Origin of the sequence: Aliirhizobium wenxiniae (assembly GCF_019511445.1) — a bacterium.
GTDB classification, from domain to species: domain Bacteria; phylum Pseudomonadota; class Alphaproteobacteria; order Rhizobiales; family Rhizobiaceae; genus Neorhizobium; species Neorhizobium wenxiniae_A.
Genome location: NZ_JAEUAN010000006.1, coordinates 172,423 through 228,804 on the forward strand (window position 1 = coordinate 172,423; position 56,382 = coordinate 228,804).

A 56,382-nucleotide genomic window follows, 5' to 3' on the forward strand; every position below is an offset into this window, starting at 1 on the left:
TTACACATGACAGTTTCGCGTCATGCGTTCACTTCTGATGGTTCTCCCTTGAAAGATTAACCATTCGGTGCCACCTTCATTAAAGCGACCGACCTTGATCGGATTCGCTGAAAGTGCTTGTTGCTGTTACCTGGTAAGAAAGGACAAACCCTGACAACAGTACACGCCAAGGGAAAGATGGTTTCCATCCTCCCGCAGAGTTCCGAACGTGGCGCCGATGCCGCAGCTCGTGCTCTCGAACTGATCCTCACCAGCCTTGAGGATTCCAAAGCAGAAGACATCGTCACCATCGATATTGCCGGTAAGTCGGCGCTGGGAGACTACATGGTTGTGGTCACCGGGCGATCGAGCCGTCATGTCATGGCGATCTGCGACCATCTTGTCACCGACCTGAAGAACGAGGGGCTCGGGTCCCCGCGTGTCGAAGGTCAGGAGAGCGGAGACTGGGTGCTGATCGACGCGGGTGACGTGATCGTTCACGTGTTCCGTCCCGAAATCCGCGAGTTCTACAACATCGAAAAGATGTGGGCGGCTCCGGATATCGAAGAAGGACCGCTGCTGCACTGAACGGTTTGGGCTTGGCCTGAGCTGTCGAAAGCCGTTAAAGCAATACCGGCGCTTTGCGCCGGTACAGTACTATTCGGCTGTTCGAATTTAGACGGATCAGGACATGCGTATTACCCTTTTTGCCGTGGGACGGCTCAAAACCGGCCCGGAGAAGGACCTTGCGTCCCGCTATCTCGACCGCTTCGCCAAGGCTGGCCCCGCCGTCGGTCTGGAACTGGCGAAACTGGTGGAGGTGCAGGAAAGCCGCGCGTCGAATTCCGATACCCGCAAGCGCGAGGAAGCCGCCGCTTTGGAGAAGGCTCTGCCCGAGGGCGCGATCCTCGTTCTGCTGGACGAACGCGGCAAGACGCTCGACAGCCAGGCTTTTTCGGATGCGATCGGCCGTTTTCGCGACAATGGCAAGCGTGACATGATGCTGGCGATCGGTGGTGCCGATGGTCTTGACCCGGAGCTTCGCGCCAGGGCTGACCTCGTTCTCAATCTGGGAACGATGACGTGGCCGCATCAGCTTGTCCGCATTCTCATCGCAGAACAGCTTTATCGGGCCGTGACCATTCTTTCGGGCCATCCCTATCACCGCGTTTAACCTTTCGTTCAGGCTCAAACACGATGTTGTTTGTGGCGTGCCTTAGCAAATCGGCCTAGCCTTCGCATTCTATCACTCGGAGCGTACATGGACGCCAGTCGGAAAAGACCTGCCAGATATGGATCAGGCTTGGCCAGTACGTTGGCTGTTGCCGGTTTTTTGCTGGCCGCTCCGCAGTTGCTGTTTGCGCAGGATGCCGCGCCGTCGGGCGATGGTGCGGTAACCGCGGCCTCGGTCGAGAATGCCGGTCCCACTGCAGAATTGCAAAAGAAGCAGAAAGAGACTCGCAAGGAACTCGAAGCGCTCGGGAAGACAATGCAGCTGTCGGGCGACAAGATCTCCGAGATCGAGAGAAGCATTGCGCAAACCAACAAAGACAGCGCCGATATCCGCCAGGCCCTGATCGATTCTGCGAAGAAGCGGCAGGATCTGGAGCGGAAGATCCAGGAAAGCGAAAAGAAGATCGCAGCCCTCGGAGTGCAGGAAGACGGAATTCGCGCATCGCTTCGCAGTCGCCGGGGTGTTCTTGCGGAAGTGCTCGGTGCGCTTGAGCGGATGGGTCGCAACCCGCCGCCGGCATTGCTGGTGAAGCCGGAGGATGCGCTTGCGTCCGTGCGCAGCGCCATTCTTCTCGGTGCTGTCGTGCCGGGGATGCGGGCAGAAGCCGAACGACTCGTTGCAGATCTGAAAGCCTTGAGCGAGACGCGCAAAGCCGTGGCCAGCGAAAAGCAGTCCGTGTCGGATACGATTGCGGCAAGCCTCGAAGAAGACAAGCGCATGGATCTTCTCCTAGCCGAAAACGAAAAGTTGAATGGCCGCAATACTGCCGAACTTGATGCGGAGCGCCGGCGCTCGGACGAGTTGGCAGGCCGCGCAACGTCGCTTGAAGGACTTATTTCCTCGCTGGAGAGCGAGATATCCTCGGTGCGGGAGGCTATGGCGGCTGCGCGGGCGGAAGAAGAGCGTCAAAAGCGTCTCACACAGGCTGAGCGCGAGAAGGCCAGGGAGCTTGCCGAGAGCGGTGTGCCTGACAAAAACCGCATTGCGCCAGCATATGCGTTTGCGAGTCTGAGGCATAAGCTGGAATTTCCGGTTGCCGGTGATGTCGTACGCTCGTTCGGCGATCCCGATGGAACAGGACATACGGCGCGGGGCATGACAATCGCATCCAATGCCGGGGCCATCGTGACTGCGCCAGCGGATGGTTCGATCGTCTTTGCCGGAGCCTTCAGAAGCTACGGACAGATGATCATCCTCAATGTCGGTGACGGATATTACGTGGTTCTGACGGGCATGAAGGATGTGAATGTCCGCCAGGGACGTTTTGTCTTCAGCGGCGAACCGATCGCCGTGATGGGTGAGAAAAGAGTGGCGAGTGCAACTGCGTTGGCGCTGGAAACGGATCGCCCGACGCTTTACATTGAATTTAGAAACGGCAACACCACGGTTGATTCCAAGCCGTGGTGGACGGCCAAGGGAACTGGAAGGGCACGAAATGATTCGTAGGGCTTCGCTTGTCATCGTCGGTGCACTCATGGGTGCGACAGCGATGAGTGTCATCTATTCGGCCGGCGTGCCGGCCCAGGCAGCCGGAGCGTCGACCTATAAGGAATTGTCCATTTTCGGTGACGTCTTCGAACGCGTTCGCGCCCAGTATGTGACGGCGCCGGATGAAGAGAAGCTGGTCGAGAATGCGATCAATGGCATGCTGACCTCGCTTGATCCGCATTCGAGCTTCATGAATGCCAAGGATGCCGAGGACATGCGGACCCAGACCCGCGGTGAGTTCGGCGGTCTTGGTATCGAAGTGACGATGGAAAACGAGTTGGTCAAGGTCATTGCGCCGATCGACGATACGCCCGCTTCCAAGGCCGGTATTCTTGCCGGTGACTTCATCTCCGAAATCGACGGCCAGTCCATCCGCGGCCTGAAGCTTGAAGAAGCGGTCGAGAAGATGCGCGGCGCGGTCAACACGCCGATCAAGCTCACGGTTATCCGCCAGGGCGCCGACAAGCCGCTCGATATTACCGTCGTTCGTGACGTGATTGCCGTGCGCGCGGTCAAGTCCCGTGTGGAAGGCGGCGATGTCGGTTACGTCCGCGTCATCTCCTTCACGGAAAAAACCTATGACGACCTCGAAAATGCGATCAAGAAGATCAAGGCCGATGTCCCGGCCGACAAGCTGAAGGGTTATGTTCTCGACCTGCGCCTTAATCCGGGCGGTCTTCTCGATCAGGCGATCAATGTGTCGGATGCCTTCCTGGAGCGTGGAGAGGTTGTTTCTACCCGTGGCCGGAATGCGGATGAGACCCGCCGCTTCAATGCCGGTCCGGGCGATCTGACAGATGGCAAGCCGGTTATCGTGCTGATCAATGGCGGCTCTGCCTCGGCGTCGGAAATCGTTGCCGGTGCGCTTCAGGATCTGAAGCGGGCAACCGTTGTCGGTACACGTTCCTTCGGTAAAGGCTCGGTCCAGACGATCATTCCGCTCGGTGATGCCGGTGCGCTGCGTCTGACGACTGCGCTCTATTACACACCATCCGGCAAGTCGATTCAGGGGACCGGTATCAATCCGGATATCAAGGTCGATCAGCCGCTGCCGCCTGAACTGCAGGGCAAGTTGAAGGCAGAGGGTGAATCCAGCCTCAAGGGCCATATTCAGGGCAATGCCGAGACGGAAGAAGGCTCCGGTTCTGCCGCTTATGTGCCGCCGGAAGCCAAGGACGATATCCAGTTGAACTACGCTCTGGATCTTCTCCATGGCACAAAGACGGATCCGAGCTTCCCGGCCAGTCCCGACAAGGCTGCAGCTGCCGTCAAGAAGTAATCACAGTGCCGGGGGAGCCTGAATGGGTCCCCCGGATTTTTCATGACCGCGGGATAGCACGGATATTAGCGTGGGTACTGATCTCCATGCACCCTTGGGACAAGGGCGGCCACCGAAGACGAAACGTTCGTGGCGTAGTTACAAGGCCGTTTTCTGCGGCGGTGTGGGCGTTATCGGCGTTATCGCTCTCTCCATCTATGTCATTCGCGAAGACGACGGGCTCAGGCGGGTTGCTGCCAATGTCGAGCAGGCGTCTCCTAAGGATAAATCCGCTTCTTCAAAAGAGGCGGATGGTGGGGCTCATTCTACACAAACGGGCACATCGTCGGAGCGTACCGCGTCAGGCGCCAATATCGAGCGCATGGCTACCGGTGACGGCAACTATGTCACCAAATACACGCCGCGTGACCGGACCGGGCCGCTTGTCATTGATGCCCAGAGGATGGGCCAGGATCCGCGCGTAGCCGGCCAACCTAACCTTGATCTTGTCGAAGAAACCGAGGACGGAAAGCTGCCGATCGTCGGTGCCGACGGTCTGCGTCCGATGGATCAATATGCGAGGCCATGGTCGGGCGAGAGAGGCGCGCGCATTGCCATCGTGATCAGCGGCCTTGGCCTCAGCCAGACCGGCAGCCAGAAGGCGATCCAGCAACTGCCGGCCGGCGTCACGCTTGCATTTGCGGCGAGCGGCAACAGCCTCCAACGTTGGATGCAGGAGGCGCGGCGCAAAGGGCACGAAATCTTGCTGCAGGTCCCGTTCGAACCTTTCGATTATCCGGCGAATGACCCCGGTCCGACGACGTTGCTGACCGCGAATTCCGCCAAGGATAACCTCTCGCTCCTGCATCAGGCCATGGCGCGGGTGACCAATTATACCGGTATCGTGAACTACCAGGGCGCGCATTACCTGTCGGATGAGAAGGCTCTGCGGCCGGTGCTGCAGGATGTGGCAAAAAGAGGGCTGCTTTTCCTCGACGACGGGACGTCATCTCTTTCCAAGACGGGTTCCGTATCCGATGCCGTCAAACTACCGCATGCATTCGCCGATGTCGTGCTTGACGGGCAGGTGCAGACGCAGGCCATTCTGCGGAAACTCGACGAACTGGGGCGGATTGCTGATCGAAACGGGACGGCGATCGGCATTGCCGCAGCTTACGACGAAAGCATCGATGCTGTAAGGCAGTGGAGCGAAGAAGCGACGCAGCGCGGCATCGAGATCGTAGGGGTTTCGGCGATCGTGCGTGACAAAAGCGAACCCTGATGGAGAATGAAGCATGTCCAAAAAGGACGCGGCCAAGAAGAGCGGGACGGTGAAGGCGGAAGATCTGCCGTATCGGCCCTGTGTCGGGATCATGGTGCTCAACCGTGACGGATTGGTCTGGGCAGGCCGCAGGATCTCCGAAGGAAACAGCGAATATGATGGCTCGCCGCAGCTCTGGCAGATGCCGCAGGGGGGCATAGACAAGGGCGAGGATGCGCTTCCGGCCGCCTATCGTGAGCTTTACGAAGAAACAGGCATGAAGACGGTCACGCTACTTGCCCAATCGAAAGACTGGATCAACTACGATCTTCCGGCGCATCTCATCGGTATCGGGCTCAAGGGGAAATATCGCGGGCAGACCCAGCGCTGGTTCGCCTTCCGCTTTGAGGGCGATGAGAGCGAGATCGCCATCAATCCGCCGCCGGGCGGTCACTCGCCCGAATTCGATGCCTGGGACTGGAAGCCGATGGCTGATCTACCCGGTCTGATCGTGCCCTTCAAACGTCAGGTTTACGATCAGGTGGTTGCTGAGTTTTCGCATCTGGCCGCAGTCTGAGTTTTGGCGCTGCCGTGAACCATAAATGAAAGACCCGGCCCGAAAGCCGGGTCTTTGATCATTCACTCTGCAGCGTCGGCCGATTCCGCGTTGAGCTGGCCGTAACGTTCCTCACCGATCTTCGTCAGCAGGTCGAGCTGCGTTTCGAGGAAGTCGATATGACCTTCCTCATCCATCAGCAGTTCCTCGAACAGCTTCATGGAAACGTAGTCGCCTGCCTCATGACAGAGATCGCGGGAGGCTTTGTAGGCCGTGCGGGCGTCATATTCGCCAGCAAGATCCGCTTCCAATACTTCCTTGACATTCTGGCCGATACGCAGCGGCGCGACCGTCTGGAGATTGGGATGGCCCTCGAGGAAGATGATACGGTCGATCAGACGATCGGCATGCTGCATTTCTTCGATGGATTCGGCACGCTCCTTCTTTGCGAGCTTGGTGAAACCCCAGTCGCTCAGAAGACGATAGTGCAGCCAGTATTGATTAACGGCCCCAAGTTCGAGGAACAAAGCCTCGTTAAGCCGCTCGATGACCCTTTTGTCGCCTTTCAATGTCCGCTCTCCTGTTTTCCTCATGGAACTGCTTCAAGCGAGACAAATATATAACGACTTCGTCCTCCGTCGAGTGACGCAGGGCATGATATTCTTCGGTCGTGCGGATAATCAGATCCACCACATTGGGGAAACAGCCACAACAGCGGCCACGTTTGCTCATGGCATGATAGACTTTCGCCGGAACGATGAGCTGCCAACAGTCTTCGTCAAGAAGCTGGACGATGACGTCCCTGATTTCCTTGTCCGTGATGTAGTTGCAGCTGCAGACGAGCATTTCCGGTAGACCTGTCAAACATGACCAACGCTATCTTCTTTTGTGAAAGAAGACCCTGCATGTCAAGAAAAATCCAATTCTGCTTAATCACGGATTGCTAACACGTCGCTCTCGGCAGAGCTTCAGTTCCAACAGACGGTTTGTGCCGGCTTTGCCGCTGGGAAAAGTCTTATCGTTATTTCGGGATGTCGTTTCGCATGCCTGGCTCTGCTGGTGGATGCGGCCTGTTGATCATCACGGAAGCTTCCACCACAAGCGGCATCAGGTCATGGGCGCCTTCGTCCAGGCTTTCGAACAGATGCTTGCGCATGCGCGGTTCCCAGAACTTGTTGATATGAATGGCGACGCCCTTCGCTCTCTCGGCTTCGGGCTGAGACATGAAGAATGTAGCGATCTGATTTGCCATTCTGATCAGCTTTTCCTGCCCCTGATCATGCGACATAGGCGGCTCCTTTTGTGCTCGGAAGCGGAGGAATTTCAGAATACCGAAAATGATAAGGCGAAGGTCTTGATCGGCTCTACTCCGCGGCCTCCATTTTCCCTGCAATGCGACGTGAGCGGCGAGACAGATCATTGTAATCCTCCTGCCATTCGGTGGGACCATTTGACGGAGAAACCTGAACTGCCGTCACCTTGTATTCCGGGCAGTTGGTCGCCCAGTCGGAAAAGTCGGTGGTGATGACATTGGCCTGCGTACCCGGGTGATGGAAAGTCGTGTAGACGACGCCCGGTGACACACGGTCGGTGATAAGGGCCCTCAGCGTCGTATCGCCCGAGCGGCTTGCAAGCTTGATCCAGTCTCCATCCTTGATGCCGCGCTGTTCGGCATCATGCGGATGAATTTCCAGTCGGTCTTCCGAGTGCCAGGTGACGTTTTCGGTACGGCGCGTCTGCGCCCCGACATTGTATTGGCTGAGAATACGGCCGGTGGTGAGCAGAAGTGGAAAACGCGGGCCTGTACGCTCGTCGGTGGCGACATATTCCGTGCGGATGAACTTGCCCTTGCCACGCACGAAACCGTCGACATGCATGATCGGCGATCCTTCAGGATGAGCTTCGTTGCAAGGCCACTGAACCGAGCCCATTTTTTCGAGATAGTCGTAGGATACCAAAGCGAAGCTCGGCGTCGTCGCGGCAATCTCATCCATGATTTCGGATGGATGTGCATAGTTCCAGTTTAGCCGCATCGCCTGCGCAAGCTTCTGCGTCACTTCCCAGTCGGCATAGCCATTCTTCGGGGACATCACCTTGCGCACCCGGTTGATGCGGCGTTCGGCATTGGTGAAGGTTCCGTCCTTCTCGAGGAAGGTAGAACCCGGCAGAAAGACATGGGCGTAATTGGCCGTCTCGTTGAGGAAGAGATCATGCACGACGACGCATTCCATCGCAGCCAGACCGGCCGACACATGCTTGGTGTCCGGATCTGACTGGAGAATGTCCTCGCCCTGGATATAGATGCCCTTGAACGTGCCTTCGACGGCTGCATCCAGCATGTTGGGAATGCGTAGGCCCGGCTCGTTGTTAAGCGTCACGCCCCAGAGCTTTTCGAATGTTTCGCGCGTGGCGTCATCGGAAATGTGCCGGTAGCCGGGCAGCTCGTGCGGGAACGATCCCATGTCACAGGAGCCCTGGACATTATTCTGGCCGCGCAGCGGGTTTACCCCGACGCCTGGCCGGCCGATATTGCCGGTTACCATGGCGAGGTTGGCGATCGCCATGACGGTTGTCGAACCCTGGCTGTGTTCGGTAACGCCGAGGCCGTAATAGATCGCGCCGTTGCCGCCGGTGGCAAACAGCCGGGCTGCACCGCGCAACAGATCGGCCGGAACGCCGGTAAAGCTTTCCGTGACTTCCGGGCTATTGGCCTGCTCAGAGACGAAGCTGGCCCAGTCCTCGAATTCCGACCAGTCGCAGCGTTCGCGAATAAACGCTTCCGCAAACAGCCCTTCAGTGACGATCACATGCGCCAGCGCCGTCATGACAGCGACATTGGTGCCGGGTTTCAGGGGCAGATGATAGGCCGCTTCCACATGCGGTGTCCGCACCAGATCGATGCGGCGCGGATCGATGACGATCAGTTTTGCGCCCTGCCGCAGTCGTTTTTTCAGGCGTGAACCGAAGACCGGATGCCCATCCGTCGGGTTGGCACCAATGACGATGACCACATCGGACTGTTCTATACTGTCAAAATTCTGCGTGCCGGCCGACGTGCCGAACGCCTGACCGAGGCCATAACCTGTCGGCGAATGGCAGACGCGGGCGCAGGTATCGACATTGTTGTTGCCGAAACCGGCGCGCACCAGTTTCTGCACCAGGAATGTTTCCTCGTTGGTGCAGCGCGACGAGGTGATGCCGCCGATGGCGTCACGGCCATACTGGTACTGGATACGTCGGAACTCGGTGGCGACATGGGAAAACGCCTCTTCCCAGTTCACTTCCCGCCACGGGTCGGAAATCTTCTCTCGGATCATCGGGTTGAGGATACGGTCCTTGTGGCTGGCGTACCCATAGGCGAAGCGGCCCTTGACGCAGGAATGGCCGCGGTTGGCCTGTCCGTCCTTCCACGGCACCATGCGCACCAGTTCCTCACCACGCATCTCGGCCTTGAAGGAACAGCCGACGCCGCAATAGGCGCAGGTGGTAACGGCTGAATGTTCCGGCTGGCCGATGGCGATCACCGACTTCTCCGTCAATGTCGCGGTGGGACAGGCCTGCACGCAGGCGCCGCAGGATACGCATTCGGATTCCATGAAATGCTCGTGTGCACCGGGCGAGACGCGGCTTTCGAAACCACGCCCTTCGATCGTCAGCGCGAAAGTACCCTGCACTTCCTCGCATGCGCGCACACAGCGTGAACAGACGATGCATTTGGATGGATCATAGGTGAAATAGGGATTTGATTCGTCTTTCGGCATCCATCTGGCGTTCATCTCGCCATTGTTGCGGCTACGGACGTGGTTGTCGCCTTCATAGCCATAGCGCACGTCACGCAGACCGACTGCGCCTGCCATGTTCTGCAATTCGCAGTCGCCATTGGCGGCGCAGGTCAGGCAGTCGAGCGGGTGATCGGAAATATAAAGCTCCATCACGCCGCGGCGGATATCCTTCAGCCGATTGGTCTGAGTATGGACGACCATATTCGGCGCAACGGGCGTTGTGCAGGAGGAGGGCGTGCCATTGCGGCCCTCGACCTCCACGAGACAGAGCCGGCAGGAACCAAAGGCATCGACCATGTCGGTGGCACATAGCTTTGGAATCTGGATGCCTGCCTCCATCGATGCGCGCATGATCGATGTACCTTCCGGCACTGTCACCGAGCGACCATCGACTGTCAGGGTGACCTGGTTTTCGGAGCGGGATGCTGGTGTGCCGTAGTCTATTTCGTGGATGAGGGACATGGTTTTACTCCGCCGCTTCGATGAGGGGTGAGGGAGCGAAATCTTCCGGGAAATGCGTCATTGCGCTCATCACCGGATAGGGCGTGAAGCCGCCAAGTGCGCAGAGCGAGCCATACCTCATCGTGTTGCAGAGATCGGCAAGCAACGCCTTGTTCTTTTCCGGTTCAATGCCCCGGGCGATCCTGTCGACCGTTTCGACGCCACGGGTCGAGCCGATGCGGCATGGCGTACACTTGCCGCAGCTTTCGAGTGCGCAGAATTCCATCGCGAAACGCGCCTGTTTCAAAAGGTCGGCAGTGTCGTCGAAAACGGTAATGCCGGCATGGCCGATCAAACCGTCTTTGGCGGCAAAGGCCTCATAGTCGAATGGCGTGTCGAACAGCGCGCGTGGAAAATAGGCACCAAGTGGACCGCCGACCTGTACGGCCTTGACCGGTCGCCCGGTCACAGTGCCGCCGCCGATCTGATCGACGATCTCGCCGAGCGACAGGCCGAAGGCGGTTTCGAACAGGCCGCCATATTTGACATTGCCGGCAATCTGGATCGGGATCGTGCCACGCGAGCGGCCCATTCCGAAGTCTTTGTAGAATGAAGCGCCCCTGTCCATGATGACAGGGATGGAGGCAAGCGAGATGACATTGTTGACGACGGTCGGGCGACCGAGGAACCCCTGCAGAGCCGGCAAAGGCGGTTTGGCGCGAACAACGCCACGTTTGCCTTCGAGCGAGTTGAGCAGCGAGGTTTCCTCGCCGCAGACATAAGCACCTGCACCAGACCGCACCTCCATGTCGAAGGCATGGGCCGAACCGAGCACGGATGGCCCAAGGATGCCAGCCTCGCGGGCAATCCCGATTGCTTCACGCATCGTGGCAATCGCATGCGGATATTCGGATCGGGTATAGATGTATCCCTTGGTCGCGCCTGTCGCTATGCCTGCGATCGCCATCCCCTCGATCAGCACGAAGGGATCGCCCTCCATGATCATCCGGTCGGCGAACGTGGCGCTGTCGCCCTCATCCGCATTGCAGACGATGTATTTCTGGTCTGCCGTCGCCTCCATCACCGTCTTCCACTTGATGCCCGTGGGGAAGCCGGCGCCGCCGCGCCCTCGTAGTCCGCTATCCGTGACCTGCGCAACGATCTCCGCCGATGGCATCGCTATGGCCTTTTCCAGCCCTTTCAGCCCCTGATAATGGCGATAGTCATCGAGAGAGAGCGGATCGGTGACGCCGCAGCGGGAGAAGGTGAGGCGGGTCTGCTGACGAAGGAAGGGAATTTCCTTCGTCAGCCCAAGACAGAGCGGGTGAGCCATGCCTGACAAGAAATCTGAATCGAACAGGCTTGGCACATCCTTGGGCGTTACCGGCCCATAGGCCACTCGACCATGATCCGTGCGGACCTCCACCAGCGGTTCGAGCCAGAACATGCCGCGGGAACCATTGCGCACGATCCTGGCATCCAGGCCACGGGCGGCGATTTCGACGGCGATCGCCGTCGCAACCTTCTCGGCCCCCAGCGCCAGGGACGCGGCGTCGCGCGGAACGAAAATCGTCACCGTCATCGATTTAACCTCCCAACAATGTCTGAAAGACAGTGTTCGTCGACCCGGCCATAGACCTCGCCATCCAGCATGGCGGCGGGCGCACAGGCGCAAAGGCCAAGACAGTAGACAGGCTCCAGTGTCACTGCGTCGTCTGGTGTCGTCTGGTGGAAATCAACTCCGAGCAATCGGCGAGCTCGGTCGGCGAGATCATCACTGCCCATCGACTGGCATGCTTCGGCGCGACAGATTTTCAGAACATGTCTGCCGCCCGGGTGATCACGAAAATCGGGGTAGAAAGTGATAACGCCATGAACTTCCGCGCGGGAAAGGTTGAGCTCATCGGCGATTACTTGCTTGGCAATATCCGGGACATAACCGAACTCTGCTTGAAGCGCGTGCAGGATGGGCAGCATAGGCCCTTCGATATGCTTTCGGTCATGGACGATATCGCGAGACCGCTGGGTCATCTCTTCAGCGGTGATCCGTATTGTCATTGTCTGGCCTCCCGACAGATGTCGCAGAACCACCCTCCTCGGCCGTTCCGGGCATCGAATTCGCCCCAGGATGAGAAGATGATCTGAAGCGGTGTGAGAAAATGTCGCAATGCAAGGGTTGGCCGTCAATAAACGAGATCGGTTACGCGATAGCGAAAACCTATTGAAGCGCCCTTGCTGGGGCAGTGCTTGTGGATGAGAGTTTGGCCTTCTAATGAAATGAAGTGCAACTTATGGGTTGCATTTTGCGGACTAATGATTTCGCCGGAAATCGCTATCTCCAGCATTATTGAGCAATAAAATTACGCCAACACGCTTAAGGCGAGGGGATATTAGTCTGTGACGTTCCTCGATTGTATGGAAGATGTCGTCAGGTGTCGCGGCCGGCCGTATGCATGGCTGAAAAGTAGAGGCTGTTTTTTGTCAAGATTGCAATTTTCTCATGCAACTATGGCGTTTTCTTGAGGCTGCGCAACTATCTGTTTTGAACGGATTGCGATGAGAAATGCCTTGCAGTTCATGACTTTCTGTCATTCATTCCTGCAACTGATCCGGAATAAACTGGGAAAGGATAACGATCATGTCTTCTCGTCTACTCAAGCTTTCTGCTGCTGCGCTTTTGGGCTCGGTGCTCTTTGCATCCGCGCCCGCTTTTGCAGAAGCAGTCCTCCATCGTGGCAATGCCGGCGAGCCGCAGACGCTCGACCAGGCGCAAACTTCGATTAATATCGAAGCCTTCATCCTCAAGGATCTCTACGAAGGCCTGACGATTTACGATGCCGCCGGCAAGATTATCCCGGGCGCTGCCGAAAGCTGGACGCTGTCCGATGATGGTGTAACCTACACGTTTAAGCTGCGCGAAAATGCAAAATGGTCAGACGGCACGCCCGTTACTGCGCAGGACTTCGAGTTTTCCTTCAAGCGCGTAGAAGATCCGAAGACCGCAGCGAAATACGCCAATATTCTCTATCCGATCAAGAATGCCGAAGCGATCAACAACGGCAAGGCCGAGATCGCAACCCTCGGCGTCAAGGCCGTGGACGACAAGACGCTGGAAGTCACGCTTGAGCGCCCGACCCCCTTCTTCCTTGAATTGCTCGCCCACCAGACCGCGCTGCCGGTTTCCAAGGCAAGTGTCGAAAAGAACGGCGCCGATTTCGTCAAGCCGGGTACGATGGTTTCCAACGGCGCCTTCAAGCTCGTCAGCCACGTGCCGAACGACAGCCTTGTCGTCGAAAAGAACGAGCATCACTGGGATGCCGCCAATACGAAGCTGGACAAGGTGATCTTCTACCCGATCGACGACCAGGCAGCTTCCGTTCGCCGTTTCGAAGCCAAGGAAATGGACCTTGTCTTCAATTTCTCGGCCGACCAGATCGAGCGCCTGCGCGGCAGCTACAAGGATCAGGTCCACGTTTCACCGACACTCGCCACTTACTATTATGTCTTCGACGGCAGCCAGGCACCCTATGACGACGTCCGCGTGCGTAACGCACTGTCCATGGCTGTCGACCGCGATTTCCTTGCCAAGGAAATCTACAGCGGCTCGCAGATCCCGGCCTATTCGCTCGTTCCCCCGGGCATGGCCACCTATGGCGAACCGTCCAAGGCTAGCTTCGCGGAAATGTCGCAGCTCGATCGTGAGGACAAAGCGCTCGAACTGATGAAGGAAGCCGGTTACGGTGAAGGCGGCAAGCCGCTCGAAATCGAGATCCGCTACAACACCAATCCGAACCACGAGCGTGTTGCAACCGCCGTTGCCGACATGTGGAAGAACACGTTCAACGCCAAAGTGACGATGACCAATCTCGACGTCTCGTCGCACTACGCCTATCTGCAGGAAGGCGGCAAGTTCAATGTTGCCCGCGCCGGCTGGGTTGCCGACTATGCGGATGCCGAAAACTTCCTGGCGCTCAATCTGTCGACCAACAAGACGTTCAACTACGGTAAGTACAACAATCCCGAGTTCGACGCCCTGATGAAGAAGTCCTACGAGGAAGAAAACCCGGAAGCCCGCTCCAAGCTGCTGCACGAAGCCGAAGCGCTTCTGTCGCGTGACCAGCCGGTTGCACCGCTGCTCACCCAGGCTGATCTGTGGCTCGTTTCCAACCGGGTTTCCGGCTGGGAAGACAATGCCGCCAACGAGCACCTGAGCCGCTTCCTCAGCGTTTCCGAATAATCATCCGACCATCCGAGACGGCGCCTGCTTTACCGCGGGCGCCGTTTTGCAGGAGACACCCGCATGCTGGCTTTTGTCCTGCGCCGCCTTGCGAGCGCCGTACCGACGCTGTTTATCGTCGTCACCATTTCCTTCTTCCTGATGCGTTTTGCGCCAGGTGGCCCTTTCAACCTGGAACGTCCGCTTCCGCCTGCAACGATGGAAAACATCATGCGGACCTACCAGCTGGACCAGCCCCTGTGGCGGCAATATGTGACTTACATCACCAATGCCGTTCAGGGCGATTTCGGCCCGAGCTATATTTACAAGGATAACAGTGTCGCCGAACTGATCGGCAAGGGCCTTCCCTATTCGATGGAACTTGGCCTCTATGCGCTGCTTTTGGCGCTGATCGGCGGCGTCACGCTCGGCACGATCGCGGCACTTCGCCAGAATAGCCTGCTCGATTTCTCCATCATGTCGCTCGCGACCGTCGGCACCACCATTCCGAACTTCGTCGTCGGCCCGGTCCTGACGCTGATCTTTGCGATCGTCCTGTCGATGTTGCCTGCCGGTGGCTGGGGTGACGGCTCGCTCCGTTTTCTCCTTCTGCCGATGATCGCACTGGCGCTGCCGCAGCTTGCCGTCTTTGCCCGTCTGACGCGTGGTTCGATGATCGAGGCGCTGCATGCCGACCATATCCGCACGGCTCGGGCCTATGGCCTGCCGCCACGGATCGTCGTCATCACCCATGCCATGCGAGGCGCGCTTCTGCCGGTCGTGTCCTATCTTGCTCCCTGCGCGGCAGCGTTGATGACCGGCTCGGCGGTGGTCGAAACGATCTTCACCATTCCCGGCATCGGCCGCTATTTCGTGCTCGGGGCGCTCAACCGCGATTATACGCTGGTCATGGGCACAGTCGTGCTGATCGCCATCTTCGTCATCGTTTTCAATCTCGTGGTCGATCTCATTTACGGCCTGCTCGATCCGAGGGTTCGCCATGACTGATATCGTTACCAACCCTGCGCCCACACAGCCGGAAAACCCGGATACCAAAAGCCGCAGCCTGTTTCAGCTGGCCGCCCTTCGCTTCCGTCGCAACAAGGCTGCGATGGCCGGCTGCGTGATGATGGTGCTGATCGCGCTGTTTTCCTATATCGGCCCTTTCTTCGTGCCGCACAGCTATGACCAGGTCTATTCGTCCTATGTGTCTGTCGGCCCAAGCCTTGAGCCGCGTCCTGACGAGGCATCGCTCGAAGATGCAATGCGCGGCGTCGCTACCCGTGCTCGCGTCAATCTCGACGAGTTCAATGTCGAAGGGCAGGCTTTCACCGCGACACTGAGCGCCGAAAGCCCGATCGACCCGCGTGCAACCCGCTATTTCGACCGCGCCAACGAATTCAACAACACGCAGGTCGTGGCAACCGAAAACGACGGGCGCGTGCTGAAGGTCGAAGGCAATGTCAGCCGCGAGTATTTCTTCTTCGGCACCGATCCGAACGGTCGTGACATGCTTGCCCGCGTCATGCTCGGCGGCCAGATCTCGATTGCTGTCGGACTTCTCGCCAGCCTAGTCTCTCTCGGCATCGGCGTGCTCTATGGGGCGACATCTGGCTATCTCGGCGGTCGCGTCGACAATGTGATGATGCGGTTTGTCGAAATCCTCTATTCGCTGCCTTTCGTCTTCCTCGTTGTCGTGCTGGTCGTCTTTTTCGGCCGCTCCTTCATCCTGATCTTCCTCGTCATCGGTGCGGTGGAGTGGCTGGACATGGCCCGTATCGTGCGCGGCCAGACGCTGGCCTTGAAGCGTCGGGAATTCGTCGGTGCCGCTCAGGCTTTGGGCTTGAGCGACTGGCAGATTATTCGCCGGCATATCATCCCCAACACGATCGGCCCGGTCATCGTCTTTGTTACCGTCGTGGTGCCGAAGGTCATCCTTCTGGAAAGTTTTCTCTCCTTCCTCGGCCTTGGTGTTCAGGCGCCGCTGACGAGCTGGGGCGCGCTGATCTCGGAAGGCGCCAGCAATATCCAGTCGGCCCCGTGGCTGCTGATCTTCCCGGCCATCTTCTTCGTGGCAACGCTCTTCTCGCTGAACTTCATCGGCGATGGCCTGCGCGACGCACTCGATCCGAAGGACCGCTGATATGACCGGAACAGACGAAAACATCCTCTCCATCCGCGATCTCAAGGTCAATTTCTCGACGCCTGACGGTATGGTGAATGCGGTCAAGGGCATCGGCTTCGATATCAAGGCTGGTGAAACACTCGCCGTCGTTGGCGAAAGCGGCTCCGGCAAGAGCCAGACCATGATGGGTATCATGGGCCTGCTCGCCAAGAACGGGGCGGTGACAGGTTCGGCGAAATACCGCGGCAAGGAGCTTGTCGGCCTGCCGAAGAGTGAGCTGAACAAGGTGCGCGGCGCCAAGATCACCATGATCTTCCAGGAGCCGATGACTTCGCTTGATCCACTCTACACGATCGGCCGGCAGATCGCCGAGCCGATCCTCTATCATCGCGGCGGGACGCGCTCTGAGGCTCGCAAACGCGTGCTTGAACTCTTGGAACTGGTCGGTATCCCCGATCCGGCCCGCCGGATCGACAGCTATCCGCACGAGCTTTCCGGTGGCCAGCGCCAGCGCGTGATGATCGCCATGGCGCTTGCCAATGAACCGGACGTGCTGATCGCCGATGAACCGACAACGGCGCTCGACGTGACGATCCAGGCGCAGATTCTTAATCTCCTGCGATCGTTGCAGGAGCGGTTCGGCATGGCAATCGTGCTGATTACCCACGATCTCGGTATCGTGCGCCATTTTGCGGAACGCGTCGTCGTCATGCGCCGCGGCGAAGTGGTGGAGCAGGGGACGACCGAACAGATCTTCGAGAACCCGACCTCGTCCTATACCCGCATGCTGATCGATGCCGAGCCGCATGGCCGCAAGGCGCCGCCGGCAGACGATGCCCCGATTATCCTCGAAGGCCGGGACGTCACGGTCGATTTCCAGATCGGCAAAGGCCTGTTTTCCAAGGGGCCGAAAACCTTTCGTGCCGTCGACGGCGTGACCGTAAGGCTGCATGAGGGCCAGACGATCGGTGTCGTCGGCGAATCGGGTTCCGGCAAATCGACGCTCGGGCGCGCGCTCCTGCGGCTCCTGCCGAGCGACGGTGCATACCGCTTCGGCAAACAGGACATCTCGCGGCACGACCGTCGCCAGATGCGTTCGTTGCGCAAGGAGATGCAGCTCGTCTTCCAGGATCCTTACGGTTCGCTTTCGCCGCGCCAGACTGTCGGCGAGGTCATCACCGAAGGCCTGCTTGTGCACGAGCCGGGCTTGAGCAAAGCGGACCGCGACCGGCGCGCCATAGCGGCGCTTCAGGAGGTCGGCCTCGATCCGGCAGCGCGCAACCGTTATCCGCACGAATTCTCTGGTGGCCAGCGGCAGCGTATCGCGATTGCCCGGGCGATGATCCTCAAGCCGCGTGTCGTCATCCTCGACGAACCGACCTCGGCTCTCGACCGGTCTGTTCAGGGCCAGGTGATCGATCTGCTGCGCAAGCTTCAGGCGGATCACAATCTCTCCTACGTCTTCATCAGTCACGACCTGTCGGTGGTCAAAGCCATTTCGGACTATGTGATCGTGATGAAGAACGGCGAGATCGTCGAGCAGGGCGAGACGGATGCGATCTTCGAGGCCCCGAAGGCCGATTATACGAAGGCACTGATCGGCGCGGCTTTCAGCGTGTGATACCGTTCAATCGGGAAGCTTTTGAAAGGGCGCGCATCGTCGCGCCCTTTTCCATGTCCAGAAATAGGCGTTTCCGGTTGTCGGAGCACTTGGTTCTGCAGTCGTCGGGGATCGCGCGATCGGGATGCCGGTCCGCGCCTATCGACTCCGCAAATCCGTCGCAATTTGCTGGTCTTGTCGCGCTGGAGGCGAGACGGTGATGCGGTGGCTCCGGCTATTGCCACATTTGTGAGCATTGCCTCGTCGTGGTGTTGGTAGTCAAGCGTTCAATGCATAGCTCCGCTGCAGCAATATCGCTTCTAAAGAAACGGTCTACCTGTATGATGACCACATCAAAGCGATGCACCTCCTCCCGCAGAGCTTTGATTTTCAGGCGACCTACTCCTCCTCCCAAGGGCGCCTGATCGAGCAGCGGCACTCCTCCTCCCAGTCGCTGTTCAAATCTTTTCGAAAAGCCTGCCGCACCTCCTCCCGCGGCAGGCTTTTTCGTTTAATCCGTCAGAATGATATCGGCTCCACGGCAATGGTCTCTGACCAGGGCACCGTTCTTCAGGTCGTTGTCTTGCGTTTTTGCCCGGGCCGCCTCTTCGCTCAATCCGTAACCGCGCCAGCGATCCATAAGCCGCTCCTCGAGTGTAGCGACGGGGGGAGAGATCAGGATCGCATAGTCGAACTGTCCTTCCAATGAGGACCAGGGAGCGCGATCGAGCAGCAGGTAGTTTCCCTCGACAAGCACGAACCGCTTTGAGGCATCGATGATGCGCGCTGCGGCGATGGCAAGTTCCCGGGACCGGTCGAATACCGGCACCAGCACTTCTCCTTCCGCCACCCTGACTGCGCGGATGATATCGAGAAAGCCGCGGACGTCGAAAGTCTCGGGCGCGCCCTTGCGGGAGAGCAGGCCCTTTTCCTGTAGGACGCCATTGTCCATGTGGAAGCCGTCCATCGGCAAAACTTCGGCGCTTTCGCCGAGCGTTTTTAATGACACTGCAAGTTCGTCGGCGAGCGTGGATTTTCCGGCACCGGGCGGGCCGGCAATCGCGACGATAAAGCGTCGCTTGTCGCCCGCACGGTCGATGAGTGTGCGGGCGATATCTTCGGCGGTCATTGTCATGCTGCAAGCGGCTCCGGCACCTTTGCGCCGGTCATGAAGGCGACGGCGTCCGACATCGTATAATCCTTCGGATTGATGACGGTAAGACGTTTTCCCAGCCGGTGGATGTGGATCCGGTCGGCGATCTCGAAGACATGCGGCATGTTGTGGGAAATCAGCACGATCGGGATGCCGCGGGAGCGCACATCGAGGATCAGTTCCAGCACGCGCCGGCTTTCCTTGACGCCGAGTGCTGCCGTCGGTTCGTCAAGGATGATGACCTTGGAGCCGAATGCCGCCGCTCGCGCCACTGCCACGCCTTGGCGCTGGCCCCCTGACAGCGTCTCCACCGCCTGGTTGATGTTCTGGATGGTCATCAGGCCAAGCTCGGAGAGCTTTTCACGCGCCATCTTTTCCATGGCGCCATGGTCGAGTTTGCGCAGCACCTTGCCCATGAAGCCGGGTTTGCGGATTTCGCGCCCCAGAAACATGTTGTCGGCGATCGAAAGCGCCGGCGACAGAGCGAGGTTCTGGTAGACGGTTTCAATCCCGGCCTTGCGGGCCTCAATCGGCGAGGCGAAGTGGACGAGTTCACCGTCCATGCGGATCTCGCCCTCATCGGGTCTGATCGCACCGGAAATAGCCTTGATCAGCGAGGACTTTCCGGCGCCGTTGTCGCCGATCACGGCGAGGATTTCGCCGGGGTAGAGATCGAAATCGGCGTTGTCGATAGCAGTGACGCGGCCATAACGCTTGACGATATTGCGGCCGGTGAGGATTGGAGTTCTTGCGTCGGTCATCAGCGTGAAGCCTTTCTGATCCATTGGTCGGCCGCGACGGCGACGATGATGAGGACGCCGATCAGCAGATAGGTCCATTGCACATCGGTGCCGAGCAGGCGCAGGCCGAGCGAGAAGACACCGACGATCAGCGCGCCGAACATCATGCCGAGAATTGAGCCGCGGCCGCCGAAGAGCGAAATGCCGCCGATCACCACGGCGGTGATCGATTCGATATTGGCGAACTGGCCGGCGGTCGGCGAAACGGAGCCGATACGGCCGATCAGCGCCCAGCCGGCCAGCGCGCAGATGACGCCGGAGAGAACGTAAACTGAGATCAGCATGCGCTGGACATTGACGCCGGAAAGATCGGCGGCTTCCGGGTCATCGCCCACAGCGTAGAGATGCCTGCCCCAGGCGGTGTGATTGAGCACGTACCAGAGCACGCCGACCAGCAGGATCATGGCAATGACGCCATAGGTGAAGACCGCGCCGCCCAAACGAAAGGTCTCGCCGAAGAATTGCAGGATCGGCGCATTGGCCTCAATTTCCTGGGCGCGAATGGTCTCGTTGGCGGAATAGAGAAAGTTGCTGGCAAGCACGATCTGCCACATGCCGAGCGTGACGATGAAGGGCGGCAGTTTTACCCTGGCGATCAGTACGCCGTTGATGAAGCCGCAAAGCGCGCCGGTGGCAAAACCACAGAGGATCGCGAGTTCCGGTGGGAGGCCGTAGCGGAAGGTGAACTGGCCCATGACGACCGACGACAGAACCATGATTGCGCCGACCGAAAGATCGATACCTGCGGTCATGATGACCAGCGACTGGGCGGCACCGACGATGCCGGTAATCGCCACCTGCTGCAGGATGAGCGTCAGCGAAAAGGCGGAGAAGAACTTGCCGCCAAGCGTCAGGCCGAACACGATCAACGACACGACCAGCACGATCAACGACACTGCTGACGGGTTTGAATGCAGGAAGTGGCGGAATTTGTGAAGCGCGGACGGCGTGTCGTGATCGAATGATGCCACGTCCTTCGAACTGTCTTTCAGCACTTTTTCGTAGTCGTGATGCGGTGCGCTTGCCACTGGCTCGCTCATGAAATCCTCCCGCTTTGTCGTGTGCCCGATTTCGCTCGGGTTGCCGTGGCGAGCCGATGAAGTCTGCTTCACCGGCTCGCAAGGATTGGCTAGAGGTTTAGCCCCAGCACTTGTTCAGGCCTTCCTTGGTATCGATCGACTTGATCGACGGGACCGGCTTGTCGGTGACCAGCGTCACGCCGGTATCGAAGAAGTTCTTGCCTTCGGTCGGCTTCGGCTTTTCACCGCTATCGGCAAACTTCTTGATCGCCTCGATGCCAAGTGCCGCCATCTGCAGCGGATATTGCTGCGAGGTGGCGCCGATCGCACCTTCGGCAACGTTCTTGACGCCCGGGCAACCGCCATCGACCGAAACGATCAGTACGTCCTTCTCGCGGCCGACCGATTTCAGCGCCTCATAAGCACCGGCGGCGGCCGGTTCGTTGATCGTGTGGACGACATTGATGGTGGGGTCCTTCTGAAGAAGGTTTTCCATCGCCGTGCGGCCGCCTTCCTCATTGCCGTTGGTGATGTCGTGGCCGACGATGCGCGCATCGTCCTCGTCACCGATCTTGTTCGGGTCCTTCGGGTCGATGCCAAAACCGATCATAAAACCTTGGTCGCGCAGGATGTCGACGGAGGGCTGCGAGGGGGTGAGGTCGAGGAAAGCCACCTTGGCGTCCTTGGCGGCATCGCCCAGCGTATCTTTTGCCCACTGGCCGATCAGCTTGCCGGCGAGAAGGTTGTCGGTGGCAAAGGTCATGTCGGCGGCGTCCATCGGCTCCAGCGGCGTATCGAGCGCAATCACCAGCAGGCCGGCGTCGCGCGCCTTCTTCAGGTTCGGCACGATGCCCTTGGTGTCGGAGGCAGTGATCAGGATACCCTTGGCGCCATCGGCGATGCAAGTTTCGATTGCCGCAACCTGGCTTTCGCTGTCACCATCGATCTTGCCGGCATAGGATTTCAGCGAGACACCGAGTTCCTTGGCCTTGGCGGTCGCGCCTTCCTTCATTTTGACGAAGAAGGGGTTGGTATCTGTCTTGGTAATCAGGCAGGCCGAAACGTCCGCTGCCTGAGCGGGTGCGGAAAAGACGACGCCAAGCGCCAGCGCCCCGAATGACAGGGACAATACGGATTTTCTCATGATCTCCTCCCAGAGACGAAGTCCGCTCGCTGCGGACGGGTTCATTCGGTTACAGGCCGGATCGCGCCCCAGTGCCTCCTCCGGGTGTTCCTGCATCCTTACAATCGCCAATAATCGCGAAAGAAAATCTCATGTCAATAATTAATTCCGATTGAATTATTTATTATGCCTTGTCATGCTGTGTCCAACGTGAGAGAGCGAAGGCAAGGGAGGTGCTGGATGTCGATCACCGATGGCCCGCTTTCCGGGCCTGTTTCTTCTGTCGCTTTCTCGGGCGGTTCCAACCAGACACGGGTGCGCGCCTATAACGAGCGGCTGGTTCTGTCGCTGGTGCGACTGCATGGCGCCCTGTCAAAGGCGGACATTACCCGGCTCAGCGGTCTCTCCGCACAGACGGCCTCTGTCATCATGCGGGCGCTGGAAAAAGATGGCCTTTTGCTTCGCGGCGAGCCGGTGCGGGGGCGTGTCGGCCAGCCATCCGTGCCCATGCGCCTCAATCCCGATGCGGTCCTGTCGTTCGGGGTCAAGATCGGCCGCCGCAGCGCCGATCTGGTGCTGATGGATTTTGTCGGCAATATCCGCAGGCGGTATCACGAGACCTATGCCTATCCGCTGCCGCAGGAAATCCTGCGGATCATCACCTCGGGTATTGCCGATATCGAAGCGCAGATGACCGCCGAAGAGCAGGCGCGTATCGCCGGTATCGGTATCGCTGCGCCATTCGAACTGTGGAACTGGGCCGACGAGATCGGTGCACCAGCAGGTGCCATGGAGGTGTGGCGCGGCTTCGATCTGCAGGCGGAAGTGGCGGCGCGGGTCTCCCATTCCGTGCATCTTCAGAATGACGCGACGAGCGCCTGCGGAGCGGAATTGGTGTTCGGTGTCGGCCCGACCTATCCGGATTTCATCTATCTGTTTATCGGATCGTTCATCGGCGGCGGAATCGTCTTGAATTCGAGTATCTTTTCCGGTCGCACGGGAACCGCCGGTGCGGTCGGTCCGCTGCCTGTGCGGGGCAAGAATGGCGAAAACCGCCAGCTTCTCGATATCGCCTCGATCTTCGTGCTGGAAAACATGCTGCGTGAGCGCGGTGTCGATCCTCAGCCGCTCTGGTATTCCGCCGACGACTGGGTCGATTTCGGAGAACCGCTCGAACTCTGGATCCAGGCGACGGCGGCAGCCCTGGCGCAGGCCATCATCGCGGCTGCTTCGATCATCGATTTCGGCGCTGCCGTCATCGATGGTGGTTTTCCGGGCTGGGTGAGAAAACGTATCGTCGATGCGACAATCGAGGCAGTCGCCAGGCTCGACCTGCGTGGGGTCGTCATACCCGATATCATCGAGGGCAAGGTCGGATCTCAGGCGAGGGCGATCGGCGGGGCAAGCCTGCCGATTTTTGCTCGCTACCTGACGGATCAGTCGGTGCTGCTCAAGGATTTGAACGGCGAGTGAGAAACCTCGGCGACCTTGCAGGCGATTGCCATTCTGCCTAGCCTGTGGTCCTCGGAAAACCAGATGGATGAGGCCATGGAGACCAGCGAGAGACATTCGCCGATGCCGAGTGAACCGGGCATTCTTGAGTTTCTCGATATCTGCAACAGCTTCTATCCGCCCGACGCCGTGAATGCGCCGATTACGCAGCAACGCGTCTGGTATGATGCACTCTGCGCCCGTTTCCACCGACCAGTACCGAATGGCCTGATCTTTCAAGATGAAGTTTTGTTCGTGCCGATCCGGCGTTATCGGCCGGCACGTATCACCACCGAAACGGTGCTTCTCTATCTGCATGGTGGCGGTTTCGTAGTCGGTTCACTGGAAAGCCATCATGCAATCTGCGCCGAGATTGCGGAGTTTGCCCAAGCGGAACTCATCTCCGTCGATTATCGTCTCGCGCCAGAACATGTCTGGCCAGCGCAGACGGATGATTGTTACGGGGTGCTGAAGCAGCTTGTCGGGCAGGATAGACAGGTGGTGGTGATCGGCGACAGTGCTGGCGGTAATCTTGCGGCCGGACTGTCACTTCGGGCGCGTGACGAAAACCTCCCCGGCATTATCGGTCAGGTGCTCATCTATCCTGCGCTTGGCGGCGATCTTGTCTCGGGTTCGTATCGGGAAATGGCGAATGCGCCGGGCCTGACGACCGCCGATGTCGCCTATTACCGGGCAGTGCTGAACGCGCCAGACGATGAGCCGGTGGCGCATCCGCTTCAGTCACGCGATCTTTCCGGACTTCCGCCTGCCTATATTACCGCAGCGCATTTCGATCCGCTACGTGATGATGGTCGGCTTTACGCGCAGCGGCTGAAGCAATCGGGTGTCGCTGCCACCTTTCGCGACGAGCCGCAAATGGTGCATGCATGGCTTCGCGCCCGGCATATGAGCGAGGGCGCGCGAGACGGTTTCAGGGCACTTTGCGAAGCGATCCAGTTCCTTGCCGCCTAGGTCTTTGCCTTAGAGACCAATACAGGATTGGCCCTGAAGGCTGCCGGGAAGATGGCTTTCAGATTATCGATCTTCGGCATGTCGTTGTAGACGATGTAGGGATGGTTCGGGTTGAGTGTCAGGAAATCCTGATGGTACTTTTCTGCCGGGTAAAAGCCTTCCAGCTTCGAAATCCTGGTTACGATCGGCGCGTGAAACAGTCCGGTTTTTTCCAGTTGGGCAATATAGGCCGCGGCAACCTTCTGCTGTTCAGCACTGGCGGTGAATATTGCCGAACGATATTGCGTGCCCTGATCCGGCCCCTGATAATTCAGCTGGGTCGGGTTGTGAGCAACGGAGAAAAAGATCTGCAGAAGCGTGCCGTAGCTCACCTCATTGGGATCGAAGGTCACTTCCACGGATTCGGCATGGCCCGTCTGGCCGAGACTGACGGTGTCATAGCTGGCTGTCTTCTTCGCCCCGCCGGAATATCCCGAAACGGCATTCTTCACGCCCGTCACATGCTGGAAAACGGCCTGAACACCCCAGAAGCAGCCACCGGCAAAAACCGCGGTTTCGCTGTTTCCTTTCACGGTCTCATCAATGGCCGGGGTCGGAATGACGACCGCGGGTTCTGCAGCACGCGAGACTGATGCCGGTACGGCAAACAGGAAGGTGGCCAGTGCGGTCCCAAGGCTTCGGCGTGCAAATGTCATCATGACAACTCCTCCGGTTGTCGTGACTGTGTTCCTCGCAAAGGTTTCGGTCAATTCACATCGACGTGGCAGATGCCATTACATGAGATCGCGCGGTATCGCCTTCTCGAAGGTCTTTTCAAAAATCTGCTTTTCGCCGTTATAGGCGACAACGGAAGCGTTGATCAGCCAGTCCTTCGCCGTGCAGGCGATGCTTGCGGTCGAGACGGTGCGTACCGACCAGTTGGCGCGGCTCATGTCGCAGGTCCAGACGCAGGTTCCGCCCATAGACAGCGGATTGTCCGGGCTGATCGACCAGGTTTCCTTGCGGCGCTGGCGGGTAGCAAGGCCGGTGCCGGGATGTTCGAAAAGTCCGGTATCTTCAGTCACCTCGTAACGGGTCCTGCCGGCAGCAAGGTTTCGGGTGACGCTGCGGTGCGTTTCCGCCGGTGCATGCTCCATATATTTCGGCAGCGGATCCGGATTGTCCGGCTGCTTCATATCGAAAAGCTCGTGGTCCCCGAGACGCGGCATGGCAAGGCCGAGCGAGGCGATGTCGATGGTCAGGCCCGGATCCACCGGCGGCGGCAGCACGGTCGGCCAATAGGCGGTCGAAAGCGATAGCCGGATTCGATGTCCCTCGCCGAAACGATAGCCGCAGGCATCGAGCGCCAGCCTGATCGTCACCGGCTCTCCGGGCGTCAGCGGCTTAGGCTCCTCGTTGCCATCGCGGTGGGCAAGGTTGATGACGCCGAAGGAGACGCGTGTGCCAGTCCCGTCGGGATGCACATCGACGATGCGAGCGCAGAGATTGGCGAGTTCGGCCTCGCAGCGCAGTGTCAGCGTGATGACCGGGCGGCCCAGAAAGCTTTTGGCCTCCTTGAGTGGGGGCGTCTGGAATGTCAGCGATCCGGCGTCGTCGCCGCGCTGGTCGCCCGGCAGTTCCGCATCCGGCTTTAGCGTGAACCACTCGCCGGCGGCCGTTCCGGTATCGAGCGGCGATTTCAGGTAGACGTCATGTGCCGGCGCATGGGGGATCGGCATGCCCTCGATGAGCGCGCCGAACTGATCGACATAGAAGCATTCGGCTTCCGGCTCGCTCCAGCGGTTCTTCGCTACCCAGAGACCCGGATCGGAATCGCGGCGCATCGCAGGTTTCGGGCCGTCGAGAATGTAGGCGCGCACCTGCGGCAGGTCCTCGATGCCGTTCGTCTCACCACGCAGCCAGCGGTTCCAGAAGGCGATGGCTTCGCCGTGGAAATCGGCGCGCGGCTTCGGCCAAGCGAAATGCGGATACTTGTGCACCCAGGGGCCGACCAGCGCCTTCGCCTTCTCCCCCAACCCCTCGACTGCGAGGAACGGCGTATTGCGATAACCATCCGCCCATCCGGCGATTACCAGCGCGGGAATTTCGATAGCCGAGTAATCTTCACAGATTGAGCCGTGTTTCCAGAAGGTGTCTCGGCGCTGATGGGAAAGCCATTCCTCCAGGAAGAAGGGCTCGTTCTTCAGTCGCTCCATCCACATCTCCAGCCAGCGGTCGCCGACGATGTCCGGATCGGGCGAGCGGGACTGGTAGGCCAGCATGGTTGCCGCCCAGGATAGCTGCGCCGAGAGATGGCAGCCGTTCTTGTAATGGATGTCGTCGTTGTAGCGGTCCGTCGTCGAGGCGATCGAGATCACCGCCTTCAGCGCCGGCGGGCGCAGGGCTGCCACCTGCAGACTGTTGAAGCCGCCCCAGGAAATGCCCATCATGCCGACAGAGCCGTTGGACCACGGCTGCTCGGCTATCCAGGCGATCAGCTCGCAGGCATTGGCCAGTTCCAGTTCGGTATATTCACCGTCGATGACGCCGTCCGACTCACCCGAGCCACGGATATCGACGCGCACGCCGGCAATGCCCGCCGCCGCAAACACCGGATAGGTGGATTCGTCGCGTGGGCTCGTTCCGTCCCGCTTGCGATAGGGCAGGAACTCGAACACCGCCGGCACCGGATCGGCCTCGGCGCCATCCGGCAGCCAGATACGGGCCGCAAGCCGCGTCCCGTCCTTCAGCCGGATCCACTGGTTTTCGATGGTGGTGAAAGGACGGTCTGCCATGTGCATTCTGCTCTCAATACTCGATCTTCAGTTGCCGGCGCTTTCCATGCGCCTTGTCGCCAGCACCTTTTCCAGCCAGCCCAGTTCCATCTCGGGAACGGATTTCAGCAGGAGGTCGGTGTAGTCGTCGAAGGGTGGAGACAGAGCCTGCGATTTCGGTCCGAAACGCACCAGCTTGCCGCGATGCATGACCGCGACGGAATCGGCTATCGCTCTGACGATCGCGATGTCGTGGGTGATGAAGACATAGGAGAGCTTCTGTTCTTCCTGCAGCTTCATCAGTAGTTTCAAAATACCTTCCGCCACCAGCGGGTCGAGCGCCGAGGTCGGTTCGTCGCAGAGGATCAGCTCGGGCTTCGCCGCCAGCGCCCGGGCGATCGCCACACGCTGCTTCTGGCCGCCGGAAAGCTCCGCCGGATAGCGATCGATGAAGCCGTTGCCCATCTCGATCTGATCCAGCAGTTCCTTAACGCGCGCCGTCTTGGCCGCACCTCGCAGACCGTCATAGAAGGTCAGCGGGCGGCCGATGATGTCGCGCACAGTCTGGCGCGGGTTCATCGCCGTATCGGCCATCTGATAGATCAGCTGGATGCGTCGTAGGTCGTCCTTCGGGCGTGCTTTCAGCGAGGGTGTCAGCGGTTTGCCATCGAAGGTGATCTTGCCTTCGCTTGGTGGCAGGAGGCCAGTGATGACGCGGGCGAGCGTCGATTTTCCTGAGCCGGATTCGCCGACGATCGCCAGTGTCTGGCCCTTGCACAGATGCAGCGACACGCCATGCAGAACCTTGAACCCGTTGGAATATTCGGCGCTGACGTTATCGACCCTGAGCAGCGCTTTTGTCTGGTCGGGTGCTTCGTGGCGGATTTCCTGGCGGACGTTGACGAGCGCCCTCGTATAATCCTCCGTCGGCGCCTCGATGATTTGCTGCACCGAGCCATATTCGACGGTCTTGCCGTGCCGCAGAACCATGATGTCGTCGGAAATCTGCGCCACCACCGCAAGGTCATGGGTGATGTAGAGCGCCGCCGTATCGGTTTCCTCGATCGCGTGCTTGATCGCCGCCAGAACGTCGATCTGCGTCGTCACGTCGAGTGCGGTTGTCGGTTCGTCGAAGATGATCAGGTCGGGATGGGAGCAGAGCGCCATGGCCGTCATGGCACGCTGCAACTGCCCGCCGGAGACCTGGTGCGGGAAGCGATCACCGAAGGTTTCCGGGTTCGGCAGGCCGAGAACCTGGAACAGGTAGAGCGCCCGCTTGTGGGCCTCCGCCTTGCTCATCAGCCCGTGCCTGACGGTCGCCTCGATCACCTGGTCGCCCAGCCGATGAGCCGGATTGAAGGCCGCCGCCGCCGACTGCGCCACATAGCAGATGCGTGCGCCGCGCAGCTTGCGGATGCCGCCCTTGCCGAGCTTCAGGATATCGGTTCCGTCGAGCTTCACCTCGCCGCCGGTGATCTCGGCGCCGCCTCGGCCATAGGCGAGGGCGGAAAGGCCGATCGTCGATTTGCCGGCTCCGGATTCACCGATCAGGCCGAGAACCTTGCCCTTCTTGAGATCGAAGGAGACGCCATCGACGATGGTGATGCGCTTCGGCGCCTCGCCGGGTGGGTAGCTGGTCGCCTCGATCTTAAGATCGCGCACGGAAAGAAGATTGGTATCAGGCATCGCCACGGCCTCCCTTCAGGCTGGAGGTTCGTTTCAAGAGCCAATCGACCACAAGATTGACGCAGATGCAGAGCGCGGCGATTGCCGAACCCGGCACCAGTGCCGCCGATATGCCGAAGATGATGCCGTCCTTGTTTTCTTTCACCATGCCACCCCAATCCGCCGTCGGCGGCTGGATGCCGAGGCCGAGGAAGGAGAGTGTCGAGAGGAAGAGAATGGCAAAGGCGAAGCGGAGGCCGAATTCGGCCAAGAGCGGCGACAGCGTGTTGGGCAGGATTTCGCGAAAAATGATCCAGACCTTGCCTTCGCCGCGCAGCTTTGCCGCCTCGACGAATTCCATCACCGCGACATCCAGCGCCACGGCGCGGCCGAGGCGATAGACACGGGTGGAATCGAGCACGGCCATGACGAGGATCAGCACGAACAGGTATTGCGGCAGCACGGCCAGGACCACGAGCGCAAAGATCAGCGTCGGGATGGACATCATCAGGTCGTTGAAGCGGGAAAAGAGCGTATCGACCAGTCCGCCGGAAACGGCGGCCGTGAAGCTCAGGAGAATGCCGAGCGAAAACGAGATCACGGTTGCCGCCAGCGCCACCAGAAGCGTCGTACGGGTGCCGTAGATCAGGCGCGAGAGGATGTCGCGGCCGAGATTGTCCAAACCGAAGAAGAACTGGTCGTCGGGCACCTGCCAGACGCCACCAACCACTTCGGTTTCGCCATGCGGTGCGATCCAGGGGGCAAAGAGCGCGCAGAAGACGGCGAGCGCGATGCCGAAAAGGCCGATCCAGGCGGTGATGGGGATTTCTCTCAATCTCATCGCGGATGCCTCAGTCTGGGGTTGGCGATGATCGCGAGGATATCGGCCAGCATGTTGAGGAGGATGTAGACGGCGGCGAAGATCAAGCCGCAGGCCTGCACCACCGGCATGTCTCGAACCGTCACCGCATCGACCATATACTGGCCCATGCCGGGATAGACGAAGACGACTTCGACCACGACGACGCCGACGACGAGATAGGCGAGATTGAGCGCCACGACGTTGATGATCGGCGCCAGCGCGTTCGGCGCCGCATGTTTGACGATCGCTCGCCAGCTGGAAAGGCCCTTCAGTTCAGCGGTTTCCATATAGGCCGACGACATGACCGAGAGGATCGCGGCCCTTGTCATGCGCATCATATGGGCGAGCACGACGAGAACCAGCGTCGCCGTCGGCAGAGCGATCGTCTGGATGCGCTCGAAAAAGCCCATGCCCTGATAGACGGTGGCCGGGAAAGTGGCGATGCCGAAATTGACGGCGAAATAGAGGATCAGCAGGTAGCCGATGAAGAATTCCGGCAGCGAGATTGCCGCCAGCGAGATGACGTTGATGATCTTGTCGGGCATGCGATCGCGAAAATGCACCGACAGCATGCCGAGCCCGATTGCCAGCGGCACGGCGATGATCGCCGCAAAGCCTGCCAGAAACAGCGAATTGCCCAGCCGGTTGCCGACCTGTTCGGACACCGAGTTGCGGCTGGCCCAGGACGTGCCGAAATCGCCCTGCAGCACACCACCCAGCCAGTCGAAATAGCGGGTGGTAACGGGGCGGTCGAGGCCAAGCTCGGCCGTGATATTGGCAATCGCCTGCGGCGTTGCCGACTGGCCGAGATAGGTCGTGGCGAAATCGCCGGGCAGGGCTTCCACACCGGCAAAGATCAGCACGGATACGGCGAAGAGAAGGACGAGCGACAAAAGACAGCGCTCGATGATGAGGGCAGCTAGCGGAAAGCGGTCCCTCAGGCTGCGGGCAGGTGATCCGCCTGCCTCTGCGGAATTTGACATCTGCTATGATCCCGGTTCCGAAACGAAGTGTTCAGACCGCAGGGCGATCGCCCCGCGGTCCACTAATCATCGTTGGGGCCTCTAAGCCCCGTGTTCAGAATCAGGCGCTGAACCAGACGCGGCTTGCGACATAGCCATTCGACATGTCGTTGCCGATATCGCTCACATAGCCCATCAGCTTCTTGGTGCCGGCGTTCACGAAGTCGTTGAACATCGGCAGGATCGTGCCACCCTCGTCGCGTACCAGCATCGCCATTTCGCGATACATCTCGCGGCGCTTGGCTTCGTCCAGCTCGCCACGGGCGGAGATCAGCAGCTTGTCGAAAGTTTCGTTCTTGAAGCGGGTGTCGTTCCAGTCGGCGGTCGAAAGATAGGCACCGGAATAGAACTGGTCCTGCGTCGCGCGGCTGCCCCAATAGGATGCCGAGAAGGGCTGGACGTTCCAGACGTTCGACCAGTAACCGTCGCCGGGTTCGCGCTTCAGTTCGATTTCGATGCCGGCCTTCTTGGCACTTTGCTGGAAGAGGACGGAGGCATCGACGGCGCCGGGGAAGGCAACTTCCGAGGTGCGTAGCAGAATCGGGCCGCTATGGCCGGACTTCTTGTAGTGGAAGGCTGCCTTGTCCGGATCATAGGCGCGCTGCTCGATGCCTTCCGGGAAGAGGGCATAGGTGTCGTTGATCGGAAAATCGTTGCCAACCTTGCCATAGCCGCCAAGAATGCGCTCGACCATTTCCTCACGGTTGATCGCATATTTCAGCGCCATGCGGACGTCGATATTGTCGAACGGCGCCTTGTCACAGTGCATGATGAAGACATAGTGGCCGCCGCCGGAGGTCGTCAGAAGCTGCACCGTCGGGGCGCGTGTCAGAAGCGCAACCGTCTTCGGATCGACGCGGTTGATGAACTGGACCTGGCCGGAGGCAAGGGCTGCCACACGCGCCGTTGCGTCGTTCATGGTGATCATCTCGACGGTCTGTACATAACCGCGATCGGTGCGCCAGTCGTTTTCGTTCTTCTCGAAGGTCATGCGAACGCCGGGTTCGAAACTCTTGACCTTGTAGGGGCCGGTACCGATACCGGCGGTCGGATTATCGACGCCGCCATTCGGCTGGATGACGAGATGGTAGTCGGTGAAGATTGCCGGCAGGTCGGCATTGCCGGCATCGAGGGTTACGACCAGATCGCCGCCCTTGTTTTCGATCCCGGTGATCGATTTCAGCATGCCGGCAGCGCCGGATTCGGTCTTTTCGTCGCTGTGACGCTTCAGGGTGGCGACCACGTCATCGACGGTCATTTCCTTGCCGTCGTGGAAGGTCACGCCCTTGCGGATCTTGAAGGTCCAGGTCTTGGCATCCGGTGATGGTGCCCAGGATTCGGCGAGAGACGGGATGGGTGCGCGCGTTTCCGGATGGGTCTCGACCAGTGTGTCGCCCCAGGTTCGCACGGCAGCGAACATGACCTGAGATGTTGCCTTGGCGGGATCGATACTGTCGGTGGCGGCTCCGCCTTCGAGGCCAAGCTTCAGGTTTCCGCCCTTCTGGGGCGTCTGTGCAGCCGCGCTTTTGGCGAAGAGAGTGCCGGCGGATGACAGCGTTACACCGGCGGCCATGGCGCGGCCCATGAATTCCCGGCGGTTCATGCCGCCGGCGATGACGCGGCCGGCGAGATATCTGGTGAAATCGTTCATTTCCCTTGTTCCCCTTATCCGATGCAGATTTCTGTTCTTGTCATCGACACCCCGTCGTCCGGTTTCCTCTTCCATTGAGAGGGGTGTTTCATGCTGTCGATCGTGGGAAATGGTTCGGTTGCCGCCGACATAACTTCCTTTCTTGCGCAGTCCCCGGCTCATCTTCTGTGAACTCTTTTGCCTCGGGGAATTTCTGCCTAGCGATCGAAGGCCCGTTGAGGCTTGATGAATGGTAAGGGCGCGTTGCCGCGCGGGTGAGCCTTCGCTACGACATTAAGTGCCTTTGATGCGACACATTTGGCAACCCCCCATGGGTTGCGAAAATCAGGCGCCCATCCGGCGAGCGCCCGTTGGGCCTAATCGCGCGCTATTGCATGGAAAAACGTGCCGGTTACCGACCCTCGTTTTCCACCTGACGGGCCGATTTCGACGCCGCGGCCGTCTGCAATCATAGCGAGAGGTTGGTCGTTTCCGGCGTCAATGACGCGTGCGTAATGGAACTCGTGGCCACGGATCAGATCCCCGCCCGCTCCGATCGCGGAAGGACCGAGCAATCGAGCCTGGCGGTAACCGAGGTTCATCTTGCGTTTGGCAAAGCTGGTGGAGTGGGAGAGCAGCCCGGTCATGGCATGGGTCACGCCATCGGGATCCTCCAGCGCTTCGCCCAGAACCATGTAGCCGCCGCATTCGCCATGCACGGGTTTTGTTTCGGCGAAGGCCTTCAAGCCCGCCTTGAAATTCGTTGCCTCCGCCAGTCCTCCGGCATGAAGTTCGGGATAACCGCCAGGCAGCCAGCAGATATCGCAATCTGCCGGTGGCGCGTCATCGGCAAGCGGTGAAAAGGGCACGATTTCGGCTCCCATGGCGCGCCATTGCCGTTTGATGTGCGGATAAAGAAAAGTGAAGGCCGCGTCTTCGGCGAGCGCGATCCGCTGGCCGGGCGGCGAAATCGCCTTCTCCGTCGAACCTATTGAAATATCAAAGGGTTTGGCGGCCTGAAAAATCGCGTCGAGATCGAGCGACTGCTCCATAGCGTCCGCCAGCCGGTCGATATGGGCATCCATTTCCGGGTGTTCGCTGGCCTGAACAAGCCCTAGATGGCGTTCCGGCAGCGTCAGTGTGGGGTCGCGCAGCACGGTTCCTACGACCGGAAGGCCAAGCGCCTCGATCGCATCGCCGGAGAGTTTTTTGTGCCTTTCGCTGCCGGCGCGGTTCAGCACGCAGGCGGCCATTTTCACCGCCGGATCATAGTTCATGAAGCCGCAGGCAATCGCCGCGGCCGTCTGGCTTTGACCCGAGACATCAAGCACGAGAAGTACGGGCAGGCCGAAAAGCCGCGCAAGATCCGATGCCGCACCGGAGCGGTTGGGCTCGGTGACGATGCCGTCGAACAGGCCCATGGCGCTTTCGATCAGGAGCAATTCGGCATCTTGCGCCTGTTCGCGGGCCAGATGGCGCAGAAGATCCGGCGCCATTGCCCAGCTGTCGAGATTAAGGCCAGGCAGGCGGGTCGCCGCTTCGTGAAAACCGGGATCGATATAGTCCGGCCCGGTCTTGATGCCGCGTACTTTTACGCCGCGCCGCTGAAATGCCCTGAGCAGGCCGATCGTCACGCTGGTCTTGCCGGAACCGGAGCGCGGAGCGCCGATAATGAGCGCGCGCGCCGTCATGACTGAGTGCCCGAAAGGATGGCCTGCATCGACACGATTCTGCCGATGACAATCAGTGCCGGTGCAGCAAAGTTCCGGCGCTGCACTTCCGCTTCGACTGTTGCAAGCGTTGCCGTCATCGAGCGCTCGTCCGGCGTCGTTGCCGCCATCAGCACGGCGACCGGTGTGTCGGCGGCAAGTCCGCCTTCCATCAGAAGCCTTGCTATCGTGCCGATGGTGCTGACCCCCATATAGACGACGATAGGCTCGCCTGTCTTTGCCAGCGCCTTCCAGTCGAGATCGCCCGGAGTTCCCGCTGCGTGGCCGGTGGCCAGTGTGATCGAACGGCTGATGCCGCGCATGGTGGCGGGAATATTGGCGGAAGCGAGCGCAGCCAGCGCCGATGTCATGCCGGGCAGCACGCGGAAAGGAATGTTTTCCTTCACCAGCGCCTCGGCTTCCTCGCCGCCGCGACCGAAGATGAACGGGTCGCCGCCCTTCAGCCGCAACACACGCTTACCGGCCTTGGCGAGTTCGATCAGTTTCGCGGTGATATCGTCCTGCGCCACGGAAGGTTTTCCGCCCCGCTTGCCGACGAAGATCAGCTCTTTCGTTCGCGCAAGAGCCAGGACTGCGTCGGAAACCAGCGCGTCGTGGACGATCACATCCGCCTTCGTCAATGCATCGGCAACTTCCAGCGTTAGATAACGCGGATGGCCCGGACCTGCGCCAGCCAGCCAGACATGGCCGGGCGCAAATTCCGGTGCTTCGACGATTTCTTCGAACAACTCATTCACGGACATATGCAAACCTTTTGCCGGCCGGTTGCGGCCGGGCTATAGAAACGGCCATGGAACCGGCCATTGAAGAAGAAAGCAAGAACCTGCGTCGTGGCTGGACCACGGGAACCTGCGCTGCGGCCGCAGCCAAGGCGGCCTGTCTTGCGTTGATGACGGGTGAATTTCCGGCCTTGGTCGAGGTAACGCTGCCTGGCGGACAACGCCCGGCCTTCGCTCTCGCCATGGAGGAAAAGGGCAACAGTTTTGCCAAGGCTGGCATCGTCAAGGATGCCGGCGACGATCCCGATGTCACTCATGGCGCATTGATCATGAGCACGGTGCGTCGCGGTTCGCCCGGTTCCGGTATCACTTTCAAGGCGGGACCGGGGGTGGGCACGGTAACACGGCTCGGTCTGCCGCTGCCGCCGGGTGAGCCGTCGATCAATCCGGTGCCGCGCAAGATGATCGCTCAGGCTATCTCCGAAGTCTGCCATGGCGAAAAGGATTTCGAAGTCGAAGTTTCTGTTGCCGATGGCGAGAAGATTGCCGAGCGCACCCTCAACGGCCGGCTTGGAATTCTTGGCGGCATATCCATCCTCGGAACGACCGGGATCGTCATTCCGTTTTCCTGTGCGTCCTGGATCCATTCCATCTGGCGCGGCATCGATGTGGCGCGCGCAGCCGGTCTCGATCACATTTCCGGCGCGACCGGCAACATGTCCGAGAAGGCGGCTCAAGCCCATCACGGCCTCTGCGAGATCGCGCTGATCGATATGGGCGATTTCGTTGGCGGCATGTTGAAATATGTCCGAAGTCATCCGGTGCCGAAGGTGACGATCGCCGGCGGCGTTGCCAAGATGACCAAGCTTTCCCAAGGCATGCTCGATGTGCATTCCAAGCGCGGGTTGGCCGATCTCGACGCCCTTGCCAAGGTCGCGGCCGAAGCTGGTGCGGATGCCGATCTTGTGGCGCGCATTGCAGCGGCCAACATGGTTTCTCACGCCTTCCAGCTTGCTGAGGAAAGCGGACTTCAACTCGGCGACCATATCGCGGCTCGCGCCTGGAAAACGGCGGCCAAGGCGCTTCGCACACCAGATATTGCCCTGGAAATTCTGGTCTTCGATCGGCAAGGACAACTTGTCGGCAAGACGCATTTCACGCCTTCCGATCATTCCGAACCCTTGCCCTCCTGATCTTTGCTGAACTGATCCCAGCCCGGCCGGAAACGCCTTACATAGTCTGCGTTGTATAGCTGGCTCTCGACAAAATCGGATGCGCCGAGACCTTTACCGACAAAGATCAGTGCCGTGCGTTCGGCCGGCTCTTCCGCCAGCTTTGCCTCTATATCGGCAAGTGTGCCACGGATGATCCGTTCTTCCGGCCATGAGGCACGCACAACGATCGCCACCGGGCAATCTGAGCCATAAAGTGGTGTCAGCTCCTCGACAATCTTTCCGAGCGCATGGATTGCGAGATGGATCGCCAGGGTCGCGCCTGTCGCGCCAAAAGCCTTCAGCGTTTCACCTTCCGGCATTTTCGACGCACGGCCGGAAACGCGGGTCAGAACGAGGCTCTGGGCCACTTCCGGGATCGTCAGTTCGCGTTTCAACGCGGCAGCGGCCGCGGCGAAAGAGGGTACACCCGGTGTCAGCGTATAATCGATCCCATGCTTTTCCAGCCGGCGGATCTGCTCGGCCACTGCGCTCCAGACGGAGAGATCGCCGGAATGCAGCCGCGCCACGTCTTTACCTTCCTTGTGGGCAGCAAGATATTCCGCTTCGATCTCATCCAGCGAAAGCGAACCGGTATCGACGATACGGGCATCCTTCGGGCACCAGTCGAGCAATTCCTTCGGCATGATCGAACCGGCATAAAGGCAGACCGGTGAGCGGGCGAGAATATCGCGGCCGCGTACGGTGATAAGGTCTGCAGCACCCGGTCCGGCGCCGATAAAATGGACGGTCATGCGTTTTCTTTCGTTTCGGCAAGCGCGCAGGTGGCGCCCTGCGAAATCAGGCGCGGTACGATGATTTCTGATGTTTTTCCCGCCGCTGCCAGCGCAGCACCTTCCGAAAGGCTGGAGGACAGTGTCTTGGCAAGGCTGTGGCGGGACACGGTTTTTGTCCGCGGCTCGGCTTCCATCAGGGCATCATCGGCAATGATATGGAGCGGCAACTTCAGCATTTCGGCCAGTTGCAAAATGCCCGGTTCTTCCCGCTTGATCTCGCCTGTGGCCAGTGCCGCAATCGATTCACGTGAAATCCTTGCTTCCAGGCAGGCTGCATCGAGTGCCGATAGAAGCTCTTCGCGGGTGCTGCCCTTGCGGCAGCCGAGACCGGCCACGATCATGATTGCATTCCCTTCGTCCAGCTCCACTGGGTCACCGGCATGGCCGGCTTCCAGCCCTGCATCGATCCCACTGGCGCTGCACGCGAGACGTCCATGCGAATGAGATTGCCGCCGAGTTTTGCCTGTGCGGCCAACAGGACGGCTTCCATTTCCAGCGTCACGGCATTGGCGACCAGCCGGCCGCCCGGCTTGAGTGCCTTTACCGCCGCATCGAAGACGCCCGGCTCACTGCCGCCGCCGCCGATAAAGATCGCATCCGGCTGCGTCAGGCCTTTCAGTGCCGCCGGTGCCTCGCCTTCGATCAGCACCAATGCCGGTACACCGAACCTGGCTGCGTTGCGCCTGATCCGCGCTGCGCGCTCGGCATGTGCTTCGATGGCCGTCGCCCGCATCGATGGATCCGCCAGCATCCATTCAATGGAAATCGAACCCGAACCGGCGCCGATATCCCAAAGCAACTCGCCACGCCGCGGGCTGAGTGCCGCTAGCGTGAGCGCCCGGATTTCCCGTTTGGTGATCTGTCCATCATGTTCGAAAAGCGCATCATCCAGACCGAAACCACGCGGCAGGATGCGCGCGCCTGCATCGGCGATAACCTCGATTGCGACGACATTGAGGACATTGATATCCTGCAGTGCAAACTCACCTGCCGTGCAGGAGCGCATCGTCTCCGCTTCGCCACCCAGGGCTTCCAGCACCGTCATTTCAGATCGGCCAAAGCCGCTCTCGGTCAGCAGTTCCGCCAGTTCCTCCGGGCCTTTTTCGTCGGAGGTCAGGGCAATGATCCGTCTGCCGGGATGTAGCAGTGATCGGATCAGATCGAGCGGCCGGCCATGCAGCGAAACCGTTTCTATATCCTGCAGCGGCCAGCCGAGCCGTGAAGCTGCGAGCGAGAAAGCTGAAGGTGATGGATAGGTCGTGAACTCATCGGAACCGACATGGCGCGACAGGGTGACGCCAACGCCGTAAAAGAAGGGATCGCCAGAGGCGAGAACGCAGACTCGTCTCCCTCTCAATGCCACGACATCGCGCATCGCCGCATCGAACGGGGTTGGCCATGGTCGTGCCTCGCCTTTTATGAGCGATGCCGCCAACTCCAGATGCCGCTTGCCACCAAAGACCACGGAAGCGTCCGCAATCGCGGTCCGGGCACTGTCGCCTAGGCCTTTCACGCCATCTTCGCCGATCCCGACAATGGACAGCCAGCGGCTTTGGTTTAAAGCTTCTCTTACTGATTCAGGAGGCAATTTGACCTACTCCATCCTCATTCTGGGCGGTACGGCGGAAGCCAAGGCGCTCGCCGCCCAGCTTTCGACAAGCCCCGATTACGATATCCTGCTGTCGCTTGCCGGTCGCACCAAGACGCCAGCCGAACAGCCGGTGCCCGTGCGCGTCGGCGGTTTCGGTGGTGCCGAAGGACTGGCAGCATTCCTGCGCGAAAAGTGTGTCGACCTGCTGATCGATGCGACACATCCGTTTGCCGCGAACATTTCCCGCAATGCCGCTGAAGCAGCAGCGTTGGCGGGCAAGGATATCATGGCGCTTCGCCGGCCGGCGTGGTCGCGACAGAAAGGCGATCGCTGGCAGGAGGTCACCGATATTGCCGCTGCCGTTGCCGCGCTCAATATTGCCCCGCGCCGCGTGTTCCTGACGCTCGGCCGGCAGGAGCTCCTGCCTTTTGAAGTGATGCCGCAGCATTCCTATCTGGTGCGCAGCGTCGATCCTGTCGAGCCGCCGCTGAAGCTGCCGACCGTGTCCTATATCACCGCGCGCGGCCCTTTTTCCGAAGCGGACGAGATCCTGCTGCTTGAACAGCATGCGATCGATCTCATCGTCTCGAAGAACAGCGGCGGTGTTTCGAGCGTCGGCAAGATCAGCGCTGCCAGACGGCTCGGCATCGAGGTCATTCTGATCGAACGCCCTCGACTGCCGGATGTGCCATCGGCCAGAAGCGTAGAAGAGCTTGCCGGCATGGTGCGTCACTGGAAGCTCTCCCGCAGAAAGCGCGGCGAATAAACGATCGGGTTTTGGCCGCCCCGCTCGATCAGCCGGGTTTCGACTGTTCCGACGATCACGCAGGTCGCCATGTCGGCCATATCGCCCTGCGCTTCTTCGAGCGGCACGATGCGGATCGCCTCGTCAGGTCGTCCCGCTGCACGGCCAAAAATCACCGGGACCGAGCCGGGCAAATGGGCGCGCAGTATGTCGAAAGCCTCGCCCAGCTGATGCGGGCGCGCCTTGCTGATCGGATTGTAGAAAGCCATGACGAAACCGGCTGTCGCCGCGGCAACCAGCCGCTTCTCGATGATCGCCCATGGCTTCAGGTTGTTCGACAGCGAAATGGCGCAGAAATCATGCCCGAGCGGTGCACCGGCCTTGGCCGCAACCGCCAGCATGGCGGTCACGCCCGGCACGACGGAAAGCTCAATCTCGCGCCACTCGGCCGGGCCGTCATCGATTGCTTCGCAAACCGCCGCTGCCATGGCGAATACGCCGGGATCACCACCGGAGACGACGCAGACCTTGCCGCCATTGGCCGCCATTTCCAGAGCCGCCCTGGCGCGTGCCAGTTCCTCGCGATTGTCGGAGGCGTGGCGGCGCTGGTCAGGCCTGAGGTTCAGGCGGTCTATATACGGAAAATAGCCGAAAAAGTCGGTCGATGCCGTAACTGCCGCCAACGCCTCCGGCGTCATCTGATCGGGATTGCCGGGGCCGAGGCCGACAACGGTCAGCGACCCGGTCATTCGCTGGCTCCGGTCTTTTCCCCCTGCGGCCGGTTGGTCCAGCCGGGAACGAGCACGATGGAGAAATAGGGCGCAGGGCTTTCGTCGCGTGTCTCCAGCCGTTCCGCCGCGCCATTCGCCATGGTGCCGCGCTCGACATAAAGCGCACCCGAGAGCTTTCCGACGGATGCCAGTGCACGGCGGATTTTCGGCAGGTTACGGCCAACCTTCATAATTACGGCGCCATCCGTAACTGCGAGCCGTTCGGCGAGCTTTTCTTCCGACAGCGTGCCGGGCAACACGCTCAAAATATCGTCACCCTGCACCAGCGGCAGGCCGGTCATAGACCAGCAGCCTGACATGGCGGTGACGCCTGCAATCACGTCTGCCTGGTAACGATCCTTCAGCCGCAGATGCAGATGCATGTAGGAGCCGTAGAACAACGGATCGCCTTCGCTCAGCACGGCAACATTCTTGCCGGCGTCGAGATAGGCGGCGATCTCTTCGGCTGAGTGATCGAAGAAATCGTTGATCGGGTTTTTGTAGTCGGCCTCGTCCTTATGGGTCTCGATCGTCACCGGGTAGACGAGCGGCAGTTCCACCGTGCCGGGGCGGATATGCGCCTCGACGATGGCGCGGCCATTGCCGGTAGACCCCTTCTTGCAGAAGAAGGCGACGACATCAGCCTCTTGAACAGCGCGTACCGCCTTCAGCGTCATCAGTTCCGGATCGCCCGGACCGGTTCCGACGCCGGTCAGCTTGCCCTTTATGATCGCAGCGTTCACAGTCCGGCCCTCGCGAGCGCGTTGACGGCGGCCGCCGTCATCGCCGAGCCACCCATGCGGCCGCGCACCACTGCATAGGGAATGTCGTGAACGGATTCCATCAGCGCTTCCTTGCTTTCCATCGCGCCGACGAAACCGACCGGCATGCCGATGATTGCGGCCGGGCGCGGCGCTCCGGCATCCAGCATTTCCAGGAGACGGAACAGCGCCGTCGGTGCATTGCCGATTGCAACGACTGCTCCTTCCAGCTCGTCCCACAGGTCAAGTGCTGCTGCCGAGCGCGTGTTGCCGATTGTTCTTGCAAGTTCCACGGTGCGGCTGTCGCGCAGGGTGCAGATTACCTGGTTTTTCGCTGGCAATCTCGCACGGGTCACGCCATGCGCCACCATTTCGGCGTCGCAATAAATCGGTTTTCCGGCTTTCAACGCAGCGCGTGCCGCCTCGACAAAATCATTCGAGAAGCGGAAATGCTCTGCCGCTTCCACCAGCCCGCAGGCATGAATCATGCGCACTGCGATATCGGCCTGTTCCTCTGTAAAGGCGGAAAGATCGGCCTCCGCGCGAATGATCGCGAATGACTTTTCATAGATCGCATCGCCGACGCGGATATAGTCGTAGTGGGTCATGGTCGTCCTGTAGCTGCCGCTGCCAGCCGGTCGGAACCGATCCGGGCCAGGCATGCGGCTGAGTTTTCGCTTGGCCTTCTTTCCGATCTGACAAGATCGGCTAGGCGGCGAAGCGTGGCGTTGGTATCGGCAAAGCTTGCGAAAGCAAAGGGTTGATCGGCAGCTTTTCCCTGCGCAATCAGAGAAACCCGATCCGCAGTGCCGCAAAGCGCAAGCGCTGCCGGTTGCGGATGGGCGCAGCCTTTGGGGCAGCCGGTCACGTGCAGCCTGAAAGAGCCGTCGAGCAGATCGCCGCATTCGGCGGCAGCTTTTGCTGCAATCTCATGGGTGGCGATCGTCGCCGAATTGCAAGCCGGACTGCCGGAGCAGGCGGCAATATGGCCGCGTGGGTCGGTGGAGGAAGTGACGAAGCCGTTGTCTCCGGCGAAATCCTGCAATGACCGGCAGGCGTTTTCGCTGCCGAAGAAAAGCAGCGAATGGTCGAGCGCCGGTTTTACGGATTTTATACCCAGGCGGGTGGCTTCATCGCAAACGGCGATGAGTTCTTCCGCCCTTGCCTGACCGAAGGCCGGGCCGATGCCGATCGCGTGGAGATGGTCTGAGAGCGCGAACAGATCGAAAGGCGAGCCCGCATTTCTCGTCGTCATGCTCGGGCTTGTCCCGAGCATCTGCGACGGATCGATTGTCACGACACCGGTAGATTTTCGGGACAAGCCCGAGGATGACGGTGGCGTGTGAAGCTGCGTCTCGCTCACCGAAAGATCGCGTGCCAGATCCCGTCCGCGTGCCTTGTTTCCCAGGCCTTTCAGCTGTTTCAGCAGGCCGATGACCGTGTCGACAACGAGTGTTTCACGTAAAACATTGAAAACAAATCCTTTATCTTCGGTGCTGCCGAGAACCAGTTTCCAGTTGTGTTTTCCGACCGCAACAAGACGAATATCCGCCAGCAGATCCGAGTGCCGCAGAACCCCTCCACCATCGACGACGACTGCCATCTTCGGTGCCAGTCCGGTGATGTCGTGTGAGGCTTCGCGAATAGCATCCGCCAGGGGTCGCGGATCGGCAATTTCGCTCTCATCCATCCCGGCAAGCGGCGGAATTTCGACGGCAAGGCCTTCGCGAAGCGGCAGGTTCATGGCCCGCACATCGGCATCTAGATGTGGGGCAGATGTCTTGCTTAAGCCGCGTATCTGCAGATTGCCGCGAGCGGAAATGTCGATCATGCCGTTACCATGCTTGAGCGCCAGCCGGCAGATATCCGCCAGCTGCGCTGGCGAGATCGCCTCGACCAGCGAAATGCGCGCCAGCAGGCCGTCACCGGTCATCATCGGGGCTGAAAGTGCCGGGCAGGCGCCTCTTTGCATTGTGAGCGGGAGCGCCGTCATGCGACTTCTCCTTTTCGCGGGGGCATCAGCATTTCAAGCTCTGCATCTACGGCGTTGCGGCGCGGATGCCAGAGGCCGCGATCAAGTGCCGACCGGAAGCGTTCGCCCATATAGCGCGCGCCCTCGGGATTTTGCGCTATCAGAAACTCCCGCACGGCCTCATTGCCGAGATAGGCGTCATAGGTGGCGTCGATCAGCGATTGCGGAATGGCATGGGTGGTTTCCGCAAAGCCGATCAACCGATCGACCGTTTCGACCAGTTCGGCTGCACCGCGCGGTCCATGGCGCATCTGGCCGGCGATGAAGCGTGGATTGACGGCTCGGGCACGAACAACCCGCGTGACGGCCTCCGAAATCGAGCGTGCCTTCGGCTTTGCCGGATCGGTCGTATCGAGCGCGATCACATCTGCCTTGCCGCCAAGTGCTGCGACAGCCGCCGAAAAACCGCCGATAAAGGCGACATCGGCCGATCCGTCCAGAAGATCGCGGCCGGGATCGTCGCCGGTATGGACGAGCAGGTCGGCATTGCCGATCCGCCCGGCAAATTGACCGGGTACGTGGCTTGCCTCGCCGTCTGCGCCGCCAAAGGCATGGCTGGTGGCGTCGAGATAGATGCGACCGAGTTCTTCCCGCTCGCCCCAAGAGCCATCGGCAAGCTTTTCCTCGATACCGGACCCGTAGGTGCCGGGCGCCGAGCCGAAAATGCGGGGCGGAATGGAGCCCAATTTCTGCGCCTCTTCGGCCAGCGGGTTGTCGCCCGGTGCTTCCTCACGCGCCGCAATTGCCCGCATCGCGGCATCGAGCAGGGCGATCAGTGCCGGGAACATGTCACGGAACAGGCCGGAAATTCTGAGCGTCACATCGACGCGCGGCCGGCCGAGCTGCGCCGGGGCCAAAACCTCGATACCGGTGACGCGGCCGGTCGCCATGTCCTGAACCGGTCTTGCGCCCATCAGCGCCAGCACCTGCGCCACTTCCTCGCCACCGCTTCGAAGCGATGCGCTGCCCCAGAGATCGAAGACGAGGCTTTTCGGCCAGTCGCCATGGTCCTGAAGATAACGGCGCAAAATCTCGTCGGCGGCACGCTTGCCGAGTTCGAAGGCGGTCGGGGTCGGCAGAGTGCGTGGGTCGCTGGCATAAAGGTTGCGCCCGGTCGGCATCACGTCGCGGCGGCCGCGCGCCGGTGCGCCGGAAGGGCCGGGCCGGATATGTCTGCCGTCCAGCGCATCCAGCAGGGCCTGTCTTTCCGTCTCGGCGCTGGCGATTCGCAATGGGTCATCGTCGCCTTCGGCCACCTTGCCAAACACGTGCTGGCCGTCCTTGATGGCAAAGTCTTTCAGATCGCAGAGAAAGGCGTCGATCCGCGCCAAGGCGGTATCCGGGTCGTCGTCACGGGAAACACCGGCATCGGTGGCAATCGTCGTATCGCGGGCTGCATCGACAATCAGCTTTGCCAGCCGGTCGCGGCGGCGGCGATCGAGGCCATCGGCCTGCGCGTATTCATCGACCAGCAGTTCCAGCTTTTTTTCATCATCCGAAAGGCCGGCCCCGGTCAGGACAGGCGGCAGGTGGCCGATGGTGACGGCGGAGATGCGTCGCTTGGCAACTGCCGCTTCGCCCGGGTTGGAGACGATGAACGGATAGATCACCGGCAGGCCGCCGGTCAGGAGTTCCGGGAAACACTCTTTCGACAGCGCCACCGTCTTGCCCGGCAGCCACTCCAGCGTGCCATGGGCGCCGACATGGACGATGACATGGGCAGCGAGTTTGTGGCGTATCCATTGACCGAAAGCGATCAGCGCATGGCGCGGCGGCAGATCAGGGCTGTGATAGTCGGCGCGGCGATCGGCGTTGCGCCCGCGATCCGGTGCCAATGCCACGGTGACATTGCCGAACTGTGCCGCGCGGAACCGGTATGCGCCATTGTCGAGATCTTCGTCGTCCTGCGCGTTGCCCCAGGCCTCAATAGCACCGGGCGCGGCAGCATAGTCGTCAAGTGACAGGGAGCCGGTCTTCTGATCGAGACGATCAAGCAGTTCCCGTGCTGTGAGCGGAATATCGTCAATCGAATAACCGGCGCGCGAAAATTCTCGCAGCATGGAAAGCACGCTTTGCGGCACGTCCAGGCCGACCGCGTAACCGGTGCGGCCCGGAGCACTCGGGTAATCCGGCATCAGGATGACGATCTTGCGCTCAGCGCACGCTGTCATCTTCATCCGCAGAAAGGCCGCGATCCGATCCGCCCCCTGATCGACCCGATCGGGTTCAGGGCGGTTGGCGAGATCGGCCGACCCGCTGCCGTCCTTGAAGGAAATCACGCCTGCCAGAATGCGGCCATCGAGTTCCGGCAGCACGACATGCATGGCAAGATCGGCAGGGTTGAGCCCACGTCGGCCTTCCATCCACCCCTCGCGCCGCGTGGTCGCAACGACGATCTGGAAGACCGGAATGCCCGTGCGGTCGAATATCGTGTCGTTCCTGTCGTCCGTGCCGCTGGCAAAGGCAGTGGTGGTCAGGATTGCTGCCGACCGGAGTCTGGCAATCGCCTTCTCGACGAAGGCAATCGCTTCGGCATCCTTCAGCCCGCTGACGAAAATGGGGATGGGGGCAAAGCCCCTTGCACAAAGCGCTTCGAACAATGCATCGATCGGTGCCGCATCATTGGCAAGCAGCGTGGACCGATAGAACAGGATGGGCAGGTGTGGCGCATCCGGCGGAAATCCGGCCGTCAGCGCTTCAAGATCGACGATGCCTGCACCGGGACGATAAAAACCGGCCTTCGGCATTGGTATTGCGGGTGAGATGACATCTGATTCGCCGCTTGCAAGCGCTGCAAGCCGCTGCACCAGCAGCCGCATATTGTCCGGCCCGCCCTCGCGAAAGCAGGCGAGGATACCGGCAAGTGTCTCTTCGGAGACTGTCGAAGCTGCAGCCAGCCGCTCGTCGCGCATGCTGCATTCGCCGGGCAGCATGACGAGCGCGATCTTCTTCCGCTTCGCCAGCCGCGACAGTTCCTCGACGCCATAGGTCCAGCGATCGTAACCGCCGAGAATGCGCACGAGGATCACCTTCGCATGCGCCGCAGTCTTTTCCAGCCACAGATCGACGGACATCGGGTGGCGCAGGTCGGAGAGGTTGGTGAGGGTAAGGGATGGACTGTTGTCATTGTGGGAGGCGTTACTCCCCTCTGCCCTGCCGGGAATCTCCCCCAAAAGGGGGGAGATCGATTCGAGGCGAGGTTTCGCCCCATTCAGATGTTGAGAATTAGATGATGTCGGTGCGTCCTGCTGATCTCCCCCCTTGAGGGGGAGATGGCCGGTAGGCCAGAGAGGGGTATCAAGGCCGCCGCCCTCAGTTGAACCCCAAGCCGCCGCGATCCCGTTCAGATCGCTGCCGGAAAAGGACAGCACCACCACATCCGCTGGCGACTGGTTGAGGTCGACCGGTTCGATCAGGTCGTCGAGTGACGACGATGTGGTGGCGAGTATATGCATCCTTTTCTCTGACTGCTTTTGGGGCCGTTACGCCGCCAGCATCTTCTCGATCGCGGCGCGGTCGATGCCCTTTTCGCCAATCACGACAAGGCGGCTCTGGCGGGTTTCGCCTTGTGCCCAGGCGCGGTCGAAATAATGGTTTACGCGCGATCCTACCGCCTGAACCTGCAGCCGCATCGGCTTGTTCGCGACATCGACAAAACCCTTGATGCGCAGCACGTTTTCGGCTTCCGCTGTTGCAGATATACGAGCGGCAAGTGCTTCAGGATCGGTGATCGAAGCCAGATCGATGACAAAGCTGTCGAAATCGTCGTGATCGTGGTCCAGTTCGTCATCATGATGGGTCTTGCGGTTTTCGATATCGTCCTCGACGGCAAGGCCCAGGCCGATCAGCACGCCGGGATCAACCGCGCCGTTTGCAGCCGGGACGATCTTCACCGCACGCGGCAGATGTGCCTGAACGCGGCCCTTGGCGGCGGCAAGCGATGACTGGTCCAGGAGGTCGGTCTTGGTCAGCACGATCATGTCTGCGCAGGCCACCTGGTCTTCGAAAACTTCTTCGACCGGATCATCATGGTCGATGGAATCGTCTGCCTGGCGCTGGGCTTCGAGCGCCACGTGATCGTCGGCGACACGGCCTTCGGCGAGCGCCACCCCGTCAACGACGGCGATCACGCCGTCAACGGTTACGCGCGCCTTGACGGCCGGCCACTGGAAGGCCTGCACGAGCGGCTTCGGCAGTGCCAGACCGGAGGTCTCGATCAGGATATGGTCAACACGTGGTTCGCGGGCGAGAATCTGGTCGATCGCCGGCACGAAATCGTCTGCCACCGTGCAGCAGATGCAGCCGTTCGCCAGCTCGATGATGTTGTCGTCCGGGCAGCTCTCGATACCGCAACCCTTCAGCACTTCGCCATCGATGCCGACATCGCCGAATTCGTTGACGATGATTGCCAGCCGTTTGCCGTCGAGCTTTTCGATCAGGTTGCGGATCAGCGTGGTCTTGCCCGCGCCGAGAAAACCGGTGACGACGGTGCAGGGGACCTTATCGAAATTGACGCTCATGAAGGAATGTCCTCGTGATGATGAAAGGGGGGAATGCGCGCCGTCATGCCTTTTCCACGAAGGCACATCGGGCGGCCGCGAAGGGGAAGGAAACCGCGCTCGTCTTCGGCCAGCATCATTGCGCCGGTGACGATGTCGTCGACATTGTCGGTCGAGAGGTGACCAAAGACATAGGACCAGCCGGACCGGTGGTTGAAGGCGGCACTCGGGCTCTTGTCGCAATTGGCAAGGCAGGTCACGGGCTTGACCGCGAGCGGCTTGCCTTCTGCTGCCACGCGCAGAGCCTCGATCAGGCCGATGCCCGGGCGTGCCTCGCTGTTACTCGCCTCGCGGCAATTGGTGCAGACGAAGATCGTCACGTTGAATTCCCCGGCGACTTCATCAGTCGTCACGTCGGGATTGTTCTGTCGTTCGTCACTCGTCATCAAGCCGCAAACCACCGGTTACTCTGCAATCGGGGTGCGCGGCAGGCGGGCGAACCATCCTGCTGTGAAAGATAAACTTCATCCGGAGCACCCCGCCCGGAAAAGCACAATTTTCGAACGGCAGGTCTCCTGGCTCGCGGGTCGTCGCCATCCGCCTGCCTTCCCAGAGAAATCCGTGGCCGGATGGTCTCCAGTGGCGTTTCTGGCAGAATGGCTCGCCGCACACAGTTGCGGGGGCAGCCGCGGCATTGGATGTCGTCATCCGCACCGCATTCTCTCTTAGCCCCCGCCGTTGCCGACAAGGGACCGTTTCTGCGTTCAACTAAGCGTTCCGGCATGGAACTGTCAATGTCGCAAGGGTGATTGCCGATACAACCGAAATGTCTATAGTGATCTTCGTCTTTGGTGCCCGAGAGGGCTATCCAAGGGAATGCGGTGCGACGAAGACGTCAAATCCGCGGCTGCCCCCGCAACTGTAGGCGGAAAGCCTTTGCCCGATACGGCCATCCGGCCGTTACGCCACTGGAGAGATCCGAGGAAGGATCGATCTGGGAAGGTGGGTAAAGGCGCCAGATCCGCGAGCCAGGAGACCTGCCAGAAGACATTCGGCATTGTAAAGAGCCCTCGGGTGGAGGGCAGAAAGACGAATTCCATGGTTAGCTCCACTGCCGGTGCGCTGAGCACCTCCGCATCCAAAATTCTTCCTCTCGGCATGTCGGCCATTCTGGGCCTGTTCATCGTCGGTTTTGTCGGCTTCTCGCATCTGGAAGTCGTGCATAACGCCGCCCATGACACGCGCCATTCGCTGGCCTTTCCCTGCCACTGACGAGGAATTTTCATATGTCGCTGTTTCGTAACATCGTCCTTGCGGCGGTGATCGCCGGTCTGTTGTCCGGGCTGCTGATGACCGTGATGCAGAGCTTTTCCACCGTGCCGCTCATTCTTGCGGCGGAAACTTTCGAAAATGCCGGCGGCGAAGAGGCCGGCCATAGCCACTCCCATGATGCTGCGGCACCGGCTGCAGGCACGGCGGCACCTGCCGATCACCATCATGACGAGGAAGCCTGGGCGCCGGCCGATGGCTTCGAGCGCTTTTTCTATACCGCTGCCGCCAACATTCTGTCTGCAATCGGCTTCGCATTGGTTGCCATTGCCGTTGCCGAGGCGCTCGGCGGTCTCGGTGGATGGCGCGGCGGGTTGATGTTCGGCATTGCCGGTTTCATCGCCGTCAGTCTCGCACCCGGTCTCGGCCTGCCGCCGGAACTGCCGGGCATGCCAGCCGCCGAACTCGGCCCTCGCCAGGTCTGGTGGACTGCAACCGTCGTCTGCACCGCTGCAGGTCTTGGTCTGCTTGCCTATACGCGTTCGGCACTGCTTGCTGTGCTTGCTATCGTCCTGCTCGTCGCCCCGCATCTCGTCGGCGCGCCGCTGCCGGAAAGCCATGAAACAGCGGTACCGATCGAGCTGCATGCCCGCTTCGTCAATGCAGTCTACGCGACCAATCTCGTTTTCTGGGCTGTTCTCGGCGCGCTTGCTGGCGTATTGCGACAGAAGTTTCGCAGCGGCGAGGCCGCGCCCATCGGATCAAACCGGGAGCTTGCAGCATAGTGAAGGACATCGATCAGACCGCCGAAGAACGCCATCGCAGCAAGATGGCAAACCGTAAGGCGGTTCAGGATGCGGAAGTCGCCGAGAAGACCCTGGAAAAGGGTCTTCTCATCGTCCATACCGGCCCCGGCAAGGGCAAGTCGACGGCGGCCTTCGGGCTGGCGCTCAGGATGCTCGGCAACAATCGCTGCGTCGGCATCGTGCAGTTCATCAAGGGGGCATGGTCGACCGGCGAGCAGCCGGCACTTGCAGTCTTCGGTGACCGCGTTGTCTGGCACACGATGGGCGAAGGTTTTACCTGGGAAACCCAGGACCTGAAGCGTGATATCGCGGCTGCCGAAAAGGCATGGGAGAAGGCGCTTGAGCTTATGGCTGACGAAACCATCGGCCTCGTCATCCTCGACGAACTCAATATCGCTCTACGTTACGATTATCTCGATCTGGAAAAGGTCGTCGCCGCCTTGTCTGCCAGGCGTCCGGATCTGCATGTCGTCGTTACCGGCCGTAATGCCAAGCCGGCGCTGATCGAGGCGGCGGATCTCGTCACCGAGATGTCGCTGGTCAAGCATCACTTCAAGGCGGGCGTCAAAGCCCAGGCCGGCATCGAGTTCTAAATCATGGCTGCTCGCTCACTGATGTTCCAGGGAACGGGCTCGGACGTGGGCAAATCGCTGGTCGTGGCCGGTCTTGCCCGCGCCTTCACACTTCGCGGATTGAAGGTCATGCCGTTCAAGCCGCAGAACATGTCGAACAATGCGGCAGTGACCGCCGATGGCGGCGAGATCGGCCGGGCGCAGGCGTTGCAGGCGCGGGCTGCCGGCGTGGCCCTCAGCGTGCATATGAACCCGGTGCTGTTGAAACCCCAGAGCGATGTTGGCTCGCAGGTCGTGGTGCAGGGCCGTGTCGAAGGTAATGCCAAGGCTTCCGAATACCAGACTTTGAAGCCCAGGCTGTTATCCCGCGTTCTCGAAAGTTTTGAAATCCTGAGATCACAGGCGGATCTGGTTCTGGTCGAGGGTGCGGGCAGCGCGTCGGAAATCAATCTGCGCCGGAACGACATCGCCAATATGGGTTTTTCCCGCGCAGCCGATGTCCCGGTGATCCTGATCGGCGATATCGATCGTGGCGGGGTGATTGCCAGTCTTGCGGGCACGAAGCTGGTGATCGATGCCGATGACGCGGCGATGATCCGCGGCTTCATCGTCAACCGGTTCCGTGGCGACCCTGCGCTGTTTGCCGATGGCATGGAGTTGATCGGGCGGTTCACCGGCTGGCAGTCGATCGGGCTTCTGCCGCATTTTGCTGATGCTGCGCTTTTGCCGGCGGAAGATGCGTTGGGCCTCAACCAGTCTTTTGCCCGCAAGCCGGATGCAAAAATCAGGATTGCAGTGCCGATCCTGCCGCATATTTCCAATTTCGACGATCTCGATCCGCTGGAGGCCGAGCCGGATGTGGAGCTGATCCGTGTTCGGCGCGGGCAGGCCATTCCCGGCGATTGCGATCTCGTGCTCCTGGTAGGCTCAAAGGCAACGATCTCTGATCTTGCGGCACTGCGCGAAGCCGGCTTTGATGTCGATATCGCTGCCCATCATCGTCGTGGAGGACGGGTGCTCGGTCTCTGTGGCGGTTATCAGATGCTTGGGCGGAAAGTATCGGATCCGGAAGGCACGGAAGGGCCACCCGGTTCGGTCGATGGCCTCGGCCTGCTCGATGTGGAAACCGTGCTTTCCGGCGCAAAAAGATTGGAAGCAGTTTCAGGCGTCAGTTTTGACGGGATTTCTTTCGCTGGCTATGAAATGCATATCGGCCGGACATCCGGTGCGGATTGTGAGTGGCCATTCTCGACGATCGATGGCCATGCGGAGGGGGCATCCTCGGCGGATGGCCGGGTTGTCGGCACCTATGTCCACGGGCTGTTTTCCGATGACCGGCAACGTTCCGCCTGGCTTTCCCGCCTCGGTGGTTCGTCCTCCGGCCTCGACTATGAGGCCAATGTCGATGCCATTCTCGACCGGCTTGCCGTCCATATGGAGCGGCATCTCGATCTGACCGGGTTGCTCAGACTTGCCAGATGAGGATCGCCAAAACGCCGAAAAGTCCGATCAGCAGCATGTCTGCAATGCGGGCGATCTTCAGCGCGTCATAGATGTCTTCATAGACCAGTTCGCTCCTGCCGCCTTCGCCCATATAGCTTGCCTCGATCATCTGGCCGCCATAGCTGCGTGGGCCGGCAAGTGCGGTACCCAGCGCACCCGCCATCGCCGCTTCCGGCCAGCCGGCATTGGGAGAACGATGGTTTTTGGCATCCCGGTGGATCGCCCTGATCGCATTACCAGGAGACGCATCGCGGACAAAAAATGCGGCGGCGACGAAAAGTGCAGCCGTCAGTCGAGAGGCGGGAAGGTTGATGACGTCGTCAAAGCGCGCCGCCGCCCAGCCGAAGGCTTCATGGCGCGCAGAACGGTGGCCGATCATGCTGTCGGCGGTATTGGCCGCCTTGTAAGCGGCGCCGGCCGGCAGACCGCCGACGCCCATCCAGAAGGCCGGGGCCACAACGCCGTCGGAAAAATTCTCGGCCAGGCTTTCGATCGCCGCGCGGCAGACGGCAGCCTCGTCCAGTTGCTCCACATCACGCCCGACAATCCGCGATACCGCGGCGCGTCCGGCCGGCAGGCCATGGTGCTTGAGCGAGGAGGCGACGTCGCGCACATGCCGCTCCAGGCTTTTCTGGGCCGGAAGGCTGGCGGCAACGAGGATGAGCAGGATCGGGCCGAGAGGGATAGCAAGCAGTACATCCTGCAGCACGGCAGAAACCAGAATGACGACCGCCATCAGCACGGCGAGTGCCTGGATCCCCATGCGCTTGCGCGTGGCAAAGTCATCGGTCTCGCGGTTCCATCGGGTGTCGAGTTGCGATATCAGCCGGCCAATCCAGGTCACGGGATGGCCGATCAGCTTGAACAGCCAGTCGGGGTAGCCGGTGAAGCGCTCCACGATCAGCGCGAAAAATGCGAGAAGGAACATTGCTGTGGCAAACCCGATGGATAAAGATGTCGTTGGCGATCCGATCCAGCATGGCGGCAATCTCGCCAGGGCGCGCGCGCTGTTTCCTCATGCGCCTGAGCCATGGATCGATCTTTCGACTGGTATCAACCCGTATTCCTATCCGCATTCGCCGATCCCCGGCAATGTTTTTGCACGCCTGCCGGAACCGGTATCCCTCGATGAGTTGAAGCTGATCGCAGCCAATGCCTATCACGCGCCCTCCGCGGCCCATGTCGCGGCAGGTCCCGGCACGCAGATCCTCTTGCCGATCGTTGCCTCGTTGATCGACGGACGCAAGGCGGCAATCCTGTCGCCCACCTATGCGGAACATGCCCGCGCGGCAAAACTGGCCGGTTTCGACGTTACGGAAACCGATGATATCGATCAGCTCGGAAGGGCCGATCTCGCGGTCATCGTCAATCCCAACAACCCGACCGGCCGTAATGTTGCGCGAGACGAACTGCTTTCGCTTGCCGCGATCATGCGTGAAAAAGGCGGGCTTCTGATTGTCGATGAAGCGTTCGGCGATGTTTCCGATGCCGAAAGCGTGGCCGACATGGTGGATCTGGGTGGGCTTCTCGTCCTGCGCTCCTTCGGCAAGTTCTATGGTATGGCAGGCTTGAGGCTCGGCTTCGCGATTTCCCGCCCGGATATTGCCCGCACGGTCGAGACTCAGCTCGGCCCCTGGGCAGTTTCCGGCCCGGCACTGTTCGTGGCGGCCGAGGCGCTGGCCGATCGCGCGTGGCAGGCCGATATGCGGCAGAAGCTGAGGAATGATGCCGAGCGCCTTCATGCCTTGTTGCGCCATGCCGGCGTCACGGTTTTCGGATGCACATCGCTGTTCTGCCTCGTTCGTGATCCTAACGCCCAAGCCCTTTACCGGCATCTTGGCGGCCACGGCATCATCACCCGCCGTTTCGACGAACGTCAGGACGATCTCAGGATCGGCTTGCCGGGCAATGACGACTGGGAGCGTCTGGAAAACGCGCTGGTGTCTTTCGCCAAAAACTAGCCAGGTTATGCAGGCCAGATCTGCCGTTCACGGTTGAAGGCCCGGCGAATGAAATTGGCAGGCTGCATCCAGGTGCGGTTGGGATCCGGAAATGGCGGCTTGGCGCCCGAGGGCGGCAGGTATTCGCCATGCTCGTAGTCAAGCTTCCCGTCGATCTGCCAAGGCTGGACGGTATTGCCGATTGCCCTCGGCGGCCCACGAAAGCCGAGGGCGCCGGAGAGCGGGTTGCTGGTCGGGTCCAGAACATGACCAAAGAAATTGCCGAACGGAAAAGCCAGACGAAGCACCAGGTCCTTTTCCGACGCCAGTACATAGACATGCCCGGTTTTCCCGAACGCGTCGGCATATTCCTTTTCAAGGCAGGTTCGCTCTATGGCTGCCGCCATCAGGCAGGCGGATCGCGTTTCACGATCCAGCCGTCTGATCGTTTCCAGAGCCACGCGGACGCCAAGGCTGTGACTGGCGAAGGAAAAACTGGCCGCCTGCGTTAGTTCGCGGTTGCAGAAGGCGGCCAGCTTCTGCCCCGTCAGGTTCGCCGTCGGCTTCTCCACCGGGTAGCTGATGAAGCCCGCATGGGAATCGCCGGGCCATAAAATACCAATAACAACTGCGGAGGACGGCAGGTTGAGGAGAGATTCAAGCCGGGAAAGCGCATGCACACCGTCGCTCTGCTTGTTGTTGTAACCGTGAATGACAAACAGAATATCGCGATCAGCCGTCAACCGGCTGAATATCTCCTGTCTCACCGGAGACAGGGCGAAGCTGGCATCGCTCTTCTGCATGGCCGGCGTGGCCGCAATAGCACCGCCGACGGGGGAAACCCGGAAATTGAGAAACAACGTCATAGCGCGCCTTATCGCCTCACGGCCTTGAAGGCCCCTGCTGCTGTTGAAATTGCCGAGGACAGATCCTTGGCAATCGGCGCGACCGGAACCGCGACCAGACCGATCAGGAAGGCCAGAGCAAAATGCGACGGCCCGAAATCAGTCGCGACGACTGCGGCCCCCAGTTCAGCCAGAATGATTGCAATTGCTGCGGCGGCAACCCGCGATGTATTGCGAAATTTCTGCTCGGCTCGCTCGAAAGCGGCATCCAACCGTGCATCGATAATCGCATCGAAGCGGGCCAGAACGGCCAGTTCCGTCTCACCCGGTGTCTCGCCGCTTTCCATCTTCCGGGCGATTTCAGCGAGAAGAGGGCCGTCGTTCGGAAGCACATGGTCGGAAATCGTTGCGGCAGTCCGGGCGTTGAAACCGAGCCTTATCAGATTTCTTGCGGCCGCCTTCTGTTCGGTTTTTCCCATCCCGTTCAGCCAATTTGCCTTCACCACAGCGTAAGGCTGTTCCGCATTGATCGTCTTGAGGGCTGGTTCAAATGGTGCGAGTGCCGAACTGATGAAATGATAGCCGACATTGGAGATGCCGCCGTTGAAAGGCTTGGTTGCATCAACGAGCCCGAAGGATGCTGTGCCCAAAGCGGCAACTGCCGACAGGGCTGTCCCGAATTGACCGAGATCGATACTCCCGATTTCCGCAATGCTCATAGGGTTCCCCATCCGGCAGCCGGGACATGTCCCCGGCTATTTGTCAGTGAGGAGAGAGTGAATTAAATTTCACTAAGTTGCAATATCAATGGATGCAACCAATGGTTATTTATGCCTGTCCCGCCAAGCCGCCTGTGCATTCGGCACCGGCAGAGCGCTCGCCTCATAGACGCCACGCGCTACCGCACGGGCGGTAACGGTTGTCGCCAAATGACAAAGCTCGGCAAAGTCGGAAAGCTGGCCGAGCGGTTTCTTGCCGGTGGCCGCGGAAAAGATCGTGTCGCCGTCCCCGGGAAGATGAGCCGGAAGCACGGCTCGAGCAAGGCCGTCATGCGCCATGATAGACAATCTATGCGCCTGCGCCTTTGTCAGCACGGCGTCGGTGACGATCACGCCGATTGTCGTCGCCGTCAGCCTGACGCCCTTGATGCGCATGGCCGTGTCATTTTCGGTGAAGTTCGGCGGGAAGCCGAGCGTACCGAATTCGCCATGTCTCTCGAACGGGGCAGCCCAGAAATTTGGACCATCAGCAATAGTTGCGGAACCCATTGCGTTGACGGCGAGAAGGGCGGCGACCCTGTGTCCCGATGATGTCACAGCGCTTGCCGAGCCGATCCCGCCCTTGAAGGTAGCGGTCGTCGCCCCTGTTCCGGCGCCCACCGTACCGAGCTCAAATGCACCTTTGCCTGCTGCTCGAAAGGCCTCATAACCCATGTCGCGATAGGGCGAATGCAGGCCCCAGTCCTTATCGCCGCCGTTCAGCAGATCCATCAGGATCGCCTGCGGTACGATCGGCACTCTTGTCGTGCCGACTTCAAGGCCACGGCCGATCTGGCGCAATCCCGCCTGCACGCCGCCGGCGGCATCCAGCCCAAATGCCGAGCCACCTGACAGCACGAAGGCATCGACGGCCTGAACCGTCATCGATGGGTCAAGAAGCGCTGTATCGCGCCCTCCCGGCGCGCCGCCCAGAACCGAGCCCGAGGCAATCGCCGGTTCGTCGAAAATGATGGCCGTGACGCCCGAACCAAGCACGAGATCGGTGGCATGGCCAACGGCCACGCCTTCTATATCGGTGAGCAGGTTGAGAAGCGTCACGATATTCTCGTTATTCGATGTCGAATTTGACGCCCTGTGCCAGCGGCAGGGTGCGTCCATAATTCAGCGTGTTGGTGGCGCGGCGCATATAGGCCCTCCAGGCGTCCGAGCCGGATTCGCGACCGCCGCCGGTCTCTTTTTCGCCGCCGAATGCGCCGCCGATCTCGGCACCGGAGGGGCCGATATTAACATTGGCAATGCCGCAATCCGAGCCACGCGCAGAGACGAAAGTTTCCGCCTCACGCATGTCGTTGGTGAAGATCGACGAGGACAGGCCCTGCGGCACGTCGTTATGCAGCGCCAGCGCTTCATCGAATGTCGAATATTTCATCACGTAGAGGATCG

General features: G+C 60.2%; 52 protein-coding genes and 2 riboswitches (1 of these 54 only partly in view). Of the genes, 19 read left to right on the forward strand and 33 right to left on the reverse strand.

Annotated features, from left to right (window positions below):
* The first annotated feature begins 177 nt into the window (after window positions 1-177).
* The 6 genes from rsfS to JNB91_RS10075 all read left to right on the forward strand — a co-directional run bounded on the left by rsfS (window position 178) and on the right by JNB91_RS10075 (window position 5,797).
* The gene (gene rsfS / locus JNB91_RS10050; RefSeq protein ID WP_220325368.1) at window positions 178-567 is read left to right on the forward strand and encodes a ribosome silencing factor; all 390 of its coding nucleotides are present in this window, start codon (window positions 178-180) and stop codon (window positions 565-567) included.
* 103 nt (window positions 568-670) lie between these two features.
* A complete protein-coding gene (rlmH, locus tag JNB91_RS10055) occupies window positions 671-1,153 on the forward strand; it encodes a 23S rRNA (pseudouridine(1915)-N(3))-methyltransferase RlmH (RefSeq protein WP_220325369.1) in 483 nt (160 codons plus the stop codon).
* Window positions 1,154-1,240: 87 nt separating this feature from the next.
* Entirely contained in the window at window positions 1,241-2,659 is a 1,419-nt protein-coding gene (locus JNB91_RS10060) for a murein hydrolase activator EnvC family protein (protein ID WP_220325370.1), read from the forward strand.
* Window positions 2,649-3,980 carry a S41 family peptidase gene (locus JNB91_RS10065; RefSeq protein WP_220325371.1) on the forward strand — a complete coding sequence of 444 codons (1,332 nt, stop codon included), beginning with the start codon at window positions 2,649-2,651 and terminating at the stop codon, window positions 3,978-3,980. The genes JNB91_RS10060 and JNB91_RS10065 overlap by 11 nt, the downstream gene beginning before the upstream one ends.
* Before the next feature lie 70 nt (window positions 3,981-4,050).
* Window positions 4,051-5,241 carry a divergent polysaccharide deacetylase family protein gene (locus JNB91_RS10070; RefSeq protein WP_220325372.1) on the forward strand — a complete coding sequence of 397 codons (1,191 nt, stop codon included), beginning with the start codon at window positions 4,051-4,053 and terminating at the stop codon, window positions 5,239-5,241.
* Between the two features lie 13 nt (window positions 5,242-5,254).
* The gene (locus JNB91_RS10075; RefSeq protein ID WP_220325373.1) at window positions 5,255-5,797 is read left to right on the forward strand and encodes an RNA pyrophosphohydrolase; all 543 of its coding nucleotides are present in this window, start codon (window positions 5,255-5,257) and stop codon (window positions 5,795-5,797) included.
* 62 nt (window positions 5,798-5,859) lie between these two features.
* On the opposite strand, the gene bfr is transcribed toward JNB91_RS10075, so the two are convergent.
* From bfr to JNB91_RS10105, 6 genes are all read right to left on the reverse strand, one after another.
* Window positions 5,860-6,345: a bacterioferritin gene (bfr, locus tag JNB91_RS10080; protein WP_183829518.1), complete on the reverse strand. Its 486-nt coding sequence runs from the start codon at window positions 6,343-6,345 to the stop codon at window positions 5,860-5,862.
* The gene (locus JNB91_RS30695) at window positions 6,311-6,640 is read right to left on the reverse strand and encodes a (2Fe-2S)-binding protein (RefSeq protein ID WP_223218124.1); all 330 of its coding nucleotides are present in this window, start codon (window positions 6,638-6,640) and stop codon (window positions 6,311-6,313) included. Before JNB91_RS30695 ends, bfr begins: the two co-directional genes overlap by 35 nt.
* Window positions 6,641-6,797: 157 nt before the next feature.
* The gene (locus JNB91_RS10090) at window positions 6,798-7,064 is read right to left on the reverse strand and encodes a formate dehydrogenase subunit delta (RefSeq protein ID WP_220325375.1); all 267 of its coding nucleotides are present in this window, start codon (window positions 7,062-7,064) and stop codon (window positions 6,798-6,800) included.
* A 76-nt stretch (window positions 7,065-7,140) separates the two neighbouring features.
* Entirely contained in the window at window positions 7,141-10,020 is a 2,880-nt protein-coding gene (fdhF, locus tag JNB91_RS10095) for a formate dehydrogenase subunit alpha (RefSeq protein ID WP_220325376.1), read from the reverse strand.
* 4 nt (window positions 10,021-10,024) lie between these two features.
* Entirely contained in the window at window positions 10,025-11,581 is a 1,557-nt protein-coding gene (locus tag JNB91_RS10100; RefSeq protein WP_220325377.1) for a formate dehydrogenase beta subunit, read from the reverse strand.
* Window positions 11,578-12,057: a formate dehydrogenase subunit gamma gene (locus JNB91_RS10105; protein WP_220325378.1), complete on the reverse strand. Its 480-nt coding sequence runs from the start codon at window positions 12,055-12,057 to the stop codon at window positions 11,578-11,580. Before JNB91_RS10105 ends, JNB91_RS10100 begins: the two co-directional genes overlap by 4 nt.
* Before the next feature lie 580 nt (window positions 12,058-12,637).
* Here JNB91_RS10105 and JNB91_RS10110 point away from each other — a divergent pair.
* The 4 genes from JNB91_RS10110 to JNB91_RS10125 all read left to right on the forward strand — a co-directional run bounded on the left by JNB91_RS10110 (window position 12,638) and on the right by JNB91_RS10125 (window position 17,961).
* On the forward strand, window positions 12,638-14,236 hold the full coding sequence (locus tag JNB91_RS10110) for a peptide ABC transporter substrate-binding protein (RefSeq protein ID WP_220325379.1): 1,599 nt from the start codon (window positions 12,638-12,640) through the stop codon (window positions 14,234-14,236).
* Between the two features lie 63 nt (window positions 14,237-14,299).
* Window positions 14,300-15,223, forward strand: coding sequence for an oligopeptide ABC transporter permease OppB (oppB, locus tag JNB91_RS10115; RefSeq protein WP_220325380.1), 924 nt, complete (start codon window positions 14,300-14,302; stop codon window positions 15,221-15,223).
* The gene (locus tag JNB91_RS10120; protein WP_220325381.1) at window positions 15,216-16,358 is read left to right on the forward strand and encodes an ABC transporter permease; all 1,143 of its coding nucleotides are present in this window, start codon (window positions 15,216-15,218) and stop codon (window positions 16,356-16,358) included. Before oppB ends, JNB91_RS10120 begins: the two co-directional genes overlap by 8 nt.
* A gap of 1 nt (window position 16,359) precedes the next feature.
* Window positions 16,360-17,961, forward strand: coding sequence for an ABC transporter ATP-binding protein (locus tag JNB91_RS10125; protein ID WP_220325382.1), 1,602 nt, complete (start codon window positions 16,360-16,362; stop codon window positions 17,959-17,961).
* Between the two features lie 490 nt (window positions 17,962-18,451).
* Here JNB91_RS10125 and JNB91_RS10130 read toward each other — a convergent pair whose 3' ends face one another.
* From JNB91_RS10130 to JNB91_RS10145, 4 genes are all read right to left on the reverse strand, one after another.
* The gene (locus JNB91_RS10130; protein WP_220325383.1) at window positions 18,452-19,075 is read right to left on the reverse strand and encodes a nucleoside triphosphate hydrolase; all 624 of its coding nucleotides are present in this window, start codon (window positions 19,073-19,075) and stop codon (window positions 18,452-18,454) included.
* Window positions 19,072-19,878 carry an ATP-binding cassette domain-containing protein gene (locus JNB91_RS10135; RefSeq protein WP_220325384.1) on the reverse strand — a complete coding sequence of 269 codons (807 nt, stop codon included), beginning with the start codon at window positions 19,876-19,878 and terminating at the stop codon, window positions 19,072-19,074. Before JNB91_RS10135 ends, JNB91_RS10130 begins: the two co-directional genes overlap by 4 nt.
* A complete protein-coding gene (locus tag JNB91_RS10140; RefSeq protein WP_220325385.1) occupies window positions 19,854-20,933 on the reverse strand; it encodes an ABC transporter permease in 1,080 nt (359 codons plus the stop codon). The genes JNB91_RS10135 and JNB91_RS10140 overlap by 25 nt, the downstream gene beginning before the upstream one ends.
* A gap of 97 nt (window positions 20,934-21,030) precedes the next feature.
* Window positions 21,031-22,056 (reverse strand): sugar ABC transporter substrate-binding protein, encoded by a 1,026-nt coding sequence (locus JNB91_RS10145; RefSeq protein ID WP_220325386.1) that lies wholly within the window; start codon window positions 22,054-22,056, stop codon window positions 21,031-21,033.
* Between the two features lie 219 nt (window positions 22,057-22,275).
* Here JNB91_RS10145 and JNB91_RS10150 point away from each other — a divergent pair, with 219 nt between their 5' ends.
* Window positions 22,276-23,508: an ROK family transcriptional regulator gene (locus JNB91_RS10150; protein ID WP_220325387.1), complete on the forward strand. Its 1,233-nt coding sequence runs from the start codon at window positions 22,276-22,278 to the stop codon at window positions 23,506-23,508.
* A 63-nt stretch (window positions 23,509-23,571) separates the two neighbouring features.
* Window positions 23,572-24,498 carry an alpha/beta hydrolase gene (locus JNB91_RS10155; protein WP_223218125.1) on the forward strand — a complete coding sequence of 309 codons (927 nt, stop codon included), beginning with the start codon at window positions 23,572-23,574 and terminating at the stop codon, window positions 24,496-24,498.
* Here the strand turns inward: JNB91_RS10155 and msrA are convergent.
* The 8 genes from msrA to cobA all read right to left on the reverse strand — a co-directional run bounded on the left by msrA (window position 24,495) and on the right by cobA (window position 34,903).
* Complete coding sequence (msrA, locus tag JNB91_RS10160) at window positions 24,495-25,196, reverse strand: peptide-methionine (S)-S-oxide reductase MsrA (RefSeq protein WP_220325388.1); 702 nt, start codon at window positions 25,194-25,196, stop codon at window positions 24,495-24,497. The genes JNB91_RS10155 and msrA overlap by 4 nt on opposite strands.
* A 75-nt stretch (window positions 25,197-25,271) precedes the next feature.
* A complete protein-coding gene (locus tag JNB91_RS10165; RefSeq protein WP_430736264.1) occupies window positions 25,272-27,278 on the reverse strand; it encodes a CocE/NonD family hydrolase in 2,007 nt (668 codons plus the stop codon).
* A 21-nt stretch (window positions 27,279-27,299) separates the two neighbouring features.
* The gene (locus JNB91_RS10170; RefSeq protein ID WP_220325390.1) at window positions 27,300-28,937 is read right to left on the reverse strand and encodes an ABC transporter ATP-binding protein; all 1,638 of its coding nucleotides are present in this window, start codon (window positions 28,935-28,937) and stop codon (window positions 27,300-27,302) included.
* On the reverse strand, window positions 28,930-29,757 hold the full coding sequence (locus tag JNB91_RS10175; protein ID WP_220325391.1) for an ABC transporter permease: 828 nt from the start codon (window positions 29,755-29,757) through the stop codon (window positions 28,930-28,932). Before JNB91_RS10175 ends, JNB91_RS10170 begins: the two co-directional genes overlap by 8 nt.
* Entirely contained in the window at window positions 29,754-30,761 is a 1,008-nt protein-coding gene (locus JNB91_RS10180; RefSeq protein ID WP_220325392.1) for an ABC transporter permease, read from the reverse strand. Before JNB91_RS10180 ends, JNB91_RS10175 begins: the two co-directional genes overlap by 4 nt.
* 100 nt (window positions 30,762-30,861) lie before the next feature.
* Complete coding sequence (locus tag JNB91_RS10185; RefSeq protein WP_220325393.1) at window positions 30,862-32,451, reverse strand: ABC transporter substrate-binding protein; 1,590 nt, start codon at window positions 32,449-32,451, stop codon at window positions 30,862-30,864.
* Window positions 32,452-32,807: 356 nt separating this feature from the next.
* Window positions 32,808-34,121, reverse strand: a complete 1,314-nt coding sequence (locus JNB91_RS10190) for a cobyrinic acid a,c-diamide synthase CobB (RefSeq protein ID WP_220325394.1) — start codon at window positions 34,119-34,121, stop codon at window positions 32,808-32,810.
* On the reverse strand, window positions 34,118-34,903 hold the full coding sequence (gene cobA / locus JNB91_RS10195; protein WP_220325395.1) for a uroporphyrinogen-III C-methyltransferase: 786 nt from the start codon (window positions 34,901-34,903) through the stop codon (window positions 34,118-34,120). Before cobA ends, JNB91_RS10190 begins: the two co-directional genes overlap by 4 nt.
* Window positions 34,904-34,950: 47 nt before the next feature.
* Here cobA and JNB91_RS10200 point away from each other — a divergent pair, with 47 nt between their 5' ends.
* Complete coding sequence (locus JNB91_RS10200) at window positions 34,951-36,072, forward strand: cobalt-precorrin-5B (C(1))-methyltransferase (RefSeq protein WP_222857492.1); 1,122 nt, start codon at window positions 34,951-34,953, stop codon at window positions 36,070-36,072.
* Here the strand turns inward: JNB91_RS10200 and cobM are convergent.
* Genes cobM through cbiE form a run of 3 tightly spaced genes read right to left on the reverse strand, consistent with a single transcriptional unit; the run spans window position 36,048 to window position 38,475 of the window.
* Window positions 36,048-36,845: a precorrin-4 C(11)-methyltransferase gene (gene cobM / locus JNB91_RS10205; RefSeq protein ID WP_220325396.1), complete on the reverse strand. Its 798-nt coding sequence runs from the start codon at window positions 36,843-36,845 to the stop codon at window positions 36,048-36,050. The two genes, JNB91_RS10200 and cobM, sit on opposite strands and share 25 nt — an antisense overlap.
* Window positions 36,842-37,228 carry a cobalamin biosynthesis protein gene (locus JNB91_RS10210; RefSeq protein WP_220325397.1) on the reverse strand — a complete coding sequence of 129 codons (387 nt, stop codon included), beginning with the start codon at window positions 37,226-37,228 and terminating at the stop codon, window positions 36,842-36,844. The genes cobM and JNB91_RS10210 overlap by 4 nt, the downstream gene beginning before the upstream one ends.
* Window positions 37,225-38,475, reverse strand: a complete 1,251-nt coding sequence (cbiE, locus tag JNB91_RS10215) for a precorrin-6y C5,15-methyltransferase (decarboxylating) subunit CbiE (RefSeq protein WP_220325398.1) — start codon at window positions 38,473-38,475, stop codon at window positions 37,225-37,227. Before cbiE ends, JNB91_RS10210 begins: the two co-directional genes overlap by 4 nt.
* A 1-nt stretch (window position 38,476) precedes the next feature.
* Here cbiE and JNB91_RS10220 point away from each other — a divergent pair, with 1 nt between their 5' ends.
* Window positions 38,477-39,244: a cobalt-precorrin-6A reductase gene (locus tag JNB91_RS10220; RefSeq protein ID WP_223218126.1), complete on the forward strand. Its 768-nt coding sequence runs from the start codon at window positions 38,477-38,479 to the stop codon at window positions 39,242-39,244.
* On the opposite strand, the gene JNB91_RS10225 is transcribed toward JNB91_RS10220, so the two are convergent.
* Genes JNB91_RS10225 through JNB91_RS10255 form a run of 7 tightly spaced genes read right to left on the reverse strand, consistent with a single transcriptional unit; the run spans window position 39,208 to window position 47,731 of the window.
* Window positions 39,208-39,972 carry a precorrin-3B C(17)-methyltransferase gene (locus JNB91_RS10225; protein WP_220325400.1) on the reverse strand — a complete coding sequence of 255 codons (765 nt, stop codon included), beginning with the start codon at window positions 39,970-39,972 and terminating at the stop codon, window positions 39,208-39,210. The genes JNB91_RS10220 and JNB91_RS10225 overlap by 37 nt on opposite strands.
* On the reverse strand, window positions 39,969-40,736 hold the full coding sequence (locus JNB91_RS10230) for a precorrin-2 C(20)-methyltransferase (protein WP_220325401.1): 768 nt from the start codon (window positions 40,734-40,736) through the stop codon (window positions 39,969-39,971). Before JNB91_RS10230 ends, JNB91_RS10225 begins: the two co-directional genes overlap by 4 nt.
* The gene (locus tag JNB91_RS10235) at window positions 40,733-41,362 is read right to left on the reverse strand and encodes a precorrin-8X methylmutase (protein ID WP_220325402.1); all 630 of its coding nucleotides are present in this window, start codon (window positions 41,360-41,362) and stop codon (window positions 40,733-40,735) included. The genes JNB91_RS10230 and JNB91_RS10235 overlap by 4 nt, the downstream gene beginning before the upstream one ends.
* Window positions 41,359-42,747, reverse strand: a complete 1,389-nt coding sequence (cobG, locus tag JNB91_RS10240; protein ID WP_220325403.1) for a precorrin-3B synthase — start codon at window positions 42,745-42,747, stop codon at window positions 41,359-41,361. Before cobG ends, JNB91_RS10235 begins: the two co-directional genes overlap by 4 nt.
* Window positions 42,744-46,241 carry a cobaltochelatase subunit CobN gene (cobN, locus tag JNB91_RS10245; RefSeq protein WP_220325404.1) on the reverse strand — a complete coding sequence of 1,166 codons (3,498 nt, stop codon included), beginning with the start codon at window positions 46,239-46,241 and terminating at the stop codon, window positions 42,744-42,746. Before cobN ends, cobG begins: the two co-directional genes overlap by 4 nt.
* A gap of 27 nt (window positions 46,242-46,268) precedes the next feature.
* Window positions 46,269-47,306 carry a cobalamin biosynthesis protein CobW gene (cobW, locus tag JNB91_RS10250; protein ID WP_220325405.1) on the reverse strand — a complete coding sequence of 346 codons (1,038 nt, stop codon included), beginning with the start codon at window positions 47,304-47,306 and terminating at the stop codon, window positions 46,269-46,271.
* Window positions 47,303-47,731, reverse strand: a complete 429-nt coding sequence (locus JNB91_RS10255; RefSeq protein WP_220325406.1) for a DUF1636 family protein — start codon at window positions 47,729-47,731, stop codon at window positions 47,303-47,305. The genes cobW and JNB91_RS10255 overlap by 4 nt, the downstream gene beginning before the upstream one ends.
* A gap of 102 nt (window positions 47,732-47,833) precedes the next feature.
* Window positions 47,834-48,057, reverse strand: a riboswitch (cobalamin riboswitch).
* 60 nt (window positions 48,058-48,117) lie between these two features.
* Window positions 48,118-48,344, forward strand: a riboswitch (cobalamin riboswitch).
* A 39-nt stretch (window positions 48,345-48,383) separates the two neighbouring features.
* On the opposite strand from JNB91_RS10255, the gene JNB91_RS10260 reads away from it, so the two are divergent.
* From JNB91_RS10260 to JNB91_RS10275, 4 genes are read left to right on the forward strand one after another with little or no spacing between them, the layout of a single operon-like run.
* Window positions 48,384-48,557: a CbtB domain-containing protein gene (locus JNB91_RS10260; RefSeq protein ID WP_220325407.1), complete on the forward strand. Its 174-nt coding sequence runs from the start codon at window positions 48,384-48,386 to the stop codon at window positions 48,555-48,557.
* Window positions 48,558-48,571: 14 nt separating this feature from the next.
* Complete coding sequence (locus JNB91_RS10265; RefSeq protein WP_220325408.1) at window positions 48,572-49,339, forward strand: CbtA family protein; 768 nt, start codon at window positions 48,572-48,574, stop codon at window positions 49,337-49,339.
* Complete coding sequence (gene cobO, locus JNB91_RS10270) at window positions 49,339-49,953, forward strand: cob(I)yrinic acid a,c-diamide adenosyltransferase (RefSeq protein ID WP_220325409.1); 615 nt, start codon at window positions 49,339-49,341, stop codon at window positions 49,951-49,953. The genes JNB91_RS10265 and cobO overlap by 1 nt, the downstream gene beginning before the upstream one ends.
* A 3-nt stretch (window positions 49,954-49,956) precedes the next feature.
* Window positions 49,957-51,414: a cobyric acid synthase gene (locus JNB91_RS10275; protein WP_220325410.1), complete on the forward strand. Its 1,458-nt coding sequence runs from the start codon at window positions 49,957-49,959 to the stop codon at window positions 51,412-51,414.
* Here JNB91_RS10275 and cbiB read toward each other — a convergent pair.
* On the reverse strand, window positions 51,398-52,363 hold the full coding sequence (gene cbiB / locus JNB91_RS10280; protein WP_220325411.1) for an adenosylcobinamide-phosphate synthase CbiB: 966 nt from the start codon (window positions 52,361-52,363) through the stop codon (window positions 51,398-51,400). The two genes, JNB91_RS10275 and cbiB, sit on opposite strands and share 17 nt — an antisense overlap.
* A gap of 16 nt (window positions 52,364-52,379) precedes the next feature.
* Here cbiB and cobD point away from each other — a divergent pair, with 16 nt between their 5' ends.
* Window positions 52,380-53,396, forward strand: coding sequence for a threonine-phosphate decarboxylase CobD (cobD, locus tag JNB91_RS10285; protein WP_220325412.1), 1,017 nt, complete (start codon window positions 52,380-52,382; stop codon window positions 53,394-53,396).
* 5 nt (window positions 53,397-53,401) lie between these two features.
* Here the strand turns inward: cobD and JNB91_RS10290 are convergent, their stop codons facing one another.
* The 4 genes from JNB91_RS10290 to amaB all read right to left on the reverse strand — a co-directional run.
* Window positions 53,402-54,241, reverse strand: coding sequence for an alpha/beta hydrolase (locus JNB91_RS10290; RefSeq protein ID WP_220325413.1), 840 nt, complete (start codon window positions 54,239-54,241; stop codon window positions 53,402-53,404).
* A gap of 8 nt (window positions 54,242-54,249) precedes the next feature.
* Window positions 54,250-54,939, reverse strand: a complete 690-nt coding sequence (locus tag JNB91_RS10295) for a hypothetical protein (protein ID WP_220325414.1) — start codon at window positions 54,937-54,939, stop codon at window positions 54,250-54,252.
* 105 nt (window positions 54,940-55,044) lie between these two features.
* On the reverse strand, window positions 55,045-56,040 hold the full coding sequence (locus JNB91_RS10300; protein WP_346269301.1) for a P1 family peptidase: 996 nt from the start codon (window positions 56,038-56,040) through the stop codon (window positions 55,045-55,047).
* A 7-nt stretch (window positions 56,041-56,047) separates the two neighbouring features.
* Window positions 56,048-56,382: the final stretch of an L-piperidine-6-carboxylate dehydrogenase gene (gene amaB, locus JNB91_RS10305; RefSeq protein ID WP_220325416.1), read on the reverse strand. 1,207 nt of this gene lie beyond the right edge of the window; only the last 335 of its 1,542 coding nucleotides appear in the window; the start codon falls outside the window, past its right edge; it ends in the stop codon at window positions 56,048-56,050.

What these genes read in the sequence shown, in the direction of transcription:
- JNB91_RS10065 (WP_220325371.1), top strand. Translation starts at nt 2,649, where the DNA reads ATGATTCGTAGGGCTTCGCTTGTCATCGTCGGTGCACTCATGGGTGCG.
- JNB91_RS10170 (WP_220325390.1), bottom strand. Translation starts at nt 28,937, where the DNA reads ATGCCTGATACCAATCTTCTTTCCGTGCGCGATCTTAAGATCGAGGCG.
- JNB91_RS10150 (WP_220325387.1), top strand. Translation starts at nt 22,276, where the DNA reads ATGTCGATCACCGATGGCCCGCTTTCCGGGCCTGTTTCTTCTGTCGCT.
- JNB91_RS10120 (WP_220325381.1), top strand. Translation starts at nt 15,216, where the DNA reads ATGACTGATATCGTTACCAACCCTGCGCCCACACAGCCGGAAAACCCG.
- oppB (WP_220325380.1), top strand. Translation starts at nt 14,300, where the DNA reads ATGCTGGCTTTTGTCCTGCGCCGCCTTGCGAGCGCCGTACCGACGCTG.
- JNB91_RS10090 (WP_220325375.1), bottom strand. Translation starts at nt 7,064, where the DNA reads ATGTCGCATGATCAGGGGCAGGAAAAGCTGATCAGAATGGCAAATCAG.
- JNB91_RS10075 (WP_220325373.1), top strand. Translation starts at nt 5,255, where the DNA reads ATGTCCAAAAAGGACGCGGCCAAGAAGAGCGGGACGGTGAAGGCGGAA.
- cobW (WP_220325405.1), bottom strand. Translation starts at nt 47,306, where the DNA reads ATGAGCGTCAATTTCGATAAGGTCCCCTGCACCGTCGTCACCGGTTTT.
- JNB91_RS10260 (WP_220325407.1), top strand. Translation starts at nt 48,384, where the DNA reads ATGGTTAGCTCCACTGCCGGTGCGCTGAGCACCTCCGCATCCAAAATT.
- JNB91_RS10130 (WP_220325383.1), bottom strand. Translation starts at nt 19,075, where the DNA reads ATGACAATGACCGCCGAAGATATCGCCCGCACACTCATCGACCGTGCG.
- cobN (WP_220325404.1), bottom strand. Translation starts at nt 46,241, where the DNA reads ATGCATATACTCGCCACCACATCGTCGTCACTCGACGACCTGATCGAA.
- JNB91_RS10105 (WP_220325378.1), bottom strand. Translation starts at nt 12,057, where the DNA reads ATGACAATACGGATCACCGCTGAAGAGATGACCCAGCGGTCTCGCGAT.
- JNB91_RS10295 (WP_220325414.1), bottom strand. Translation starts at nt 54,939, where the DNA reads ATGAGCATTGCGGAAATCGGGAGTATCGATCTCGGTCAATTCGGGACA.
- JNB91_RS10265 (WP_220325408.1), top strand. Translation starts at nt 48,572, where the DNA reads ATGTCGCTGTTTCGTAACATCGTCCTTGCGGCGGTGATCGCCGGTCTG.
- rsfS (WP_220325368.1), top strand. Translation starts at nt 178, where the DNA reads ATGGTTTCCATCCTCCCGCAGAGTTCCGAACGTGGCGCCGATGCCGCA.
- rlmH (WP_220325369.1), top strand. Translation starts at nt 671, where the DNA reads ATGCGTATTACCCTTTTTGCCGTGGGACGGCTCAAAACCGGCCCGGAG.
- JNB91_RS10165 (WP_430736264.1), bottom strand. Translation starts at nt 27,278, where the DNA reads ATGCACATGGCAGACCGTCCTTTCACCACCATCGAAAACCAGTGGATC.
- JNB91_RS10135 (WP_220325384.1), bottom strand. Translation starts at nt 19,878, where the DNA reads ATGGATCAGAAAGGCTTCACGCTGATGACCGACGCAAGAACTCCAATC.
- JNB91_RS10155 (WP_223218125.1), top strand. Translation starts at nt 23,572, where the DNA reads ATGGATGAGGCCATGGAGACCAGCGAGAGACATTCGCCGATGCCGAGT.
- cobD (WP_220325412.1), top strand. Translation starts at nt 52,380, where the DNA reads ATGGATAAAGATGTCGTTGGCGATCCGATCCAGCATGGCGGCAATCTC.
- JNB91_RS10235 (WP_220325402.1), bottom strand. Translation starts at nt 41,362, where the DNA reads ATGACCCACTACGACTATATCCGCGTCGGCGATGCGATCTATGAAAAG.
- cobM (WP_220325396.1), bottom strand. Translation starts at nt 36,845, where the DNA reads ATGACCGTCCATTTTATCGGCGCCGGACCGGGTGCTGCAGACCTTATC.
- cbiB (WP_220325411.1), bottom strand. Translation starts at nt 52,363, where the DNA reads ATGTTCCTTCTCGCATTTTTCGCGCTGATCGTGGAGCGCTTCACCGGC.
- JNB91_RS10185 (WP_220325393.1), bottom strand. Translation starts at nt 32,451, where the DNA reads ATGAACGATTTCACCAGATATCTCGCCGGCCGCGTCATCGCCGGCGGC.
- cobG (WP_220325403.1), bottom strand. Translation starts at nt 42,747, where the DNA reads ATGACGGCGCTCCCGCTCACAATGCAAAGAGGCGCCTGCCCGGCACTT.
- JNB91_RS10290 (WP_220325413.1), bottom strand. Translation starts at nt 54,241, where the DNA reads ATGACGTTGTTTCTCAATTTCCGGGTTTCCCCCGTCGGCGGTGCTATT.
- JNB91_RS10175 (WP_220325391.1), bottom strand. Translation starts at nt 29,757, where the DNA reads ATGAGATTGAGAGAAATCCCCATCACCGCCTGGATCGGCCTTTTCGGC.
- JNB91_RS10060 (WP_220325370.1), top strand. Translation starts at nt 1,241, where the DNA reads ATGGACGCCAGTCGGAAAAGACCTGCCAGATATGGATCAGGCTTGGCC.
- JNB91_RS10225 (WP_220325400.1), bottom strand. Translation starts at nt 39,972, where the DNA reads ATGACCGGGTCGCTGACCGTTGTCGGCCTCGGCCCCGGCAATCCCGAT.
- JNB91_RS10190 (WP_220325394.1), bottom strand. Translation starts at nt 34,121, where the DNA reads ATGACGGCGCGCGCGCTCATTATCGGCGCTCCGCGCTCCGGTTCCGGC.
- JNB91_RS10255 (WP_220325406.1), bottom strand. Translation starts at nt 47,731, where the DNA reads ATGACGAGTGACGAACGACAGAACAATCCCGACGTGACGACTGATGAA.
- JNB91_RS10210 (WP_220325397.1), bottom strand. Translation starts at nt 37,228, where the DNA reads ATGATCGTGGCCGGTCTCGGCTGCCGCAAGGGCAGCACCCGCGAAGAG.
- JNB91_RS10110 (WP_220325379.1), top strand. Translation starts at nt 12,638, where the DNA reads ATGTCTTCTCGTCTACTCAAGCTTTCTGCTGCTGCGCTTTTGGGCTCG.
- JNB91_RS10125 (WP_220325382.1), top strand. Translation starts at nt 16,360, where the DNA reads ATGACCGGAACAGACGAAAACATCCTCTCCATCCGCGATCTCAAGGTC.
- JNB91_RS10100 (WP_220325377.1), bottom strand. Translation starts at nt 11,581, where the DNA reads ATGACGGTGACGATTTTCGTTCCGCGCGACGCCGCGTCCCTGGCGCTG.
- cobA (WP_220325395.1), bottom strand. Translation starts at nt 34,903, where the DNA reads ATGTCCGTGAATGAGTTGTTCGAAGAAATCGTCGAAGCACCGGAATTT.
- JNB91_RS10145 (WP_220325386.1), bottom strand. Translation starts at nt 22,056, where the DNA reads ATGAGAAAATCCGTATTGTCCCTGTCATTCGGGGCGCTGGCGCTTGGC.
- fdhF (WP_220325376.1), bottom strand. Translation starts at nt 10,020, where the DNA reads ATGTCCCTCATCCACGAAATAGACTACGGCACACCAGCATCCCGCTCC.
- JNB91_RS10180 (WP_220325392.1), bottom strand. Translation starts at nt 30,761, where the DNA reads ATGTCAAATTCCGCAGAGGCAGGCGGATCACCTGCCCGCAGCCTGAGG.
- JNB91_RS10275 (WP_220325410.1), top strand. Translation starts at nt 49,957, where the DNA reads ATGGCTGCTCGCTCACTGATGTTCCAGGGAACGGGCTCGGACGTGGGC.
- JNB91_RS10200 (WP_222857492.1), top strand. Translation starts at nt 34,951, where the DNA reads ATGGAACCGGCCATTGAAGAAGAAAGCAAGAACCTGCGTCGTGGCTGG.
- msrA (WP_220325388.1), bottom strand. Translation starts at nt 25,196, where the DNA reads ATGATGACATTTGCACGCCGAAGCCTTGGGACCGCACTGGCCACCTTC.
- JNB91_RS10140 (WP_220325385.1), bottom strand. Translation starts at nt 20,933, where the DNA reads ATGAGCGAGCCAGTGGCAAGCGCACCGCATCACGACTACGAAAAAGTG.